Annotated in this window: 46 protein-coding genes and 1 tRNA gene; 26 read left to right on the forward strand and 21 right to left on the reverse strand. The window is 68.5% G+C overall.

Annotation, left to right across the window (positions count from 1 at the left end):
• Positions 1 to 182: 182 nt before the first annotated feature.
• Positions 183 to 1,085, reverse strand: a complete 903-nt coding sequence (locus ACFWPA_RS16460) for a LysR family transcriptional regulator (RefSeq protein WP_378570980.1) — start codon at positions 1,083 to 1,085, stop codon at positions 183 to 185.
• A gap of 141 nt (positions 1,086 to 1,226) precedes the next feature.
• On the opposite strand from ACFWPA_RS16460, the gene mqo reads away from it, so the two are divergent.
• On the forward strand, positions 1,227 to 2,645 hold the full coding sequence (gene mqo, locus ACFWPA_RS16465; protein WP_378570982.1) for a malate dehydrogenase (quinone): 1,419 nt from the start codon (positions 1,227 to 1,229) through the stop codon (positions 2,643 to 2,645).
• Between the two features lie 15 nt (positions 2,646 to 2,660).
• Here mqo and ACFWPA_RS16470 read toward each other — a convergent pair whose 3' ends face one another.
• Positions 2,661 to 4,235, reverse strand: a complete 1,575-nt coding sequence (locus ACFWPA_RS16470; RefSeq protein WP_378570984.1) for an MFS transporter — start codon at positions 4,233 to 4,235, stop codon at positions 2,661 to 2,663.
• Positions 4,228 to 4,800 (reverse strand): TetR/AcrR family transcriptional regulator, encoded by a 573-nt coding sequence (locus ACFWPA_RS16475; RefSeq protein WP_378570986.1) that lies wholly within the window; start codon positions 4,798 to 4,800, stop codon positions 4,228 to 4,230. Before ACFWPA_RS16475 ends, ACFWPA_RS16470 begins: the two co-directional genes overlap by 8 nt.
• 178 nt (positions 4,801 to 4,978) lie before the next feature.
• On the opposite strand from ACFWPA_RS16475, the gene ACFWPA_RS16480 reads away from it, so the two are divergent.
• Complete coding sequence (locus tag ACFWPA_RS16480) at positions 4,979 to 5,941, forward strand: esterase/lipase family protein (RefSeq protein WP_378570988.1); 963 nt, start codon at positions 4,979 to 4,981, stop codon at positions 5,939 to 5,941.
• A gap of 15 nt (positions 5,942 to 5,956) precedes the next feature.
• Here ACFWPA_RS16480 and ACFWPA_RS16485 read toward each other — a convergent pair whose 3' ends face one another.
• Positions 5,957 to 6,844, reverse strand: a complete 888-nt coding sequence (locus tag ACFWPA_RS16485; protein WP_378570990.1) for a hypothetical protein — start codon at positions 6,842 to 6,844, stop codon at positions 5,957 to 5,959.
• Positions 6,845 to 6,992: 148 nt separating this feature from the next.
• Between ACFWPA_RS16485 and ACFWPA_RS16490 the strand changes: the two genes are divergently transcribed.
• The 5 genes from ACFWPA_RS16490 to ACFWPA_RS16510 all read left to right on the forward strand — a co-directional run bounded on the left by ACFWPA_RS16490 (position 6,993) and on the right by ACFWPA_RS16510 (position 11,708).
• Positions 6,993 to 9,494, forward strand: a complete 2,502-nt coding sequence (locus ACFWPA_RS16490; protein ID WP_378570992.1) for a nitrate- and nitrite sensing domain-containing protein — start codon at positions 6,993 to 6,995, stop codon at positions 9,492 to 9,494.
• Positions 9,491 to 9,904: a roadblock/LC7 domain-containing protein gene (locus ACFWPA_RS16495; protein ID WP_378570994.1), complete on the forward strand. Its 414-nt coding sequence runs from the start codon at positions 9,491 to 9,493 to the stop codon at positions 9,902 to 9,904. The genes ACFWPA_RS16490 and ACFWPA_RS16495 overlap by 4 nt, the downstream gene beginning before the upstream one ends.
• A 7-nt stretch (positions 9,905 to 9,911) precedes the next feature.
• Positions 9,912 to 10,301, forward strand: coding sequence for a DUF742 domain-containing protein (locus ACFWPA_RS16500; protein WP_378509338.1), 390 nt, complete (start codon positions 9,912 to 9,914; stop codon positions 10,299 to 10,301).
• An 18-nt stretch (positions 10,302 to 10,319) separates the two neighbouring features.
• Positions 10,320 to 10,889, forward strand: a complete 570-nt coding sequence (locus ACFWPA_RS16505; protein WP_378509339.1) for an ATP/GTP-binding protein — start codon at positions 10,320 to 10,322, stop codon at positions 10,887 to 10,889.
• Positions 10,890 to 11,156: 267 nt separating this feature from the next.
• Positions 11,157 to 11,708 (forward strand): dihydrofolate reductase family protein, encoded by a 552-nt coding sequence (locus ACFWPA_RS16510; protein ID WP_378570996.1) that lies wholly within the window; start codon positions 11,157 to 11,159, stop codon positions 11,706 to 11,708.
• Between the two features lie 47 nt (positions 11,709 to 11,755).
• On the opposite strand, the gene ACFWPA_RS16515 is transcribed toward ACFWPA_RS16510, so the two are convergent.
• Positions 11,756 to 12,460: a DUF899 domain-containing protein gene (locus tag ACFWPA_RS16515; RefSeq protein ID WP_378570998.1), complete on the reverse strand. Its 705-nt coding sequence runs from the start codon at positions 12,458 to 12,460 to the stop codon at positions 11,756 to 11,758.
• 188 nt (positions 12,461 to 12,648) lie between these two features.
• Between ACFWPA_RS16515 and ACFWPA_RS16520 the strand changes: the two genes are divergently transcribed.
• From ACFWPA_RS16520 to ACFWPA_RS16530, 3 genes are read left to right on the forward strand one after another with little or no spacing between them, the layout of a single operon-like run.
• On the forward strand, positions 12,649 to 13,110 hold the full coding sequence (locus tag ACFWPA_RS16520) for a hypothetical protein (RefSeq protein ID WP_378571000.1): 462 nt from the start codon (positions 12,649 to 12,651) through the stop codon (positions 13,108 to 13,110).
• A gap of 23 nt (positions 13,111 to 13,133) precedes the next feature.
• Positions 13,134 to 13,502 (forward strand): YciI family protein, encoded by a 369-nt coding sequence (locus ACFWPA_RS16525; RefSeq protein WP_378571002.1) that lies wholly within the window; start codon positions 13,134 to 13,136, stop codon positions 13,500 to 13,502.
• A gap of 6 nt (positions 13,503 to 13,508) precedes the next feature.
• On the forward strand, positions 13,509 to 14,756 hold the full coding sequence (locus ACFWPA_RS16530; protein ID WP_378571004.1) for an RNA polymerase sigma factor: 1,248 nt from the start codon (positions 13,509 to 13,511) through the stop codon (positions 14,754 to 14,756).
• 17 nt (positions 14,757 to 14,773) lie between these two features.
• Here ACFWPA_RS16530 and ACFWPA_RS16535 read toward each other — a convergent pair whose 3' ends face one another.
• Entirely contained in the window at positions 14,774 to 15,463 is a 690-nt protein-coding gene (locus ACFWPA_RS16535) for a hypothetical protein (protein WP_378571006.1), read from the reverse strand.
• 225 nt (positions 15,464 to 15,688) lie between these two features.
• Here ACFWPA_RS16535 and ACFWPA_RS16540 point away from each other — a divergent pair, with 225 nt between their 5' ends.
• Complete coding sequence (locus ACFWPA_RS16540) at positions 15,689 to 17,998, forward strand: ATP-binding protein (RefSeq protein ID WP_378571008.1); 2,310 nt, start codon at positions 15,689 to 15,691, stop codon at positions 17,996 to 17,998.
• Positions 17,999 to 18,189: 191 nt separating this feature from the next.
• A complete protein-coding gene (locus ACFWPA_RS16545) occupies positions 18,190 to 18,864 on the forward strand; it encodes a DUF998 domain-containing protein (RefSeq protein WP_378571010.1) in 675 nt (224 codons plus the stop codon).
• Between the two features lie 609 nt (positions 18,865 to 19,473).
• Here the strand turns inward: ACFWPA_RS16545 and ACFWPA_RS16550 are convergent.
• Together ACFWPA_RS16550 and ACFWPA_RS16555 are read right to left on the reverse strand one after the other, a co-directional pair.
• Positions 19,474 to 20,349, reverse strand: coding sequence for an RNA polymerase sigma-70 factor (locus ACFWPA_RS16550; RefSeq protein ID WP_378571012.1), 876 nt, complete (start codon positions 20,347 to 20,349; stop codon positions 19,474 to 19,476).
• A complete protein-coding gene (locus tag ACFWPA_RS16555) occupies positions 20,346 to 20,984 on the reverse strand; it encodes a carboxymuconolactone decarboxylase family protein (RefSeq protein WP_378571014.1) in 639 nt (212 codons plus the stop codon). Before ACFWPA_RS16555 ends, ACFWPA_RS16550 begins: the two co-directional genes overlap by 4 nt.
• 401 nt (positions 20,985 to 21,385) lie before the next feature.
• Between ACFWPA_RS16555 and ACFWPA_RS16560 the strand changes: the two genes are divergently transcribed.
• Both ACFWPA_RS16560 and ACFWPA_RS16565 read left to right on the forward strand, forming a co-directional pair.
• Complete coding sequence (locus ACFWPA_RS16560; protein ID WP_378571016.1) at positions 21,386 to 21,667, forward strand: hypothetical protein; 282 nt, start codon at positions 21,386 to 21,388, stop codon at positions 21,665 to 21,667.
• 1,133 nt (positions 21,668 to 22,800) lie between these two features.
• Complete coding sequence (locus ACFWPA_RS16565; RefSeq protein WP_378509352.1) at positions 22,801 to 24,177, forward strand: PIN domain-containing protein; 1,377 nt, start codon at positions 22,801 to 22,803, stop codon at positions 24,175 to 24,177.
• Positions 24,178 to 24,319: 142 nt separating this feature from the next.
• Here ACFWPA_RS16565 and ACFWPA_RS16570 read toward each other — a convergent pair whose 3' ends face one another.
• Positions 24,320 to 27,256: a hypothetical protein gene (locus ACFWPA_RS16570; RefSeq protein ID WP_378509353.1), complete on the reverse strand. Its 2,937-nt coding sequence runs from the start codon at positions 27,254 to 27,256 to the stop codon at positions 24,320 to 24,322.
• A gap of 61 nt (positions 27,257 to 27,317) precedes the next feature.
• Between ACFWPA_RS16570 and ACFWPA_RS16575 the strand changes: the two genes are divergently transcribed.
• The gene (locus ACFWPA_RS16575; RefSeq protein ID WP_378509354.1) at positions 27,318 to 27,593 is read left to right on the forward strand and encodes a helix-turn-helix domain-containing protein; all 276 of its coding nucleotides are present in this window, start codon (positions 27,318 to 27,320) and stop codon (positions 27,591 to 27,593) included.
• 339 nt (positions 27,594 to 27,932) lie between these two features.
• Here ACFWPA_RS16575 and ACFWPA_RS16580 read toward each other — a convergent pair whose 3' ends face one another.
• Positions 27,933 to 28,781, reverse strand: a complete 849-nt coding sequence (locus ACFWPA_RS16580; protein ID WP_378508980.1) for a hypothetical protein — start codon at positions 28,779 to 28,781, stop codon at positions 27,933 to 27,935.
• Between the two features lie 42 nt (positions 28,782 to 28,823).
• A complete protein-coding gene (locus ACFWPA_RS16585; RefSeq protein WP_378508979.1) occupies positions 28,824 to 29,144 on the reverse strand; it encodes a hypothetical protein in 321 nt (106 codons plus the stop codon).
• Positions 29,145 to 29,715: 571 nt separating this feature from the next.
• Here ACFWPA_RS16585 and ACFWPA_RS16590 point away from each other — a divergent pair.
• Entirely contained in the window at positions 29,716 to 30,945 is a 1,230-nt protein-coding gene (locus ACFWPA_RS16590; protein ID WP_378508978.1) for a sigma-70 family RNA polymerase sigma factor, read from the forward strand.
• A 130-nt stretch (positions 30,946 to 31,075) separates the two neighbouring features.
• Positions 31,076 to 31,750: a hypothetical protein gene (locus ACFWPA_RS16595; protein ID WP_378508977.1), complete on the forward strand. Its 675-nt coding sequence runs from the start codon at positions 31,076 to 31,078 to the stop codon at positions 31,748 to 31,750.
• Positions 31,751 to 31,810: 60 nt separating this feature from the next.
• Here ACFWPA_RS16595 and ACFWPA_RS16600 read toward each other — a convergent pair whose 3' ends face one another.
• A complete protein-coding gene (locus ACFWPA_RS16600; RefSeq protein WP_378508976.1) occupies positions 31,811 to 32,179 on the reverse strand; it encodes a hypothetical protein in 369 nt (122 codons plus the stop codon).
• A 692-nt stretch (positions 32,180 to 32,871) separates the two neighbouring features.
• On the opposite strand from ACFWPA_RS16600, the gene ACFWPA_RS16605 reads away from it, so the two are divergent.
• The 3 genes from ACFWPA_RS16605 (at position 32,872) to ACFWPA_RS16615 (ending at position 36,352) form a co-directional block, all read left to right on the forward strand.
• Positions 32,872 to 33,702: a hypothetical protein gene (locus tag ACFWPA_RS16605; protein WP_378508975.1), complete on the forward strand. Its 831-nt coding sequence runs from the start codon at positions 32,872 to 32,874 to the stop codon at positions 33,700 to 33,702.
• Positions 33,702 to 34,634, forward strand: a complete 933-nt coding sequence (locus ACFWPA_RS16610; RefSeq protein ID WP_378508974.1) for a hypothetical protein — start codon at positions 33,702 to 33,704, stop codon at positions 34,632 to 34,634. The genes ACFWPA_RS16605 and ACFWPA_RS16610 overlap by 1 nt, the downstream gene beginning before the upstream one ends.
• A 515-nt stretch (positions 34,635 to 35,149) precedes the next feature.
• Positions 35,150 to 36,352 (forward strand): hypothetical protein, encoded by a 1,203-nt coding sequence (locus ACFWPA_RS16615; protein WP_378571019.1) that lies wholly within the window; start codon positions 35,150 to 35,152, stop codon positions 36,350 to 36,352.
• Between the two features lie 237 nt (positions 36,353 to 36,589).
• Here the strand turns inward: ACFWPA_RS16615 and ACFWPA_RS16620 are convergent.
• Positions 36,590 to 36,660, reverse strand: a tRNA-Gly gene (locus ACFWPA_RS16620).
• Positions 36,661 to 36,754: 94 nt separating this feature from the next.
• On the opposite strand from ACFWPA_RS16620, the gene dcd reads away from it, so the two are divergent.
• Both dcd and ACFWPA_RS16630 read left to right on the forward strand, forming a co-directional pair.
• The gene (dcd, locus tag ACFWPA_RS16625) at positions 36,755 to 37,333 is read left to right on the forward strand and encodes a dCTP deaminase (protein ID WP_378508972.1); all 579 of its coding nucleotides are present in this window, start codon (positions 36,755 to 36,757) and stop codon (positions 37,331 to 37,333) included.
• Between the two features lie 208 nt (positions 37,334 to 37,541).
• A complete protein-coding gene (locus ACFWPA_RS16630; RefSeq protein WP_378571021.1) occupies positions 37,542 to 38,840 on the forward strand; it encodes an Hsp70 family protein in 1,299 nt (432 codons plus the stop codon).
• 309 nt (positions 38,841 to 39,149) lie between these two features.
• Here ACFWPA_RS16630 and bluB read toward each other — a convergent pair whose 3' ends face one another.
• The gene (gene bluB / locus ACFWPA_RS16635; protein WP_378571041.1) at positions 39,150 to 39,758 is read right to left on the reverse strand and encodes a 5,6-dimethylbenzimidazole synthase; all 609 of its coding nucleotides are present in this window, start codon (positions 39,756 to 39,758) and stop codon (positions 39,150 to 39,152) included.
• Between the two features lie 134 nt (positions 39,759 to 39,892).
• Between bluB and ACFWPA_RS16640 the strand changes: the two genes are divergently transcribed.
• Both ACFWPA_RS16640 and ACFWPA_RS16645 read left to right on the forward strand, forming a co-directional pair.
• Positions 39,893 to 41,083, forward strand: a complete 1,191-nt coding sequence (locus ACFWPA_RS16640) for a beta-mannosidase (protein WP_378571023.1) — start codon at positions 39,893 to 39,895, stop codon at positions 41,081 to 41,083.
• Positions 41,080 to 42,129 (forward strand): beta-mannosidase, encoded by a 1,050-nt coding sequence (locus ACFWPA_RS16645; RefSeq protein ID WP_378571025.1) that lies wholly within the window; start codon positions 41,080 to 41,082, stop codon positions 42,127 to 42,129. The genes ACFWPA_RS16640 and ACFWPA_RS16645 overlap by 4 nt, the downstream gene beginning before the upstream one ends.
• A gap of 4 nt (positions 42,130 to 42,133) precedes the next feature.
• Here ACFWPA_RS16645 and ACFWPA_RS16650 read toward each other — a convergent pair whose 3' ends face one another.
• The 5 genes from ACFWPA_RS16650 to ACFWPA_RS16670 all read right to left on the reverse strand — a co-directional run bounded on the left by ACFWPA_RS16650 (position 42,134) and on the right by ACFWPA_RS16670 (position 50,054).
• The gene (locus tag ACFWPA_RS16650) at positions 42,134 to 43,792 is read right to left on the reverse strand and encodes a glycosyltransferase family 39 protein (protein WP_378571027.1); all 1,659 of its coding nucleotides are present in this window, start codon (positions 43,790 to 43,792) and stop codon (positions 42,134 to 42,136) included.
• Positions 43,789 to 45,273 carry a glycosyltransferase gene (locus tag ACFWPA_RS16655; protein WP_378508967.1) on the reverse strand — a complete coding sequence of 495 codons (1,485 nt, stop codon included), beginning with the start codon at positions 45,271 to 45,273 and terminating at the stop codon, positions 43,789 to 43,791. The genes ACFWPA_RS16650 and ACFWPA_RS16655 overlap by 4 nt, the downstream gene beginning before the upstream one ends.
• The gene (locus ACFWPA_RS16660) at positions 45,270 to 46,760 is read right to left on the reverse strand and encodes a hypothetical protein (protein WP_378508966.1); all 1,491 of its coding nucleotides are present in this window, start codon (positions 46,758 to 46,760) and stop codon (positions 45,270 to 45,272) included. The genes ACFWPA_RS16655 and ACFWPA_RS16660 overlap by 4 nt, the downstream gene beginning before the upstream one ends.
• Before the next feature lie 4 nt (positions 46,761 to 46,764).
• Entirely contained in the window at positions 46,765 to 48,729 is a 1,965-nt protein-coding gene (locus ACFWPA_RS16665) for a hypothetical protein (protein WP_378571029.1), read from the reverse strand.
• Positions 48,730 to 48,797: 68 nt separating this feature from the next.
• On the reverse strand, positions 48,798 to 50,054 hold the full coding sequence (locus tag ACFWPA_RS16670; protein ID WP_378508964.1) for a pyridoxal phosphate-dependent aminotransferase: 1,257 nt from the start codon (positions 50,052 to 50,054) through the stop codon (positions 48,798 to 48,800).
• 141 nt (positions 50,055 to 50,195) lie between these two features.
• Here ACFWPA_RS16670 and ACFWPA_RS16675 point away from each other — a divergent pair, with 141 nt between their 5' ends.
• Both ACFWPA_RS16675 and ACFWPA_RS16680 read left to right on the forward strand, forming a co-directional pair.
• Positions 50,196 to 51,596 (forward strand): carotenoid oxygenase family protein, encoded by a 1,401-nt coding sequence (locus tag ACFWPA_RS16675; protein WP_378571031.1) that lies wholly within the window; start codon positions 50,196 to 50,198, stop codon positions 51,594 to 51,596.
• 90 nt (positions 51,597 to 51,686) lie between these two features.
• Positions 51,687 to 52,847 carry an alkane 1-monooxygenase gene (locus ACFWPA_RS16680; protein WP_378571033.1) on the forward strand — a complete coding sequence of 387 codons (1,161 nt, stop codon included), beginning with the start codon at positions 51,687 to 51,689 and terminating at the stop codon, positions 52,845 to 52,847.
• Positions 52,848 to 53,032: 185 nt separating this feature from the next.
• Here ACFWPA_RS16680 and ACFWPA_RS16685 read toward each other — a convergent pair whose 3' ends face one another.
• Positions 53,033 to 53,983, reverse strand: a complete 951-nt coding sequence (locus ACFWPA_RS16685) for a hypothetical protein (RefSeq protein ID WP_378571035.1) — start codon at positions 53,981 to 53,983, stop codon at positions 53,033 to 53,035.
• Between the two features lie 529 nt (positions 53,984 to 54,512).
• Positions 54,513 to 57,650, reverse strand: coding sequence for a (Fe-S)-binding protein (locus tag ACFWPA_RS16690; protein WP_378571037.1), 3,138 nt, complete (start codon positions 57,648 to 57,650; stop codon positions 54,513 to 54,515).
• Positions 57,651 to 57,671 lie beyond the last annotated feature (21 nt).

Genomic DNA, 57,671 nt, shown 5'->3' on the forward strand with positions numbered 1-57,671 from the left:
GTGTTTTCGTCGAGTTGCCACGCCTGTACCCGGTTGGGTGTGGTGAGTAGCTCGTCGAGGTCCATGTCTCGACGTTACTCGTATGTGTGTTCGATAGCAAGGGTGTTCGAGTGTGGATGTGATTGATGCGCAACAATATTCGGATCTGGCAAGTTGGGGAATCAAAGAGTACGAGGTGGACTTCACCGGAGGAACCTGCACGCGCGCTCGGTGATGTGCTCGTGCAGTCGCGTCGCGGCGGTCGTCGGCCGGCTGCTGCCCGTGGCGAGGCCGATCGTCCGGTCGCCCATGCCGGTCAGGGGAATGGTCACCAGGCCGGGATGCGGGGTCTCCGCTGCGGGCAGCACGGCGACGCCGAGGCCGTGCCCGACGAGCGCCCGGATCGTCTCGAACTCGCTGATCTCGAATGCGACCTGCGGGGTGAATCCCGCCTCGGCGCAGCGTGAATCAAGGACCTGCCGAAGGTGATAGGTCGGCGGGTTGGCGATGAACCGTTCCCCGGTCAGCTCCGCGAGATCGACCCGGCGGCGACCGGCCAGCCGGTGGGCGCTGGCGACGTGTAGCAGCAGCCGCTGACGGCCAAGGACCGTCACGGGCAGGTCGTCGGGTGGTGGGATCATCACGGCGAGGTCGAGGTGGCCGTCGCGCACCATCCCGGCGAGCGCCTCGCCGTGCGCCTGGACGAGGTGCAGCCGGATGCGCGGTGCCACCCGGTGGAAGTCGGCGAGCAGGGACGGGATGCTCACCGGGCCGAGGGTCAGCGGGAAGCCGAATCGGACGAGTCCGCCGTCGGGGTCGGCGTTCCCGCGGACCGCGGACACGGCGTCGTCGAGCGCCGCCACCAGGTCGCGGGTTCGTTCGTGCAACTCGCGGCCAGCGGTGGTCAGGGTGACCCCGCGGCCGAGGTGTTGAAACAGCGGCACGCCCAGCGTGTCCTCAAGCGATCTGATTCGTCTGCTCAGCGACGACTGGGGCACCCCGAGAAGGTCCGCGGCGCGGGTGAAGTGCCCCTCGCGGGCGGCGGCGTCGAAGGCGGCCAGCTGGGGTATCACCGTCGCTGCCTCGTCCGGCAAGAACCGTTCCATATTCGGATCATAAGCAGGCGATTACGTCATTGGACGGATCAGTCTCGTCGGAGCACGCTGGGGAGACCATCACCTGCGACAGGGAGGGTAACCATGAAGCACAGTGAATCAGCAAGCACGGGAACGGAAATTGGTGGGGAGGTGGCCGACGTCGTGCTCATCGGGGGCGGCATCATGTCCGCGACGCTGGGGGCGTTGCTCTCCCGGGTGCAGCCCGACTGGTCGATCGTCCTGCTCGAGCGTCTCGACGACCTGGCCGGGGAGAGTTCGGGGCCGTGGAACAACGCGGGCACCGGCCACGCCGGGCTGTGCGAGCTCAACTACATGCCCGACCCCGACGACCCGACGACGCCTGAGAGCATCGGGCGTCGGTTCGGTCTCTCCCTCGAGTTCTGGGCGGCGCTCCTCGACGGCGGTGATCCTCCCGCGGCGGCGTCGGTCGTCACCCCGACCCCGCACCTGAACGTCGTCTTCGGTGCCGCCGACGTCGACTACCTGCGGCGCCGCGTCGCCACCCTGCGCCGTTCCCCGCTGTTCTCGGCGATGGAGTACACCGAGGATCCCGAGCTGATCCGACGGTGGGCGCCGCTGATCATGGACGGCCGAAGCGGCGACGGACCGATCGCCGCCACCCGCCACCAGGCAGGAACCGACGTCGACTTCGGTGCCCTGACCCGCGCGCTGGTGGACGCCATGACCGCCCGCGGGGCGCGGGTCCGCCTGCACCACGACGTCACCCGGCTGGCGCGCGGCGACGACGGGTTGTGGTCCGTGACCGGCCGGGACCGGAGCGCAGGCACCGGGTTTCGGCTCCGGTCCCGATTCGTGTTTGTCGGCGCGGGGGGCTACGCGCTGACCCTGCTGCAGCGGGCCGGGATCCCGGAGGTGCGCGGGTATGCGGTCTTCCCGCTCGGCGCGCAGTTCCTGCGCACCCGCACCCCCGATGTCGTGTCCCGGCATGACGCGAAGGTCTACGGGCAGGCTGCGGTCGGGGCGCCGCCGATGTCGGTGCCACACCTCGACCGGCGCGTCGTCGACGGCTGCCCGGCGCTGATGTTCGGGCCGTACGCGACGTTCAGTACCCGGCTCCTCACGCACGGCAGCCTTCTCGACCTGTTTGCCACCGTCCGACCCCGGAACATCGTGCCGCTGCTGGCGGTCGGCGTCCGGAACCTGCCGCTGGTGCGGTACCTGGTTGGGCAGCTGCTCGCGTCGCGGAAGCGAAAGGTCGCGCAGCTCAGGCGGTTCTATCCCGAAGCGGACCCGGCCGACTGGGAGCTGGTGCAGGCCGGGCAGCGTGCTCAGCTGATCAAGCCGGACCGCCGCAGGGGCGGGGTTCTGACCTTCGGGACCGAGGTCGTGGCCGGTGCGGACGGCACCATCGCCGGTCTGCTCGGCGCCTCCCCCGGCGCGTCGGTCGCCCCGTCGGTGATGGTCGATCTGCTCGCCGCCTGCTTTCCCCGGCGCGTCGAGGGGTGGGCGCCGGTGCTGCGGGAACTCATGCCGGGAGTAGAGGACCTGGCGCCGATTCCGCAGGGCGGCAGGGACAGTCGAGGGTGACCCGTCCTGACGCCGTCAGTGGTGCTGCACCGTGATGTCCACGTCCCGGGGCGTCAGGGCGGCCACCAGCGCGGCCACCCCGAGGAGCGCGACCCCGCCGAGCAGGCCGATCGTGGTGAACGATTCGGTGAAGGCGTCCTGCGCGTGGACTGCCAACTCGGGGAGATCCGCCCGGCTCGCGACCTCCATTGCGCCGCCGAGGGATTCCTCGGAGACGCGGACGGCGGCCGACAACTCGTCGCTCGGGGGCAGGCCGGCGGTGACGGCGTCGAGGTGTAGTCCGTCGCGGTAGACGAGGGCGGCGACGCTGCCGAGGATCGCGACGCCGAGGACGTTGCCGAGGTCGTAGGCGGTCTCCTCGATCGCGGCGGCGCTGCCCGCCTTCTCGGGCGGGCTGCCGGACATGATCAGCGCCGACGCGATCGCCAGCGAACCCGCGCCGGCGCCGAGCACCGCGAGCGCGGCGGCCACCCACCCGTAGCCCAGCGGCGCCGGGGCGAGGTACAGCAGCAGGAAGCCGATCCCGGAGACGGCCAGGCCGCCCGCGAGGACCGCGCGGGCCCCGATCCGGGTCGCCAACGCGGGCGCGGTGATCGAGGTGACCGCACCGCCCGCCGCCAGCGGCAGCAGGTGCACGCCCGCGCTCAGCGGCGAGCGACCCTGCACGAGCTGCAACCACTGCGCGCCAAGCAGCAGCAGCGCCGCCATCGCGAACATCGCCGCGAGCGCGGCGACGGTGCCCGCCGTGAACGACCGCCGGGTGAACAGGCGGACGTCAAGCAGCGGGTCGGGCCTGCGCAGGCAGCGCATCGTGAACCAGGTCAGCAGCCCGGCGCCCGCGGCGAACACGGCCCACGCGGTCGGGTTGGCGATGCCGTGGTCGGGGTAGTGCTTGGCCATGTTCTTGATCGCCCATACCAGCGCAACCATGCCCGTGATCGACAGCAGCGACGCGAGCAGATCCCAGCGTCCGGCGGTCGGGACCCGTGACTCGGGCAGCAGCCACGCGCCGAATGCCAGACCGACGACCATCAGCGGAACATTCACCAGAAACGCGGCGTGCCAGGAGAAGTGCTCGAGCAGCAGGCCCCCGACGATCGGGCCGATCGCGGCGCCCAGCGCGGTGACGGACGCCCAGATGCCGAGCGCGGTGGCCCGCTCCGCGGGGTTGCGGAACACTACGCGCACCATCGACAGGGTCGTCGGCATGATCATCGCACCGCCGAGGCCGAGCAGCGCGCGGACCGCGATCACGGCCTCCGGGCTGTCGGCGACCAGCACCAGCATCGACGCCACCGCGAACACCGCGAATCCGGCGAGCAGCAGCCGCTTGCGACCCCAGCGGTCGGCGAGCGCGCTGGCCGACACGAGCAGGCCCGCCAGCACCAGCGAGTAGGCGTCCACGATCCAGAGCTGTTGCGTCGCAGACGGTTGCACGTCAGCGGCGAGATCGGGTAGCGCGACGTTGAGGACGGTCATGTCCATCACCACGGCGAGCAGACTCAGGGACAACACCGCGAGCGCGGCCCACCGGCGCGCGGGTGGCAGGTCGACCTCGTCGGCGACGGCCTGCATGGTTCGGTCACTCATCGTCGTGCTCCTCGATCCGCAGGAGGGCCGCCGCCGCCGCGGCGAGGAACGGCTCGGATAGGGGGGTGTCGTGCAGCAGGGCGTGGGTGGCAGCGCCGTCGGTGAACACAGCGAGCGCGACCGCGGCGTCGCGGCCGGTGTGGACGGACAGCACCTCGACCAGGCCCTCGAACCACGTCGCCGCCAGCTCTCGCAGGCTGTCCTGGTGCAGGGCGGCCGCGTAGGTCGCCGCATCCGCGCGTACCCGGTCGGTGTTGCTGACGTACTCGAACAGGATCCGGCCGACTGTCGCGGGCGTCGGACCTGCGGCCGCCAGCTGGTCGGCGATTTCCCGCAGGTCGGCGGCGGCGCGGTCCCGCAGCAGCGTCAGCGCCTCGCACCCCAGCGCGTCGAGGGAGGTGAAGTAGTAGGTCGTCGAGCCCAGTGGCACCCCGGCCCGCTGCGCGACGTGCCGGTGCGTCAGCTCGGGCAGCCCCCCGTCGACGACCAGGTCGGCCGCGGCCTCGACGATCGCCCGGCGGCGGCCCGCGGGGTCGCGTCGCGCCCGGGTCCGTTCCTCCGTCATGCCCACCTCCCGATTGTGTACAGACGTACACTACGCCCGCTTATGTACATATGTACACGAAATTGGCGTCGGCGGCACGGCGGGCCGCGCAGGCCGGGTGATCCGCCGCGTTCGGCCTCCGGCGCGATCCGACCGGGATAGCCTGACGCGATCATGTCCTGAAACGGGGGGAGTGGTCATGCGGCGGAGCCTGACCCGGCGGGTGCCGGGATCGATGCTGATGCTGGTGGTTCTCGCGATGCTGTGGTCCGCGGCCGGAGCGGGCACCGCGCGGGCCGAGCTACCGGTCGACTACAACTTCTTCGCCGGGGTCCCCGCCGAACTCGCGAATCCAGGCGGGTCGCTGCCCGGCTCCAACGACTGGTCCTGCACCCCATCCGCCGCGCACCCGAACCCGGTGGTGCTGGTGCATGGCACATCCGGTGGCGCGCAGACGAACTGGGGTGCGTTCGTTCCGGCCCTCGCCAACGAGGGGTACTGCGTGTTCGCGCTTACCTACGGCGCGCTGGACGTGCCGTGGCCACTCTCGGCAATGGGCGGCATGCGGCCCATCGAGGAGAGCGCGGGCCAGCTGGCCGCCTTCGTCGACCGGGTGCGTGCGGCGACGGGCGCCGAGCGGGTCGACCTGGTCAGTCACTCCCAGGGCAGCGTCGTCGGCAACTACTTCGTCAAACGGCTCGGCGGCGAGGGTCGGGTGGACAGGTTCGTGTCCATCGCGGGTCCGTGGCAGGGGGCGTGGGGCGACCAGATGGACCTGTGGCGGGGGATCGGGCAGCGGTTGGGCGTCGAACCCGACGACCTGGACGGGATGATGTCCATGAGCGTCTGCGCCGCGTGCTCGCAGCTGGTCGGCGGATCGCAGTTCATGCGGGACCTGAACGCCGACGGCGTCTACGCGCCGGGCGTCGACTACACGAACATCGCGACCGTCTACGACGAGATCGCCTACCCGTACACCAGCGGCCTGATCGCAGCGCCCAACGCGGTCAACATCGTGGTGCAGGACGGCTGCCCGACCGACTTCTCCGAACACCTCGCGATCGCGGGCAGCCCGCGCACCGCCGGCTTCATCCTCAATGCGCTCGACCCCGCGCACCCGCGGCCGGTGGGCTGCGAGTTCGTGCCCCCGGTCACCGGCTGACGCGGGACGCGGTGGTCACCGGCCGCCGCCGATGCTGGGGTTCTGCGCGGAGATCGACCGCGGCGTCAGCCGCTTCTGGTCGGAGCCGTCGGGATTCATCGACGCGAGTTCCGGTCGGGTCGGGACGGAGGTGTCGGTGACCGGCTCGCCGGTGGGAGTGGTCGCGCGGGTGTAGAGGATGCGGGTGCCGTCGGGTGTGAACTCCGGGTGCACGGCGTAGGTGTCGGTCAGGGGCGTGATCGCACCGCCCGCCGCGGGCATCGAGTAGATCTCGGAACCGTTGTTGCCGCCCCGGTTGCTGGAGAAGACGAGGGTGGATCCGTCGGGCGAATAGGCGGGATCCGCGTTCCAGAACTGGTCGCGCAGGACCACCGTGGACGGCCCGCCGGTCACGGGTGCCTCGACGAGGTAGCCGCTGACGGTCACCAGGATCCGCGAGCCGTCCGGTGAGAACGTCGCCACCGTGCCGTGCTCCGCGAGATCGACCACCCGGGCATTGGTTCCGTCGGTGTCGACGATGGTGATGCTCTCACCGCCAGCGGTGGTGAACGCGAGCATGGAGCCGTCGGGCGAGTAGACGGGTTGGTATCCGCCCTCGTACACCGTGCGCACTGCGCCCGATTTCAGGTCGACGATGTCGATGAATCTGCCGGCGCGGGTGTAGGCGAGTTCGGTGCCGTCCGGTGACAGCGCGGCGTACCCCGCCCTGCTGTCGACGGTGTCGTCGGCCACGGTGGGAGTCACCTGCCGGACCCCGCTGCCGTCGATGTCCATCACGAATACCTGGCCCCACCCGTCGTCGAACGACACGACCACCGGTGCCGGGTCCGCGGGTTCGCCCGCGCATCCGGTCACGACGACGCAGGCGGCGGTGAGGGCGAGTGCCGATCGCGGGAGACGCATCCGGTGATCATCGCACCACCGACGATCGGTCGTCGGGCGCGCCAACCCGGCGGGTAGAGTTAAACACCAAGCGGCCCAATCGAATCAAAGGGCAGGGACGGCCGGGGGCGAATTACACGCTGGGTATTTGACCGGTTATATTCCCCCGATGCTGAAAGTGCGCCTCGGTGTCCGGGCCCGGGTCCTGGCCATCGCATTGGTCCCCAGCCTGGCGTTGCTCGGGATCGGTGTTGGCACCACCGGATATCTGATTCGGGAGAGCCGCCAGGCCGAACAGTGGGCGGCGGCGAACCTGGATGCCGTGATCCACGCTCGCGACGTCGTCGACGGCGTCGAGCAGGAGCGGATGCTGACCCTGTGGCAACTGGCCGGGCAGCGGGGCGATCCGGCCGTGCTCGACGAGGTGCGGCGCGGCGTCGACGCCGCGTTCATTGCGCTGGCCCCGTACTCGGTGCGGCTGCAGGAGGTGTCGCAGGGCACCGTCGGTGCCGACACCGGCGGCTTCGACACCCTGCTCGCCAGCCTGCCCCAGATCCGCGGTCAGATCGACGCCGGACGGATGTCGATCGAGGACACCTTCGGCCTCTTCAACACCATCCTCGACGCGGTGGCGCTGGGTACCACGCTCATCACCTCCAACGCGCCCGACGCGGGGACCGGTGTCGCGCTCCTCAACGGCGTCCGGGTGCTGCACGTGATGGAGGGAATGTCGCGGTCCGCGGCGCTCACCGCCGCCGAACTGGAGGGCAGGCTCGTTGGCGGCCCCCTGCACGACGACTACCGAAACCTGGTCGGCTCCTACCGGACCGCCCTCCCGCAGCTCGCCGCGGATCTCGGCGCCGACCCGGCCGCCGCGAAGATCCGGGCGGTTCTGGCGTCTCCCGCCTGGCAGCAGGTGGGGGAGATGGAGAGCTACCTCATCGCGCCGCCGGAGGCGGACCGGACCGGTGACGAGCCGTCACCGCCGATGACCTTCGCCGAATGGCGCACCGCGCAGGAGCAGCTGTCGGCGGGCGTGATCGACGCCTGGAAGGACCTCAACGACCGCGCCAATGCGATCGCCGTCGACGAGGGCCAGCGCACCGCCGAGACCTCGCTGTGGGTGGGTGCCGCGGTGCTCGGGCTCACGATCCTCGCGTTCCTGCTGTCGTTGTGGTTGGCGAACCGGCTGATCGGGCGGCTCAAGCGTCTCCGCAAGGAAACGCTTGACCTGGCCGAGGTTGAACTGCCCGACACCATGCGCCGGCTGAGGGCGGGCGAGCACATCGACCCCGAGCCCGCGCACCTGAACTTCGGTAGCGACGAAATCGGTTCGGTGGCACAGGCCTTCAACCGAGCGCACGCGGCGGCCGTGTCCGCAGCGGTCACCGAGGCCCGCACGCGTGAGGGGGTGCGCGCGGTGTTCCTCAACCTCGCCCACCGAAGCCAGATGGTGGTGCACCGGCAGCTCGAGGTCCTCGACGAGGCCGAGCAGCGCCAGGAGGATCCGGCCCTGCTGGAGACGTTCTTCCGACTCGACCACCTGGCGACCCGCGAACGCCGCAACGCCGAGAACCTCATCATCCTCGGCGGCGGTGAACCCGGCCGTCAGTGGCGGAGCCCGGTGCCGCTGGTCGACCTGGTGCGCAGCGCGATCGGCGAGAGCCTCGAGTACACCCGGGTGTACACCCGGCGGGTGCCGCAGGTGTTTATCGTCGGCAACGTGGTCGCCGACCTTATCCACCTGCTCGCCGAGCTGGTCGACAACGCGACCGCGTTCTCCCCGCCGGCGTCCCGGGTCGAGGTGAGCGGCAACGTGGTCGGCAAGGGCGTCGCGATCGAGATCACCGATCAGGGCATCGGCATGTCCGCCGAGGAACTCGACCGCGTCAACGAGATGCTGCGCAACCCGCCGGACTTCTCCGTCGAAACCCTGTCGGCGACGTCCCGGCTCGGCCTGTTCATCGTGTCCCAGCTGGGGGCCCGGCACGGCATTCACATCCATCTCGTCGATTCCGAGTACGGCGGCATCCGCGCGATCGTGCTGCTGCCGCACTCGGTGGTCGCCGGTGATGCGGCGCCCGTGACGGGACACCTGCCCAACCGGTTCGCCGAGCGTCCGGCCGCGCAGCCTGCCGTCGCGATGCCGGAACTCGTTGCCCCGGACCGCGGATCGGCGGTGGGTGGCGCACCCACGCCGCCGGCTCCGCAGGTTCACATGCCGACGCCGACGCCGCAGGCTCCGATGCCGACCGCAGATCAGCCGGGGCGGACGACGACCCGGTCCCAGGCGTGGACCGTCGACGAGCGCGACGGCCGCACCCCACCCGCCGTGCGCACCGAACCCGCAGGATCCACCGGGTCTACCCCGGTGTACGACCCGCCGACCGTCACCGTCGACACCGAGGCCCTCACGACGAAGTCGTTGCCGGACAGCGGCGGCGAGGGGCGGCCGAGCCTGCCCCGCCGTCGCAGGCAGGCAAATTTGGCGCCGGAGCTGGCGCACGATGGCCGGGCCGAGGCGGAGCCGCAGCAACCGCCACGGTCGGCGGAACAGGCACGAGATCTGATGTCCGCCATCGCGTACGGTACGCAGCAGGGTCGGCAGCCGGATCCCCAGGCCGGACAGACATCCATGGACGAGACGGAAGACGAAGGACGCGGACGATGACGACTTCTCCCTCAGGTGAACTGAACTGGCTCCTCGACGATCTGGTCAATCGTCTCGCCGGGGTGCGCTACGCGGTCGTGCTGTCCACCGACGGGCTGCTGCTGGGCCGGTCGACGGCCATGAGCAGGGAGGACGCCGAGCATTTCGGCGCCATGTCGGCCACCCTGCACGGGCTGGCACGCAGCGCGGGGCAGCGCTTCCAGGGCGGCGCCGTCCGCCAGGCGGTCATCGAACTGGAGAACGCGGTCCTGTTCGTGACCGCCGCCGGCAACAATGCGTGTATCGCATTGCAGGCCAACGGGACCGCAAACCTGGGTATGGTCGCGTACGAGATGAACCTGACCGTGCAGCGGATCGGCAGCCACCTGTCCACCGACCCGCGTGCGGCTGTCGCCGAGCACGGCGCATAGAGGGGCGGTGACACGAATGGGTCAATCGTGGTTCGATGACGCGGCCGGACCCCTCGTCCGCCCCTACGCCGTCACCCGCGGTCGCACCGTCGGCGCGGGGCACGAACTCGACATGCTCACCCTCGTGGTGACCGCGTCCCATGCCCCGCGGCTGCGGCATGCCGAGGCCGAGTACACCGAGATCCTGCGGTTGTGCCGCGACGCGCAATCCGTCGCCGAGGTCTCGGCGCACCTGCAGCTGCCGCTGGCGGTGACGAAGATCCTCGTCGGCGATCTGATCACCGAGGGGCAGTTGGTGTTCCGATCCCCGGCCAGCAGCGACCCCGACGACGGCATGGCCGGGCTCGGCGACCTGAACATTCTGCACGCAGTCCTCGATGGAATCCGAAAGCTGTAGACCACAATGCATGACGATGTGTCCTCAACCGACCTGGCTGCCTCGGTCAAGATCCTGGTGGCCGGTGGTTTCGGAGTCGGCAAGACCACGATGGTGTCCTCCGTCAGTGAGATCACCCCGCTCCGCACCGAAGAGATGATCACCGAATTGTCCACCGGCATCGACGATCTGTCGGGCGTGGAGGGAAAGACCACGACCACCGTCGCCCTGGACTTCGGTCGTATCACCCTCGACCAGAACCTGGTGCTGTACCTGTTCGGCACGCCGGGGCAGGACCGCTTCTGGTTCCTCTGGGACGAGCTGGTCCGCGGTGCGCTCGGCGCGGTGGTGCTTGCCGACACCCGCAGGCTGGAAAACTCGTTCGCCGCCATCGATTTCTTCGAGCGGCGCGGCGTCTCATTCACGGTCGCGGTGAACTGCTTTGAGAGCTCCCAGGCCTACACCGTCGACGAGGTCCGCGAGGCCCTCGATATCGACGCCAAGACGCCGATCGTGCTGTGCGACGCGCGTGACCGGGAATCGTGCAAGACCGTGCTGATCACCCTCGTCGAGCACCTCATCGCGCGGGCGGGCGCCTCGGTGGCCTGAGCGGGCGGCCTCGCGGCTATGTGTCGGAAGGCCTGCTGCGGATGGCGCGCAGCGCGAACCGCGCCAGTGCCGCCGCGGCGACGGCGGCCAGCGCCGCCACCGCGATTCGTGTCATGACCGTCGGGTGCGGAACCTTGAGTTGCGGGTGGCAGCGGCCCCCGGACTACCCGCGTTGCTTCGCCACGGTGCGTGATGCATCCGGGTGTCGTAGCCTCCGGGAGAAGCCCGCACCGATGAGTTCCGGACGGACCGGAGGTCTACCCGTTCATGAGGAAACTGATCTACGGATACGGCGTGTCCCTCGACGGCTATGTCAACGACCGCGACGGCAGCATCGACTGGACCGAACCCGACGACGAATTGCACCAGTTCCACAACGACCGGTACCGCGAGCTGGAGCTGTCGCTGCACGGCCGGCGGCTCTACGAGCTGATGGCCGAATACTGGCCGCACGTGCCCGACGACGCGTCGAGCATCGAACGCGACTTCGCCGAACTCTGGACGCAGAAGCCGAAGGTCGTCTTCTCCCGCACCCTCACCGAGGTGCACTGGAACAGCCGCCTCGTCCGCGACAACGCGGTCGAGGAGGTGCGCAGGCTGAAGGCCGACGGCGACGGCGTCTTCGAGGTCGGCGGCGCGGATCTCGCCGCGTCGCTGATCCCGCACGGGCTGATCGACGAATACCAGGTGTTCGTCTCACCGGTGGTGCTCGGCGGCGGCACCCCGATGTTCCCGCCGTTGGACCAGCGACTGCGGCTCCGCCTCGTCGAGACGCGGCGCTTCGAGACGGCGGTGCTGCTGCGTTACCTCGCCGAGTGAGGACCGCCAGCCCCGCACCGGGCCGTCGGGTCCGCGGGTCGCCGTCCCTAGCGGGCGTCGGTGGCCGGGCCGTAGAGCCGCGCGACGTCCGGGGAGTCGAGCCACCCGGAGTAGGTGGGCGATTGCGGCCACCCCGCGGGGGAGTCTTGCCATTCCTCCTGCCTGCCCCACGGCAGGAGGTCGATCAGCGCGAACGTGTAGCTGAGTTGCTCGGTTCCGCGGCCGGTGGTGTGCCAGGTGCGGTACACCGTGTCGCCGTCGCGCAGGAACACGTTGACGGCGAACCCGCCGCCGGGTGGTGCGTCGACGTCGGCGCCGAACGAACTCTCCGCGGACGAGTACCAGTCCATCCGGTTGCCGACCTTGGCCCGGTAGGCCAGCGCCTCGTCGATGGGCCCGTTGGTGACGATGACCATGCGGGCGTCGTAGTTGTCGAGGACGCCCAGCCGGGTCCACTGCGTGGTGAGGCCGGTGCAGCCACCGCACTGCCACTGTGCGCCGTCGGACCACATGTGGTGGTAGGTGATGAGCTGCGAGCGTCCCTCGAACACGTCGACGAGTCGAATCCCCCCGTCCGGGCCGATCAGCGTGTAGTCGGGCAGTTCAACCATCGGCAACCTGCGGCGCTGCGCGGCGATCGCGTCGAGTTCCCTGGTGGCGGCCTTCTCCCGCGTCCGCAGGTCGGCCAGCGCGGCCCGCCAGGACTGCTGGTCGACGATCGGGGGTAGCGCGCGTGCGGTCTGGTCGGTCATGGCCTCTCCCGGAATCGAAGGATCTGTCCTCCAGTGTGGACCGGATGCGGGCCGGAAAGTCATCGCTCGCCGTCACTGAAGGGATCGCACCGAGCCGACCGGAAATAACTTCGTCCGCGGATGTCGAAGCCGGTCACTCGGCAACGAGGTAGCCGTGAACGACCCGATGCCGACGAGAGGACACCACCATGACGATGCACGAGAACGAGAACGAAATCACCCAGCCGGTACCACCACCGGCCGCGAACCTCCAGCGTCTCGACCGGCTCGTTGGCACGTGGCGGATCACCGGCGGAGCCGAGGGGACCGTGACCTATTCCTGGATGGAGGGCCGCTACTTCCTGATCCAGCAGGTCGACCTCGAACAGTTCGGTGAGTCGATCATCGGCACCGAGATGATCGGCAACCTCCGTCCCTTCGGCGAGGCACCGGGCGCGGACGTCGTGTCCCGGTTCTACGACAGCCAGGGCAACACGCTGGACTACGTCTACGAACTCGACGGTGACACGTTGACGATCTGGGGCGGGTCGAAGGGCTCGCCCGCGTACTTTCGTGGGACCTTCAACGCGGACGACACCGTCCTCGACGGTGAATGGGTGTACCCGGGGGGCGGCGGCTACCCGTCGACGATGACCCGGACGGCGCAGTGATTCCGATCGAGCGAGGAGATCCGATGAAGTACATGCTGTTGGCGTACACGAATCAGGCGGAGTGGGACGCCGTGGATGTGACGAGCCCGGAGTTCCTGGCCATGTGCGAGTTCTACGAGAACCTCGAACGCGAACTCACCGATACCGGTGAACTCGTCATGACACAGGGACTGTCGGATCCGTCGCTGGCCAAGACCGTGCGCAGGGTGAACGGGACGCCGATCGCCTCCGACGGTCCGTACGCCGAGACCAAGGAGGTGCTGGCCAGCTTCTCCATCATCGAGTGCGCGACGCACGACCGTGCACTGGCCATCACCGCGCGCATCGTGGAGGCGATCGGCGACACCGTCGAGCTGCGACCGGTGATGGAAGGCGATCCCACCGAGGTCTGAACGACCGTGGACGAGGTCACCTTCGGGCACCTGCTGCGCGATCTCGCGCCGCAGGTGCTCGGCGCGCTGGTGCGGCGGTACGGACACTTCGACGTTGCGGAGGATGCCGTGCAGGAGGCGCTGCTCGCGGCGGCGCTGCAGTGGCCGGGGGAGGGGGTGCCCGCCGATCCCCGACCCTGGCTGATCCGGGTCGCGTCGCGGCGGATGGTCGATCAGCTGCGCAGCGATCAGGCTCGACGGCGCCGCGAGGACGGCGCGATTGTGCGAACCCCGGATGACGAATTGCGGGCGCCGCCAGCGGATGTCGGCCCGTCGGCCGACGAGGACGACTCGTTGACCCTGCTGATCATGTGCTGCCACCCGTCGTTGAGCGGCGCCTCGCAGGTCGCGCTCACCCTGCGTGCGGTGGGCGGGCTGACCACCGCCGAGATCGCCAGGGCCCTACTCGTGCCGGAATCGACGGTCGGCCAACGCATCAGCCGCGCGAAGGCCCAGATCAAGCGTTCCGGTGTCGCCTTCGCACTGCCGCCGCAGCACGAGCGGGCCGATCGGCTCGACGCGGTCCTTCACGTGCTGTACCTGATCTTCAACGAGGGGTACACCAGTTCCTCCGGTCCGAGCCTGCATCGCGTTGAACTGTCGTCCGAGGCGGTCCGCCTCACGCGGATGCTGCGCGAGACCGTCCCCGACAACGGGGAGGTGGCGGGGCTGCTCGCGCTGATGCTGCTCACCGATGCCCGCCGGCCTGCGCGCAGCACCGCCGATGGACGGCTGATCCCGATGGCCGAGCAGGACCGCGGACTGTGGAACCGCGACGCCATCGACGAGGGCATCGGGATCGTCACCGACGCGATGTCGCGGACGGCGCTGGGCCCCTACCAACTCCAGGCCGCCATCGCCGCGCTCCACGCGGAGGCGCCCACCGCGGACGCCACCGACTGGATGCAGATCCTCGGCCTGTACACCCTGCTTGAGACGGTCGCCGACAATCCGGCGGTGACGCTCAACCGAGCCGTGGCGACGGCGATGGTCTACGGACCTCGGGCGGGGCTGCGGCTGCTGGGCACCGTGGACGGCGACCCGCGGTTGTCCCGGTCGCACCGACCCGACGCGGTCCGCGCCCATCTGCTCGAGCTGACCGGCGACCTCGACGCCGCCGTTGCGCTCTATCGATCCGCCGCCCGCAAGGCAACGAGCATCCCCGAGCAGAACTACCTGCGGGCGCGGGCGACCAAACTCGGGGATGCGCGCTAGCTACCTGAGAACCACGCCTACAGCGTGCCGTTCTCGATGTCGCGCTTCATGGCCTGCTGATTCTCGAGGTGCGCGGCGACACCGTTCTTCACCGCGTAGTCGATCAGCACCGCGGGGGCCCGGAACACCAGGTGCTGGACGACCGTGGTCGTGCCTGCGTTCTCGGTGAACGTGACCTTCTGGTTGGTGATCACGCCGGGCGCGTCCCAGGTGTCGGTGGTGTACCAGCGTTCCGCGGCGTGGATCCGCTGCTGCCCGACGGTGCGTGCGGGAATCGACGCCGAGCCGGCGGGGATGTCCTCGAGGGCGATGAACTCCCAGACCTCCGCGTCGCCGTCGGTGTAGGTGCGGCGGTCGACGATGCCCGTCAGGAGCGGGTGTCGGCCGAGGCTGTTGTACAGGTTCGAGTACGCCGGGAACACCCGATCGGCCGGCGCATCGATCTCAACGGGCAGGTCGACGGTCACGGTCGACAGCGCCCAGTCGGCCTGGCTCAACTCGAGCCGGTAGGCCGCCCACGAGGCCTCCCATTCCAGGTCCACCGCGGACGAGGACGAGGACGAGGACAGGGAACCGGTGTCGGCCGCGGCGACCCCCACCCCCATGTTGCCCAGCGCGATCCCGGTGACGAGGGCGCAAGCTGCGAGAAGCTTGGGTACCTGCTTCCCGGACCGCCGGCCACCGAGCTGCTCAGGACGTTCGACCATTCTGTTTCCTCACCCGTCGAGACCGTTGCCGCCCTTCGGCAACCGAGCGAATGATACGCGGACCCACCGCCCGGCGAGTCGTATGGGATCAATCCCGGCAGAACACCTTTCGACTGCTCGAACGTCGACCCGACCGCGTTGCGGCCACTCGGATCCGGGGAGCGATACCCTTGCTGCCTCAGGTCCGCAGGGCAGTGGCGTCGCGATCAGGAAGGGATGTCCCCTATGCAGTCGGGAGTCCGGGTGCGGGTGGGCAATCTCCCGCACGAACTCACCAATTTCGTCGGCCGTCGCCGTGAGCTGACGGAGGTGCGTCGGCTGCTGTCCGAGTCGCATCTGGTGACACTGACCGGGATGGGCGGTGTCGGCAAGACCCGGCTGGCGCTGCGGGTCGCGGCGAACCTGCAGGACGACTTCGAGGACGGGGTCTGGCTCGTCGAGCTCGGGGCCCTCCCCGAGCCGCACCTGCTGGCGGACACGGTGGTGGCCGCGCTCGGGCTCCGCGAACGCGCGGCCCGGTCGCCGCTCCCGCTGCTCATCGACTTTCTCGCCGACCGGCGCGCGCTCATCGTGCTCGACAACTGTGAGCACCTGGTGGCGGAGGTCGCGGAGCTGACGAAGGCCGTCCTGAGCGCCTGCCCCGAGGTGCGGATCCTGGCGACCAGCCGGGAGGCTCTTGCCGCGGGGGAGGAGGCGGTGCTGAGGGTTCCGCCCCTGACGGTTCCGGATCCGGGTACGGCGGCGTCGCTGCGGAGTCTCGGTGGGTACGAGGGTGTCGTCATGTTCGAGGCGCGTGCGCGCTCCGCGGTTCCCGGGTTCGGCCTGACGGTGGACAACCAGGCCACGGTCGTGGAGATCTGCCAGCGGCTCGAGGGCCTGCCGTTGGCGATCGAATTGGCTGCCGCCCGGCTGCGCGCACTGTCGCTGCAGCAGATCCTGCTTCGGCTCACCGACCGCTACCGGCTGCTGACCACCGGCACGCGCGTCGCCCCGTCGCGGCAGCAGACGCTGCGGCTGTGCATCGACTGGAGCCACGGCCTGCTCGGCGACCGGGAGCGGACGTTGTGGCGCAGGCTGGCGGTGTTCGCGGGCGGCTTCGAGGTCGACGCCGCAGCCGAGGTCAGCGGCTTCGCCGACGGGGAACTGGCGGACGTGCTCGGCTCCCTGGTGGACAAGTCGATTCTGATCCGGGAGGAGGCCGGCGGGGTCACCCAGTATCGGATGCTCGAGACGATCCGCGAGTACGGGCTGGAGCGGCTGACCGAGGCCGACGAGTCGGCGCTGCTGCGGCAACGGCACCACGACTGGTGCGAGCGGCTGACGCTGCAGGCGGAGGCCGAGTGGATCGGGCACCGGCAGCTGGAGTGGCTCGCCCGGTTCGACCGGACCCGCGCCGACCTGCGCGCGGCGCTGGAGTTCAGCGTCACCGCCGCGGCGAAACAGGATGCGGCGCTGCACATGGTCATCGCGGTCTACCCCTATTGGGTCTCCCGCGGCCTGTACAGCGAGGGGCGGTACTGGATCGAGCGGGCGCTGGCCCGGGCCGACGGCGCGCCCGCCGCGTCGCGAGTGACGGCGCTGTGCCTCGGCAGCATGCTGGCGTTGATGCAGGGCGACGTTCCGGCGGCCCAGACGTGGACCGATGCCGCGTGCGCCCTGACGGACCCCGACGACGATCCGGGTGCGGCGGCGTTCGCGGTGTCCGCGACCGGCTACCTCGCCACGTTCTCCGGTGACTTCCCGCGCGCGACAGAGCGTTTCGAGGAGGCCCTGCTGACGCTGCGCACCGAGGGCAGCCCGCTGGCACGGGTCGGGACCCTCGTCGGACTCGCCATGGCGTGCGGGCTGTCCGGGGACCCGCGGCGCGCGATCGCCTGCCACGAGGAGGTGCTCGCCCTCACCGCAGCGGACGGGGAGTCCATGTACCGGTCCTATTCGCTGAGCATGCTGGGACTGGCCGTCTGGGAGGAGGGCGACACCCCGCGCGCGACTCAGCTGATTGAGGAGGGGATGCGGCTGACCCGACTCGTCGACGATCCGCTCGGCCTCGCGATGTGCTTTGAGATCCTGGGCTGGATCGCCGCCGACCGGCCCGAGCGGGCCGCCACGCTGATGGGTGCGTCGGCATGGGTCGGTGAGGCAGCGGGCAGCCCCACGATCGTGATCCGGGACCTGTTGGGCCACCACGATCGCATCGTTCGCGAGTCGACCGATGCCCTCGGCCAGTCGTCGTTCGATGCCGCCTTCGCGCGCGGGCGTGGACTCTCCGTCGACGCGGCGATCGCCTACGCGCTCGGCGAGCAGGCACCAGTCGGGCCGCGTGCGAGCGCGCCGACAACGAAACTCACCCGACGGCAGCGGGAGATCGCCGAACTCGTCGCGCAGGGAATGACCAACAAGGCCATCGCGCAGCAGTTGGTGATCTCGCAGCGCACCGCGGAGGGGCATGTGGAGAACATCCTCACCAAGCTGGGCTTCACGACCCGTGCGCAGATCGCGGGATGGGTTCACGGGGGTGCGGGGCAGCAGACCTGACGGCCGCCGTCCGCCCCCTTCCTGACCGCCCCCCTTCCTGACCGAATGTGGGATTCGGTCACTTAGGCCGACCGAATCCCACATTCGGTCAGGGGGTGGGGCCTCCACCGCCGCGTGCCGTCGTGTGTCGAAGTCCGTCGCTCGGCACCGAGGTAGCGGTGGAAGACCGTTACCGACGAGAGGACCGCGCCATGACGAACGTCGATCACGCAACGACCGGCAGGAAATCCGCCGCCGGCGGAACCACCACGACGCGGCGCCTGCTGGCGTGCGGAGTAGCCGCAGGCCCGATCTACCTCGCGGTGGCGGCCGTGCAGGTCGTGACCCGCGACGGGTTCGACCTGACCCGCCACCCGCTCAGCCTGCTGAGCCTGGGCCCCGGCGGGTGGATCCAGATCGCCAACTTCGTCGTCAGCGGCGTGCTGTTCGTCGCGGGCGCCGTCGGAATGAGGCGGGCGATGACCGCTGGCATCGGCCGGACCTGGGTCCCGAGGCTGATCGGCTTGTTCGGGTTCAGTTCGGTGTGGGCCGGGGTGTTCGTGGCCGACCCGATAGACGGCTTCCCCACGACCGCGGGGACATCCGACCCGACGGTGTACGGCGTTCTCCACAGCATCGCACCGGTGGTCGCGTTCCTCGCGCTGATCGCCGCGAGCATTGTGCTGGCACGACGGTACCTTCGCGAGGGTCGGCGCGCGTGGGGCGTGTACAGCGCGGTCGTGGGCGTCACGCTGCTCGCTCCCGACCTGTTGCTGGGTCGCGACGGGTTCTCCCTCGCCCTCGCTGTGGCCGCGGTCGTGGGCTGGACCTGGGTCTCGGCGGTGGTCGCGGACCTGCTGCGCACCACCGGCGGCTACCTCTCCTGAATGTCCGCGACGAGCTTTCCGGCGAGCACATCGGAAGGTCCGGCGCCGTCTCGGTCGAGGATCCGCCACAGCGTCTTCTCGGTTGTCGTCCTTTGAGCGACGTTGCCTGACAAGGGGAGAGCGTCACGGCACCGATCGCGCATCGCGGGCCTCGCTCGGGTGGGAGCTACGGCACCGTCCAGGTACCGCCACCCGGCAGCAGCGTGGTCGGGGTCAGTGGGTAGCCCGGCGCGCCGCCTGCCGTGACCGCCGCAACCAGGATCCCGGAACCGGTCTCGGCCGCGTGGTCAGGGCCCGGCGTTGGCGCATAGGTTGAGGACCAGACACCGGCCACACCGGCCGAGCCGGTCGTGAGATTGCGCCAATGGACGACACATACGCAGTACGGCGTCTCGGTGCCGAGGAACACGGTGGTGCCAGGGGCGGCCGGATCGGTTCGGGCGGTGACGTGCTGGGCAACAGGTGGACCTGGGAATCCTGTCGGTCCTGTGGCGAGACCGACGACCGGGATCGGGGGGAGCGTAGACGGTCCAGCCTCCAGCGCAGGTCCGTGTCGATAGAACGAGAAACTGTGGGCACGTATGCCGGTGGTGAACTTCGGCCGAGTTGCTACCGTGCCAGCTCCGCCTCCTCGTCCAGTCGGCCGAGCTTGTACGGGTTCGCGATCGAGAAGATGCGGGTGATCCGTCCGTCCTCGATCGCGAAGCTGATCGCGCCAGCGAGCGCGCCGTCGATCTCGCCCCGGATCGCCGGATGGCCATTCACCCATGTGGGCCGCGCCTGGAACGGCAGGCCGAGCTTCGCGAGGCCACCGAGCAGGTAGCGGCTGATCTTGTCGGCGCCCACGATCGGGTGGCGAGCCGCGCCGCGCACGAAGCCGCCGCCGTCGGCGACCGACACCACATCGGGTGCGAGCACATCCATCAGGCCCTGCAGGTCGCCCGAGTTCACCGCGGCGACGAAACGGGCGACGACCGCCTCCTGTTCGGCTCGATCGGCCGTCACCCGCGGTCGCCGCGCGGCGACGTGTTCCTGTGCGCGGTGGGTGATCTGGCGAACGGCAGCCGTGGTCTTGCCGACCGCGGCGGCGATCTCGTCGTAGGGCACGTCGAACACCTCGCGCAGCACGAACACTGCGCGTTCGGTCGGCCCGAGTGTCTCGAGCACCGTGAGCATGGCGATCGACACATTTTCGGCGAGTTCGATGTCGTCTGCGACATCCGGGCTGGTGAGCAGTGGCTCGGGCAGCCACTGCCCGACATACGACTCGCGTCGACGCGACATCGTGCGCAGTTGGTTCAGTGCCTGGCGGGTGACGATCCGCACGAGGTAGGCGCGTTCGTCGCGTACGCCTGCGTGGTCGACGGCATTCCACCGCAACCACGACTCCTGCAGCACGTCCTCCGCGTCGGCCGCGGATCCGAGCAGTTCGTAGGCGACGGTGAAGAGCAGGGGGCGGTGGGTGACGAACGCGTCGTCGGTCATGATGTCGAGCCTACGGCCTTGAACGTGGTATCCGGCGGCTGCGGCCCGGGGGCAGACGCCGCGGTCGCCCGGGTCGCCAGAGGCGGGAGCTGACACGTGTCGGCGTAACCTTCCGAGTGGATCCCGAGGGCGACGTTCATCCGTGAACTCATGTTCATGAAGGCGACTTTGGCGGTGAGCTCGATCAGCGCGGCGGGGCCGAGTTCGGTGAGGAGTGCGGCCGACAATTCGTCGGTGACGGTAGGCGGTGTCTGGCTCATCGCCTCGGCGTATTCCATGACGTGGCGTTCGACCGGCGTGAACACCGACGCTTCGCGCCAGTTCGGCACCTGCCGGGCTTTCGTCTCGTCGAGCCCGTCGTTGTGAGCTTTGTAGTAGTTGAAGTCGAGGCACCAGCTGCAGCCGATGTAGGCGGCCGTCGACATCGCGGCATAGCTTGCGAGGTTGCGGTCGAGCTCGTCCAGCGCCTCGATCTTGCGGCCGATGCCCATTGACGCCCGCATGAGCGCGGGATGGTGGGCGAACACGCCCATCGAGTCCGGGACTTGGCCGAGCATCCGTCGGGATGCGATCTTCACGATCGTGCCGAAGAGTCCGGTGAGTTCGGTTGGCGGGATGCGGGCTGGTGTGGTCATCGTGTCCTCCTGGGGATCGTCGACGGCCGGGGTTCTGCCTCCCGGGTTGTCCGTCGACATGAAGACACCGCTCGGCGCGTGGTTGTGACATCCTGCTCGACAACGCCCCGACAGAAGTCCGGCCTGAATCGTCGTGGTTGGCCGACACCGAATGGCGAACAGGCCGCGCCCGGACCCCTGGCCCGCTGGCACATTGGTGGATCCGCTCGATGACGGGGTTGGACCGCCCTCCAGACGTTCGGGTGCTCGCGTTGTCCGCGACCGCCAACAGGGCTCCGGGGTCGGCCAGCAAGGCCGGCGAACTCGTCCGCTCGGTCGCGCACTCTCGCGTAGCCGGGTGTCGTCCAGGCCAGCCGTGTCGCGGATCGCGACTGCGTGCTCGCTTCAGCGAGAATCGGAGTGTGACTGCCAATGATCCACCTGACGGCTATCGTCCCCTGCCCGGCGAAGATCCGATCACCCTCGAAGTCGAGGGTGAGGTGTTCACACTCAGCATGCGGGATGACGGTGGGTGTGACTACGACTGGGAGTCAGGACCGAACCAGGGTTACGGATTTGGTGGCGGTCCGGTGAGGACGGTCGGCGACCCGGACGCGCGGTATTTGAAAAGCATGGACGAACACCGCGAGTCGATCAGAAGCTTTCTCTCCGACATCAACCCCGAGACTGGATACCTCGACTGACACCGGCCGGCGCTGAACCAGTGTCGGACGCAGCCCGCCGCGGGCCGAACGTGTGCGGGGCGGTATGGCGCGAACCGTCCGGCGTCGAGTAGCGCACTTGCCAGCGACCGGAGGGCAGACGGCGGAAGGTTCCGAACGACCAGGGGCGTGAGGGCATGAAATCGCGGGCTTTCCAGTCGGCGTGGGCACGTAGTGGGCACGCACGCGATTACGTGGTGCCCGGTACCCGCTGCCGTAACGTTCGCCCTGCCCTAAATGCGGTGCTCACCAGCGGTATTCGGTAGAGAGAGATTGATTGATTGAAGGGTGTTCACCTATGACGGGCCGTTCTGGGCTGCATGCAGATTGGATTTGCTGACCCGTTGGTAGTCACACATAAGAAGGGCTCCAGATCACACCAAATCTGGATGAGTTCCAGAGACGGATTACGCGTCGCTCACGGCCCTGAACCGCTAGGTCGAACCCGTCGAGCACCTGACAACGGCAGGCTCTCGCGTCACTCGGGTGTGTACCGCAGATCGCCGTTGAACATGCAGCTCAACGAGGCGCATCCGAAGCTCGTCCACAGCAGGACCGCCGCCGCAGGTTGCCTTCGGTAGAGGCGGGACGCCAGGCGCTCTTGGGAACTCGTCGCGACCGCAACAGGGTGAATGCCCGGGAGTCGCCGCCGCACGAGTAGGTCGGCATGGCAGAGTCCGCGTTCGGCATCCGGCAGGCGCGGCCGTCGAGCGTGCGGCTCCGGCCATGACACCCCCCGTTCCAAGATGGGCCTCAATCGAGCTTCCTCACTGTAGGGGTTCGATGTCCCGAACTGACTACGGCAGGCCGAGATCGGAGAGCCGCCCCTGTGGGGGAGGGGAGAGCTGGCTGTGGCTTGGCTTGCTCGGCCGCTGCTGGACGGACGGCGCAGAGGAGAAGCGGCGGAGGTCGCGACCAATGAGGGAGCGATTGGGCGGTGGGAGGGAGGGTGATGGAGAGTCTGACGGGCTCATCCTCGATCACCGTTCGATATGCCGAAGGTCGTCGTGGCCGTCAAGCACCCGTTCAGGGTGTCGGCGATCAGGATCACGCCAACAAGGGCCCTATTTCGGACCCGGTCAGGTCAGCTCGTTGGCAACAGGCAAACTGTCCGGGTGAGTAAGTCGATCGTCGTCCTCGACACCAACATCCTGGCCCGCATCCCATACCTGAATACCGACGAGTGGACCGGCCTTTACGCACATGTCGGCGAGTGGAAGCTCCACTTTGTCGTGCCCGAGGTTGTGGTCATGGAAACAGTGAATGTTGTCCGCAGACTTTGGCGGCCTGATAGAAATCGGCTAGCCAACCTAAAGGACTGGTTCATCGAACTCGACAAGCACAAGGAGTTCGAGTCGCTACTTGCCGCAGATGACGCTCGCCACGAAGGATACGAAGCGGTACTCGGAAGTCGGCTTGCAGAGCTAGGGATAGAGATTGCACCTCTGCCAGCCACCATCGACCATATGGACATCGCACGCAGGGCATCCATGGGTCGGGCGCCATACGCCCGCATCGGGAAAGCAGATGAGGGCAGAACGAAGGATGGGTATCGTGACACTCTGATATGGCTAACCGTGCTCGCCGTGGCTGGCAGGCATCCGGAGTGCGATGTCTGGTTTGTTAGCGACAACTACTCGGATTTCGGGGCTAAGAACGAGACGAAGGATCAACGGGACACGCTGGACTACCCGCTCGCTTGGCATTCGGAGTTGGCGGAAGAGCTTGACCGGAGCGGTTTGAGGGATCGTGTGTTCTACGCGCGTGGTCTGAGCCGACTGGAGCAGCATCTCCTTTCGAAGTTTGCGCCGCTTTCGGATGCGGAACGTGATGAGCTGTGGGCAGCCGTCGAGCGGAGTGAACTGGATCGGCGCCTGATGCTCGCTCTATTCGAGGCGTCAGTCGACCCGCGCTCGGCGGCTCTTCCGTTGGACACGGTGTCCGCTACGGTGATTGGCTGTGTTCGAGCGGCTAATGCCATTCGTTTCAGTGAGGCTGCGCGTCGAGCAGCCGGCGCATGGACTGCGCGGTTCAACTGCGAAATCGATGCCACCGTTGAGATCACAAGTATGGCTGGGGATGTCGCGGAGGAGTCGAAGCCGCTCGTGGTGTCTGGTCGCATCTATGTCAACGCTGACAACCAGGTGGCGGAGCTGACGATCGAGGCCATCGAGGCTGCCGCTGACGATCCACAGCGGCGAGCGTGGGTGAGAGCAGATGCTGCCGCAAATGCTGGACTGAGTCCGGCTATCTACCGTTCGATAATCGACGGAATGAAGATCAATCCAGACTTCCAGGTGGCGCTCGAGAACCTCAAGTTCACTCCGTCGCCTGACTTCCGGGTGGCGCTCGAGAACCTCAAGTTCACTCCGTCGCCTGACTTCCGGGTGGCGCTCGAGAACCTCAAGTTCACTCCGCCCGATCGCATCAAGTTCGCCGACGGGCCGCAGCAGAAGGATGCGGAAGGTGACGAACCCAAACTTGACGAGTGATGCGACTGCAAAGACCCTTGCCATAGCACTGGCTACCGAGACTTCGTCCCGGTAGCCAGCCTCGGAAGGCTCATCGCCTTACGAACGCTCTGGGCCAGCTAGCGCGTCGGCGGCGACATGAGGCTTTCGGATGTTCCGCCGGCTACCAACTCGTGGGAAAGTGTCCGTCGACCCAGCCAAGATCTGTGAGGTCCTCCCACAGCCACGACAATGCGAGCCTGGTCGCTGGCGTGGCGCTGTGCATGTCGAAGCGGCCAGAGTGAGTGGAGAAATTGGGCGCGAAGGCTTCGTACGGAGGGTATGCCTCGACGTAGGCTCTGAATGAGCTGTAGAGCGTGTCGCGGTCATCGTCGATCTCTTTGATCCGTGCTTCGTCGTTCAATGTCAGCGACACTGTGTTGACCCCGGGGCGACGTCCGTCCGGGCTCGGGGTGCCAGTCGGTTTGAGTAACCACCGGATCCCGGGCTCGCTCGGTCCGGGATACTCGAACGGGCTGCGTTCGCGGGTCGGGTCGTGGTAGACGTTTCCGTAAAACTCCGCTGGCATGAGACCGCGGTGTCCGAGGGTGTCTCCGAATCGGGGCGTCACGATCTCGGCGAGCTCGAGATAGCAGGCCATCGCCGCGGTGATGACCTGCTGCACACGGTCGAGCATCCGCTCAGGTGTGAAGGACCACCACGGCGTCGCGTACTTCGGTGCGATGTCGCCCTCCGGGTACAGGGGCGCAATTGCCTCGGGATCGGCTTCGAGTTGTCCGGGCAATGCGAACTGTGCACTTCTGATTCTGACCCCGTCGTGCACCTCGCGCTGGACAACGCCGGGTTGCTGCTGACCGATTCGTAGAGCAATCCCGAGGAATCGCTTCGCCACGTCGTGAGCGAGGTGGTCGCGCGAGATTTCCCATACCCAGTTCAGCCCGGTAGGGATCGCGTGGCTGCGCGAGACGCGCGAGCGGTTCATCGGCAGGTCTCCTGAAATCACCGAAGGAAGAACGTCGTTCGTCCCAGCATCGGAGACCATCCAGCTGACGGCGACCTTGGAGTAGTCGATATTGACCGCCACGGTGACCTCGTCGAGGTCCTGGGCTTCGGCGGCCGAGAAGAGGAAAAATGCCTCGGCGAGGGGACCGAGTCCGTCGAGCCACGCCGCGGTGGCAGTACGGAGCCTGTGGCCCACCTCTTCCCAGTCGTCGGGCTCGAAGTCCGGAGCGGTGTGTGAGAGCCCGCCGCTGTGGGTTTCGTTGATCACCCACGATGCGGCACCGGGGTTCCATCGCGCGACCGCCGCCATCACCGGGTCAACTCGGGTGGGCTCCCCCGCGGCGAGGACCATCGCAAGCACATACTTCCAGCGGTCGAAAGCCCGCAGCGATGTCAGCAGCTCGTCGACAGATGCCTCCCCTTCCAGGAGAGCTTTCGCCGCGAACCACTGCTCGTAGATTGCAAGGGAGAAGGCGCATTTCCGCCCCGTAGTCGTCACCAGAGACGATTTCCTGATCTGCACGGCCAAATCGGTTGTGGTGAATCGGGCGGGATCAACAGCCTTGCCGCTGCGGATCGTCTCGACAGCGAGGCGCCGCAGCCCGGTGTACAGATTGTGCCCTTCAGCGGCAACGACGTCCTCGACGACGAGGTCGATCAGTTCGGGAACCCCGGTCGCGCCTTCCACAGCGCTGGCGTGCAAGGCCACCAGAAGGGCGAAGAAGGGGCGTTCAACGGCCTGGTCGAGGTGCCGTCCCAGGCCGCCAATCGGGCGCCCTGCGACCAGTCTCATCAGCCGTTCGGCGCTCGATCTGCTCAACGGCGGAACTGGAACGACGCGCTCGGTGACCTTCTCCTGCGTTCTCGATGTCAGAATGATTCTCGACTTCGGCCATTTGGCGACGAACTCGGAGGCTTGACGGAGGATGGCGGCTGCCTCGTCGGTCCGCTCGTCAAGGCCGTCGATCACCACGTCGGCGCCGAGATCCGCCAGAGCGTCGAGGCCGACTTCATTGACGACGTATTCACTGATCTGCCCGTCAAGGTCCCGGACGGGCACCCATACCGGCACTGGTGCTGTCAGAGTCTTCTTGGCGTCCTCGATGCGGCAGCGCAACCACTCTTCGGCGATGTCGGACTTCCCCGACCCCAGCGCACCGATGAGCAACAGGTAGTCACCGGCGACGAGCTCATCGAGCTGCCGAGGCACGGAAACCCGTTCAGTGAGGGTCCGAGAGACCTGTTCCGGCGAGAGTCCGGCACCGAGTCGCCGATGTTCGAGCCTAGAGCGAGACACCGCGTTCAGGCGGTCAAGGTACTCATCGCGGTCAGCGCTCTCGTAGGGCGTTGTAGCGGCCATGGTGACGTGGGTGTTGTGCACGTGGTGTCCGCCGACGGTGACCGTGTTGCCGCTTCCGACGACGCTGATGTCTCGTGTCGCGGTGCTCCCCGATGGCTGCGGGCCTCCACTACCGCCGGTCGCTCGGTCACGCGCCGGCGACTGCCGACTGCTCGACTCTGCCGGGATGAGTTTCGGCGACAGCGCTGATGGTTCCGGTGGCAGGTCCGGCCGCAGGCCCAACTCTGGAAGGATGTGCAAGGGACGCTCGTGCAGCATACGAAGGAGACGTTGGATGCCGTCGTCGGTGTCGGTGAACTCTTTGACGTAAAACCGGTTGAGCCGGTACAGGTCCGCGGGTAGATCTCCGTCGGACACGCCCGGAAGCATCACGATCAGCGTCTTCTGCTGAAACTCGTGCTGGTTCTTGTTGAACCGTCCCTTGAGGGTGTCCGCCTCCACGACCGCGCCGGCACCGACGATGGGTTCGTTCGTTCCCTCCCAGCGCTGTCTCCACGCCGTGCTGACCGCGACAATTACGAAGTCGCTGTCGCGGACCATCTTCTGACCCCAACGAGTCCAGTCGATCGAACTGTCGTTCTGGTAGTAGAGGTCGATGTGTGCATCAACACCCTTCGCACGCAGACACTCCACAAGGGACCTGACCGCGTTCTCCCACGACTGCTCCTGCTCCGGGTCCCAGTCGGTGTTCTTGTGAGCCCAGCTGACCAGGGCGGTGGGTGGCGTCGGCGAAGTCACCCGGCAACCCTACCGCCAACATGGCGTTGACACCATATGGTTTCAAATACATACTGAGTGTGTGAACGTCGACGCGCCAATCTCGGAAGCCCAGGACCTCAAACGAGTCCACGCCGAAGGACTCGCCGACATCCGTAAGGCCGGCAACCTGACGCAGCAACAAGTCGCCGCATTGCTCGACACTGATCAAGGAACCGTGTCTCGAATCGAGCGCCGCGACGATCTCCTGCTGTCAACGCTCCGGCAATACCTCGCCGCGACCGGTGCCGAACACGCGAAGATCGTCATTGAAAAGGAAGGTGTCGAAATCGTCCTCGATCTCGATACTTTCGCTTGAACCGGCAGAACGATTCTGCACGTCCCCGCGCCACAATGCGACGCGGGGACGAGATTCATTTCCTGACCTGCAGGGCTGCAACTGGGTCGTGAGGGCACTGTAGGAGTCGTGTCGGCACTCACTCAGCAGCATCGCTCCTCGGCAGAGACGATGAAATCGATTGTCCGACGATGAGTTAGCTCTCCGATTCTGAAACAAATGTCATTGTCGCCCTAGCGCCGCGACTCAAGGGAATGTCTGGGCTCAGCGAACGGCATTGGTCGAGCTGGCGCTGCTCCATGCGATGACACTCGATCCCGGTCGGGCGGCGCGGATGCTGCCCGCGGCTCACGCAAACAGTCAGGTCGTCGCGATGAACAGCTCCATCATCGCGAAGGATCGGTCCGCCGGCTTCTCGTGACCGAATATGTGGTCGAGCAGAGCCGGGACCGGAAGCGATTTCGGTATTTCGACGAAGCCGTCACGGACTTTGCCAAGCCGGAAACGCTCACTGATGTCGATACATTCGAGGACCCGTCGGATCTCGCTTCGGTCGGCGACCCACGAAGTCGTCCCCAACGGTGCGAGCACGTCGGCGATGGACACCCAGTCGTTGTAGTACTCGATTGAGTCGCCAATCGCGGACTCGATGTCGCGCATCGTCATGTCCCGTACACGCCGGGTTCTGGTCGGCGGGTTCGCTGGTTGCACCGGGCCGTCGTGGTCGGCCGGTGGTGACGGCAGGAAGTCGCCGAGTGATCCCCACCAGTGGATACGTGCGGCGTCGCGTTGTAGCGACCGTGCCACCGTTCCGAGAGGTTCGCCGATGTCGTTGGTGGCGACAGTGTGCCCGAACTGCTCGGGGTCGTCGGGGCCGGGACCGTACGGGTCGCCGTGATCATCCACCAGCCGACGTGTCCCCAGTGTTCGAGGGTCGTCGCGGTAGCGGTAGACCACACAGAACGCCGAATCGCCGTCGGTCCAGGCATCGAGGACGCCGACGCACCACGCTTCGGATGACGTGTTGAACGTGAGGGTGTGTAGGCAGGCATGTAGCGCGCGGGACGACCAGGAGCCAGTGGTCTGGTCGTAGCGTTCGAGCAGTTGGCGGTGGCGCCGTGTCTTCCGGCGTCGCGTGGGTGAATAGGTGCGACTCGCGCCGTCGCGGTGGGTGAAGAAGTCCTCCGCGATTGCCGTGCCGTCCGCCATCATCCGATCGTATGCGGCGACCGTACCGGTCTCGGGGCGGTGTCAGTCGCCGATGTAGCCGGTGTCGGGGTTGATCTGGTCGAGGAAGTTGCGGATCGACTCGCGGTGCTCGTCCACGGTGATCGGCTCGATGGCCGACGGGGTGTCTGCTCGGTCCTGGATGCTGGCGAAGGCCGTGCCTTGGAAGCTGGAGAATCCGTAGCCGTCATTCGGGCCCGATACCCAGTCGTAGTCGGAAGCGCCGGGTTCTTCTGGGCGCAGGCTGACGGTGAAGATCTCCCCGTCGACTGTGAGTGTGAACGGACTATCGGCAGCGGTCGGGCGCCAGTCTCCTGCAGGTTCGTCGTGTCCACTGCCGGTCATGCAGTGATCGTGTCACATGTGTACAGGGACGGGGTTGCCCCTCGGCCCCACGTTTCACCCACTCGACCGGTGACTGGTTCATTCAGCTCCGATTGTGGGGCGGTGCTCGTCGCTAAGCACAGCCGCGACGTCCCAGTCAGATCCATGAAAGCAGTGCAGGTACGGACCCACGTTGCGGCACCACCCCGATCGAGGGCCGCCCAGGGAAGTGACGATGCCGTCTGCTTCGGCCCCGTCCGGTCGCCGAACGATCAGCGAATCGCTTTGTGGCCCGGCGCCGCTGAGCCGGATCATGCCGCCAAGCACCCCGATCCGGAGACCGGAAATGACAGTCAACGGCAGCGACCGCTTCATCCGTCGGTGATCGCGACAGCGTCTTCAGCAGGTGATGTCACGTCTGTCCGCTTACCGGCGGCCGCGTTTCATCCGCTCAATCTTCGAGATGACGCGGTCCGGGGGCAGCGCCCAGCGCCCGTGCGTCGGGAGCGCCCACTGTGTGGTGTACGTCACGTCGTGCTGATGGAACGAACTTGCGTCGTGTTGTCGTGTCCTAGGTATGACTATCACCGAGATGACTGACGAACCTGACATGCTCGACGACACTGGCACGGAACCCCGCGAGCGTGATCTGGGAGTCGTTCTCGATCCCGGAGACGAGCGCGCCGATCCGGAACGGTACCCGGCCATGTGGAATGCTTCCGCGGGCCTGCTGTTCAAGGCTGTCCTTCGTGCGCAGAACCCGGAGCCACCCGAGTACGTGACGGTGCCTCTGCCGGCATGGAGTGCCGAGCCGCGACTGGAGGTGGCGATCTCGGAGTGGAACATGATGTGGGAGGCCGCTCAGTTCCGCAGACGGATCGCCGGAGCCGGAGGTGATCTGCCTCCAGAGCTCGAGCGGGTCGCCGACCGCGGCGACATCAACGTGGTGTTCGTACCCCGCACCCGCACGCGCTATCACGAATACTCGCCGCTGTTCCATCTCCTTCCGCGCAGGACGGTCGAGCGTCATGGATTGCCGATGCGTGCCCGCGGGCAGTGGCCGTTCCTCGCTGACTGGGTCAGCCCGGACCTCTATCTCCCAACCGACTTCGCCGACCGGTTGTCGCGGGCGTGGGCCGGCACTGTCTGGCGACATCTCATGCCGGCGTCGCCGATGTGGGGATTCGCCAGTGCGGATCCGATCCGCCTGCTCGCGCACAATCTCGACTTCTGGATCCCGCCAGTGACCCAGGTGATGGAGGACGTGCTCCGAGAGTTTCCGATCGTCGAGAACGGAGCACCCATCGGCCCGGCGGTCCTGGAGGACGGGTCAATGCTCATGGGGGCGACGGTGGAGAACCCACGGTGTGGCGGCGAGCTGTGGGCGGGTGAGGAGGAGGCCGACGAGGTCACGCGTAGGACCGTGGAGGTTGCCGATGCTGATGGCCGGCTGCGGGGCATCCTCGATGCTGTGCGGTCGAATCGGGTGGAGGACGACTTCACCTCGTATTGGACTCGAGCTCGGGAGGATTTCGAGCGGAAGCTGTACAACAAGCGGGCGAAGGTCAAGGTCCGCTTTGTGGAGCTGACGGACACCATCCTGGTGCAGGGCCCGGAAACCGAGGTCATCGATCGGACTGTGTACGGGGACTTCCTCACACTCCTCAACGAGCGTGACCGGGAGATCGTCGTCCTGCTGCACAGCGGTATGACGAAGCTGACCGAGGTCGGCGAAACCTTGGGCTACAGCAACCACAGCGCTGTCTCGAAGCGCCTGAACCGGATCCGTGCGCAGGCCGCGAACTACTTCGACCTCGAGTGACCCCGGATACGTCGCACTGGGTGGGAATATCAAAACCCCGGTGACATGCACGAAGTGCAGAGGCCGATCCGGGGTCTTCACAGAAAATCCTACAGTACTTTCCACGAACGGCCACAACGACCGGAGTGAGATGACCAACCGTTCCACCGAGCTGACCCAGAGCCTGGACACCCTGCTCACGCCCGAACGACTCGCCCCGTACAGGGCTGCGACCGGCGGAGACATCGAGCGCGCATTGGATCTGTACGAGTGGAACAGCCGCATCAGTGCGGCGGTGTTCGAAGACCTCGGTCACCTCGAGGTCGCCCTGCGGAACGCCTGCCACCACCAGCTCGACGCGTGGACCAGGCAGCAGGGGGCGGGCCCGTTGTGGTACCTGCACCCAGCATTCAATCGGGCGTCTCAGGACGACATCGCGAAGGCCAGGCAACGAGCGACCCGCGGTGGCCGGACCGAGTTGCCCGGTCGGGTGGTCGCGGAGCTGATGTTCGGGTTCTGGCGGTTCCTGCACGCCAGAGGCTACGAGGCCACTCTGTGGACGCCGTGTCTACGCCTCGCGTATCCCCATCTCCAGCCGCGCCGGCGCCAAAGCGTCTACAGCCGACTCGACCACCTCAACACCCTGCGCAACCGTGTCGCGCACCATGAGCCGATCCACCGAGCACAGATCGGCGGGACGGGGCTCGACCTCGCCGGTTTGCACAGCGAGCTGCTCGAGCTGCTCGGGTGGATTGATCCTCACATCGAGGAGTGGGTGCGCGGCCGGAGCAGAGTGCCCTCGTTGCTTCGCGCCCGGCCGAGCTGACGCGGTGCGTTTACCGCGGCGCAGCGTGTGTTGCGCACCGTGATGCCGTGATGTCGTCGATCATCCACCGTGCGAGGTGAATTCGGCTGCCGAAGCGAGAACGATGTCGCGGACCATGCCAGGGTTCGTTTCGCGCAGAAGTCGCGCCGGCGGCTGATCGCCGAGAGCGGGGTTGCGGCCCTGGAACCAGGCCTGCGCGACAGCGGGAGTGTCCCGGGCTGTGATGAGGCGAGCGGCGGTGAGGGCGACCTGGAGTCGGTCGAGGACGGCGCGGTCGGGAAGCGGGCCCGTGCCGTCTGCCCAACGGCGGACCAGATCCGTGCTGTGGATTCCAGCGAGGTAGGCGACGAGCTTCGCACCGAGTATGGATCGAAGGTCTGCGATTATCTCGCGGACGTCGGCTTCGGGTGTGTGGTTGTTGCCCGCCATGACGATTCGCTCGCTCCGTGGTGGCATATGGGCGTTGTCCCCATCTCGACGCCCATCTACGCAAAGCCCGGCGACGTCGGGGGCCCTCCGCTGGCGCCGTGAACCGTGCCGTCACCACCTGTGGCGGCGCTTCGGGTTGTGCGCTCCGTGTGGGAGCGAGCCCGCACTTTGATTGTAGGCCTACGGTCGCGCGGTGAATGGCGGCAGTTCGGTGACCGGGCTGTGGCGCTTCGAGCGAGGTCCAGGTTCGCCGGACACGCAACCTGGCTGGGGAGTGTTGTGCCGCGTCGATGCGGTCTAGCGTTGTTGTTACGCCACCTAATTCCACCTCCTCGCTTACGCCGCCGCGTAGAGCGAGTGCCGTTGCCTGTACTTGGTGAGGTGGTGTCGATACACGGATACTGAGACGACGAGGGACGCCGAGTTGGAGTCGGTGTCCCTCGCAAGCTGCCAACCATGATCCCGCGTGGATCCAAGTGACTCATGAGGTTGAACGCACTCATGACGATACTCTCTTGTGTCTTGATGCGGCCAGAGCGCCCGCGGTGCCTTGCTCGCCTTCACTGCTGTGGTGATCGGTGATGGCCGCGTATCGACGCCGTACCGATGATCCGGGGTCGATCGCGGCGTGTATCAGGTGTTTTGAACCTCGATCGGTTGATCCGGCGGCGTGGGCGGTGGTGGGTCCGTGGGTGCGCGAGACGGTCGAGTTGTCGGCGCCGACGTTGCACAGTCAGGCCGCGAACGCGCTCAAGGTGCTCTCCCGATTGGCGGTGTGGGCCCTCGATGTCGGCTACGACCTGGACCGAGAGGTTGTCCTGACTCCGGAAGTACTCGAGCGGTATCAGGCGACCGGGATGCGGGAACTCGCTGCGACGTCGCGGTCGACGGAGCTCTCCCGATTGCGGGCCCTCGCGAGGGCGGTGACGCGTCGGGCGCCGTGGCCCGGGCCTAACGAGCGCGGGTCGCGGCAGGGGCTGTCCCCGCCGTACACCGACGCGGAAATCGACGAGTACTGGGAGGCCGCGGCTGCCCAGAACGGGCCGTTTCGGGTGCAGGCGATGCGCGCGGTGCTGGCGTTGACGGTGGGGGTGGGGGCTCGGGCGCGGGAGTTGTTCGCGGTGACGGGGGAGGACGTCGTCGATGTCGAGAGGGTGGCGGCGGTGCGCCTCGGGCCGGCCGGGGCGGAGCGAGTCGTTCCTGTCCGCACCTGGTGGGTCGAGCGAATGCGGCAAGTCGCCGACGGTGCAGGGAAGGGTCCGCTGATCGCGTCGCGGCGTGTGGGTCGGGATCAGGCGTCGGCGCTGGTGGGCTCGTTCGAGTACCCGTCCGGAATCCCTCTGTTGAAGGTGGCGCGGTTGCGGTCGACGTGGCTGACCGGGGTGCTCACCGACTGCGGTGTCGCGGAGATCTTCGCGGCCGCCGGCATTTCCAGCGGGAAAGCGCTGTCGGATCTGGTTCCGTATCTGCCTGCGCCGCAGGTCGGTTCGCTGAACTGGCGGCGCTTGGGAGGGCAGCAGTGATGGCGCCTCGGACCCCGGAGGAGATCATCGAGCTGTACGCCCCGCGCATGCCGGAAGATGAGTGGGAGGCGATCAGGCCGTTCGTCGTTGAGGTGGTTCGGCGAGGGTTCGCGCCGACGCAGGTGGCGCAGGTCGCGATGGGCCGAATCGGGATGGTGACGTCGCTGGTGCGGTGGGCACTCGATCAAGGTTTGCCGCTCGACGTCGAGCAGATCTTCCACCCGGCGACAGTGAACCGGTATGCCGTCACTATCGGCGGTTTGTCGGACGCAACGCGCTGCACGCGACGGTCCACGTTGACTACGCTGTCGCGGCGCATCACGCGGGCAGCTCCGTGGGAGCCACCCCGCGAGGCCCTGCCGTATCCCCGCTCGACGGTGCCGTACTCGGGGAGGCAAGTCTCGCAGCTGTTGTGGTGGGCGCCGCGGCAGCGCAGCGTCGTACGCCGGCAGGGTCTCGCCGCGGCAGTAGCACTTGGCGTCGGTGCGGGGCTGCGTGGTACCGAGATGCTTCGTGTCCGGGCCTCGGACATCCGGCGGCGTGGTGAGCATGTGATCGTTGCCGTGTCGGGGCCGAGAGCACGGCAGGTCCCGGTCCGACCGGCGTATGCCGCCGCGGTGCTTGATGCGGCCAAGCAGGCGGGTGGAGGTCACCTGTTCCGGGATCCGGTGCCCCGGGTCGAGTTCGTGGGGCTTTTGCTGGGGCGATGCGAGGTCCCTGACGGGCTGGAACCGGTGACGGCGTCGCGGCTGCGGTTGACGTGGGAGGTTGCCATGGTGCAGGCCGTTCCGCTGCCGGTGTTCATGAGGATGTCGGGGCTGGCGAACACCACCAGGCTCGCCGCCATTCTTGCTGGCTTTGCGCCGCGGAAGTGGCGGCGGTGGTGGACGAGTGCCGAGCTCGATGCCCTCGCGGAGGCGGTGCCGTGGTGACGAAGCATTCGCGCCCGCGCCACCGCCGGCCTGCGGCGGACCCCCGCCGCGTGCGGCGTTTGCACGAGGTGAGCACTGCGGTGTACCGGACCGAGCCGTGGCAGTTCAAGCGGGTCCTCGCGCTGATCGAGCACTGCACTGCGCGCGATTTCGTCCGTGAGGTGTTCGAGCACCATCGCGGCGTACATCGGGTGTTCACCGCCGATGCCTTCCTCGCCGCGTACCTGGTCACACCGATGCTCGGCATCCCGTTGCACCAGACGAACGTGACCGCGGTGGTCCGCGGGTGGACCGGCTCGCAGCGCCGAGCACTGGGACTGCCGTCGCACGCCGACATCACGTACAAGTCCGTCAACGACGCACTACGTCGAATGATGTGGGCGTGTCAACCATCCCGGTATCCGGAGTGGACCGGACGTGCCTTCGCGCAGGCCCTGCTCGACGCATCCCTCTGGTGCCATCCACCGACTGGGGCCGTTGCGTTGGATTCGACGGACGTCTCGACGTGGGGGAGAGTGAATTTCCGCAAACCGCGCGTCGATGCGGATCCCGACGGGCTGCCGCCACCCGATCACCCGCTCGCGCCTCCGGACCCGAAACATCCGCACGCTCGGCGGCGTGGGCATCAACTACCGAAGGCGCGCGTCGGCAAGGACACGAGGTACATCTATACGGTGGATGTCACTGCTCGGATGGGCTGGCGCAGCGCGGAGTTCGAGGAGACCTGCTACTTCTGTGGATACGACCTACACGTGATCACCGATGTCCCCGCCGCTCCTGGCCTCGGGCCGGTGGTGCAGGTTGCACGCGCGATGAACCTCACCCCGGCGGGATCGCACAAAGGTGAGGGCGGACTCCCCGCAGTTGAGGCACTGCGAGATCGGATCCCGAAACCTCGCCAACTCATCGCGGACCGCGCCTACAACAACGTCCGCAACGGCACGTTCGCGATCCCGGTATGGAAACTCGGGTACACCACCATCTACGACCTGCACCCGAACCAACGCGGCATGCACCCCGGACCGAAAGGCACACACACCATCTGGATTGACGGGGTTCTCTACGCGGACAGCCTCCCCGAAAGCTTGTACGACATCGACCCGATCGACACCGACATGAAGGAGAACGAACGCGTCCGGGTCGAGCGCCGGCACCAGGCGCGGCAGGCGTACGCGTACGTTCCGCACGATGCCCGCCACCTCGGCGGGGCGCAGCGCTACCGCGGGCCGGCCGTGCCAGCTGTGCGGGTGCGGTGCCCGAACAACCCGATCTCGATGCGAGCGCCGCAGGGCGTGCCCACCACGTCCTGCGTTCGTGGCAAGGAATGCGGGTGCGGCCACACCATCACCCTGCACGACACCGACTACCCCGACATGAGGATGCCGTTCCAGCACGGCACCCTGGCGTGGGAGGCGTCGTATCACCGACGTGTCGGCATCGAGAGCGTGTTCGCGGACTTGAAGCAGAATCGGCTGCACGTGCACCGTGGCTACTTCCGCGGCTTCGGAATCAGTCGCTACACGCTACTCATCGGTTTCACCCTCGCGGCACTGAACCTTCTCAACCTGCACGACTGGTATTCCAAACGCGAACGCCTCGATCCGTGGGGCCGTTTCCTGGGCGAGCCCGAGCCTGTCCGCCGCATCGGTATGCGGCCGCGTCGTTCCGTATCCCGGCGCCACGCGGAATCCTCGTCTGCTGCTCGGTTCGGCAGATAGCCACCTCGCACCGGAAGCGAAATCCACGGATTCCGCGGCTCGACCTCGACCACATCACGAAAATCGCTGCTCACCAACGGTCGTGAGCGTGCACGCGGGCCTGTTTGCGTTGCAGCGGAAGCGAGAACTGGCCGTCTACGTCGGCTTTAGTGCATTCGCGCGGGAAATCTGATTCCGATTCCGTCTGCGGGTCCAATAGGTGAACCCAAGAGGCCCCAAAGGGTGAACACCCTATTGAGCCGATGACGGGAATCGAACCCGCGTATTCAGCTTGGGAAGCTGATGTTCTACCATTGAACTACATCGGCACGCTGGGCAAACGCCACCCTGCGAGTGGTGCAAGTCCCTGCGAGCGGCAACTCTAGCAGACGCCTGCTCGGTCGTGCGTCTACCCTCTAGGTCGTGCTTCTTTCCGACCGTGACATCCGTTCCTCCGTCTCCACTGGCCGTCTGGGTATCGATCCGTACGAAGAGTCGATGGTGCAGCCGTCGAGCGTCGACGTCCGCCTGGACCGACTGTTCCGGGTGTTCAACAACACGAAGTACACGCACATCGATCCGGCGCAGCAGCAGGACGAGCTGACCAGCCTGGTCGAGCCGGCGGAGGGGGAGCCGTTCGTGCTGCATCCGGGGGAGTTCGTCCTCGGGTCGACGCTCGAATTCTGTTCCCTCCCCGATGATCTTGCCGGACGGTTGGAGGGGAAGTCGAGCCTCGGTCGGCTCGGTCTGCTCACCCATTCGACGGCCGGGTTCATCGACCCCGGCTTCAACGGGCACATCACCCTCGAACTGTCCAACGTCGCGAACCTGCCGATCACGCTGTGGCCGGGGATGAAGATCGGCCAGCTGTGCCTGTTCCGGCTGACCAGTCCCGCGGAGAACCCGTACGGCAGCGCATCCGTCGGCTCCAAGTACCAGGGGCAGCGGGGCCCGACGCCGTCGAAGGCATACCTGAACTTCGCGAAGTCGCCGACGCCGTAACCCCCGACACCGGTGGGCAACACCGGATCGTCGCCGGACAGCGGAACCGCCTCGGTGGGAGGCTAACGGCCGGCTACCGGCTCCGCCCGCGCGGGCTGTCCGATCTGTCCGGACGGGGTCTGGCGCGGCGTTACCGGTTGGTTAGACTGCCCCGGGTTCGTAGTGCGCGCAATCGGGGGCGGGCACGCCGACAGACAAGGACGACGCGATGAGCGCGGTGCTGGGAGTCTCGGTCGGGGCCAGTGCTGTCCGCATGGCCACCCGCACCGACCACTATCACTCGGCCGATCAGCCGGGTGCCTTCGAGCAGCAGGCCGTCGACGTCGTCACCGGCCCGGTCGAGGACCTCGCCGCCCAGTCCATCGGGGTCCTCCTCGAACACGAATGGCACGGCGACATCGGCGCCACCGGCATCGTCTACGGCAGCGGAGTCGACGCGGACGCCATCCACGCCGCGATGGCCCGGCAGCACCTGTGGAACTACCAACTGGTACCCGAGGCCGCCGCCGTCGTCACCCTCCTCGAGAGCGTCGGGCAGCTCGGCCCCGACACCCACACCCTCGTCCTCTACGACCTCGGCAGCACCGGCGTCACGATCAGCGTCGTCGACCGCTACACCCGCAGCGTCATCACCAGTGAACGCAGCGACGTCGTCGGCGGCGACCAGTTCGACGCCCTCATCGCCGAACAGCAGGTGCGGGAACGGGGCCACGAACGACCCGTCGACACCTGGGCCGCAGCGGAACTCACCGCCCGCTGCCGCACCGCGAAGGAGCAACTGTCCACCATCGGCGCGGTGTGCCTGCCGGGGGATCGCGGGCTGATCCTGCTGAACCGGGAACGGTTCGACGCGCTCATCCGGGTGCCCGTCGAGGGGTCCGCACGGCTGGCCCGCGAGGTCATCGCCGCGTCCGGACGTCGCCCCGACGTGCTCGTGTTCCTCGGTGGGGGAGCGCGCATTCCACTGGTCCAGTCGGTGCTGCAGGGGTGGCTGGCGCTGCCCATCGTGCAGCCCCCGGAACCGGAGATGGTCGCCGCGCAGGGCGCCGCACTGCTCGCGGCACCGGTCGAGGCGACCCCGGAACCCGCACTGCCCGAACCGAACTGGTCGGACACCGCGACGACCCCCGTCCGCCGCCTGCCGGGCGGGGCGACGCGCAAGCAGCTGGCCCTCGCCGGGTCCGCCGCGAGCGGACTGCTGGTGATCGCGGCGATCGGGCTGGCGCTCGACCGCGGCGACGACACCACCAGTCAGCGTGAGCCGGCCGTCTCCGAGGTCATCGTCGAGCAGACGACCCCGACCACCACCCCTCCGCGAACGACCACCACCACAACGACGCCGACTCCGACGCTGGCCGCGCCCGTGGTGACGGCGGACCGGGAACCGTCCACCACCGCCGAGCCGACGCCGCCGCCCCCGCCGGGACCGCGGTACCTGAACCTGCCCGCACCCATCCAGATCGAGGTCCCGCCGGGGCTGCAGCTGCCGCCCGGCATGGTGCGCTGACCGCGGACGTTCGGCCCGGTGGGGAAATCAGATCCCCCTGGGGCGCGGCATCGCGCGCGGCGTCAGGGAAGTGAGCGAAGAAGAAGGCTGGGATCCCCCCAGCGGGGTGGCGGGGTACAGGGGGGTGTCTCCCCGCCACCGGCTCGATTGCACACAGGGGGGGAGGTGCAATCGAGCGTGCTGGACACCATTGGTGTCGTGTCCGAATCTACCGTGTCTTTCCCGATCTGTCTCACCGGGGGTCGGATTTCGTGGCGAGGTTCCGGCCACACCCGCGCCCGCCTGTGCGCGGCGCGACATTCGTGCAGGTCAGAACGACTCGCGGTGCACGGCCTCGGACAGCGGGCGCGCCTCGCGCCAGCCGAACCGCACCAGGTCGGGCGTGTCCTGGAACCGGGACACCGGGCCGACGCACAGCCACGCGATCGGCCGGATCGGCGCGGGCACCTTCACCAGCTCGGTGAGGAAGTCCTCCTCGTAGAACGACACCCACCCCACGCCGATACCCTCCGCGACCGCGGCCAGCCAGATGTTCTGGATCGCGAGCACCGCCGAGAAGACGCCGGTGTCGTCGACGGTGTGCCTGCCGAGGATGTTCGCTCCGCCGCGGCTCGGGTCGTAGGTGACGACGATGCCGGTGCCGGACTCGCGGATGCCCTCGACCTTGATCGGATCGAACGTCTCCTGCCGCTCCGGCGGCAGCGAGTCGGCGAAGTTGCGGCGGCAGCCCGCGACGTGGTCGGCGAACGTGCCGAGGGTGGCCGGATCCTGCACCACAACGAAATCCCACGGCTGGGTGTTGCCGACGCTCGGCGCGTTGTGCCCGGCCCGCAGGATCCGCGTCAGCTGCTCCTCGTCGATCCGGTCACCGGTGAATTCGGCGCGCACGTCGCGGCGCATCCGGATCGCGTCGTACACCGACAGGGTGGGGCCGCTCTCGGCGGACGCAGCAGGGGCGTTGTTCACATCGCTGGACACGAATCGACCGTATCCGATCGGCCACGCGACGCCGTCGCCGCGCGGCGGTTCGGGTCCGGCGGTAACGTCGGACCATGGTGTCCACAGCGTTCGCTGCACGCTGGGCCCGGGCGGCCCTCGTCGCGGCGGTGATGATTCTCGGGGTCGGGGCCCTGTCCCCGGCGGTGAGTAACGCCCAGACCGGTGGCCGGGTCGGTGCGGCGGGCACCGGCCTGACCCTCGACGGCCAGCCGTGGTGGCCCGCCGGGTTCAACGCCTACCAACTTGCGACGGACTGGTCGATCAACCACGGCTGCGGCGCCCAGGTGGACCTCGACGCCTACTTCTCGGACCTGCCGCCGCGCACCGTCACCCGGTTCAACGCGTTCGAGGCGTTGGCGACGAACAAGACCACCGGGCAACGGGACTGGCGCCCGATCGACCGCGTCTTCGAGGCCGCGCAGCGGCACGGCCAGCTGTTGGTGCCGGTGATGGCCGGGCAGGAGGGGCCGTGCGAGGACGAGCAGTTCAAGCAGCACGACTGGTACATCGAGGGCTGGAAGACCCAGCAGCACGGCCTCGAGCCGTCGTTCCAATCGTGGATCGGTGCGGTCGTCGACCGCTACAAGAACTCGTCCGCACTGGCGGCCTGGGAAACCGTCGGTGAGCCGGAACCCGGTGTGTGCATCGGGGATTGTGTGCTCCGTGTCCGCATCTGCCCACCCGACGCCGCGGTCGTGCTGCGCAACTTCATGGACGAGGCCGGCGAGGTGATCCGTCGGCACGCCCCCGGTGAATTGATCACCGCGGGACTGGTCGGCGGCGGCCAGTGCGGCAGCGCGGGCGAGGAATACAAGTACGTGAACGACTCCCCGAACGTGGATGTGCTGCAGTACCACGACTATCACTTCAACGGCATCCCGCTGCCCGGCGACATCTGGAACGGGTTGGAGGTTCGGATCCGGCAGGCGCGGGAGCTGAACAAGCCGATCGTGGTCGGGGAGATCGGGCAGATGGCGGGCGCACCCTGCGAGACCCTCGAACAGCGCGCCGCGGACGTCGATCACAAGATCGGCGGGCAGCGGCTCGCGGGCACCGCGGGCGCGATGCTGTGGTCGTTCGTGCCGGATCCGCGGCACGACCTGTGCACCTTCGATGTCGGCCCGGGTGACCCGCTGTTCGGGGTGCTCGCGAAGTACACCACCGTCGGCTCGGTGCCCCCGCCGATCCCCGATCCGGGCACCGGCGGCGGATCCTCCGGTTCGGCAGGCTCCTCGGGCAGTTGACGACGGTCACCGGTCCGGTGCGGGCGCGGGTCGGCGCCGCAGGCACCGGGCTCACCCTCGACGGTCGACCGTGGTGGCCCGCCGGGCTGAACGCCTACCAGCTCGGCACCGACTGGTCGATCAACCGCGGCTGCGGCGCCCAGGTGGATCTCGACGGCTACTTCGCGCTGCTGCCCGCCGCCACCGTCACCCGGTTCAACGCCTTCCAATCCCTCGCCGTGAACAAGCACACCGGCAGGCTCGACTTCACCGCGCTGGACAACGTGTTCGCCGCGGCGCACCGGCACGGGCAGCTGCTGATCCCCGTCCTCACCGCGCAGGACGGGGCGTGCGAGGACGAGCTGTTCAAGCAGCGGGCCTGGTACGTCGACGGCTGGCGGGAGACCGCACCCGGTGTCCCGCTGTCGTTCGCCGACTGGGTGGACACCGCCGTCGCCCGGTGGCGCGGATCGCCCGCGCTTGCCGCCTGGGAAGTCGTCGGTGAACCGGAGACGAGTGTCTGCCCCGACGGCGACTGCGACTTCGCGAACCGATTGTGCCCCGACGACGCGGGGGCGGTGCTGCGCCGCTTCATGGACGTGGCGGGGGACCGGGTGCGTGACCTGGACCCGGACCGGCTGATCACCGCGGGGCTGACCGGGGGCGGGCAGTGCGGCACCGCGGGCGACGACTACCGGTACGTCGGCGCCTCCCCGAACGCGGATGTGCTGCAGTACCACGACTATCACGCCGACGGCGTCGCCCTGCCCGGCGACGAGTGGAACGGGCTGGCCCGCCGGCTCGAGCAGGCGCGGGACCTGGGCAAGCCGCTGCTGGTCGCGGAGATCGGGCAGGCCGCGGGCGGCGGGCTGTCCCTCGCGGACCGGGCCGCCGACATCGAGACCAAGATCCGCGGGCAGCGGGCCGCGGGTACCGCGGGGGCGTTGCTGTGGTCGTTCGTCCCCGACCCGCGACCGGCACAGGCCACCTACGACATCGGTGCTGGCGATCCACTGTTCGGGATCCTGGAGCGGCACACCACGGTCGGTGCCAGGCCGCCGTACTGAACGGCTACTCGGCGTCCGGACCCTCCGGCACCCGGTACAGCCGCCAGGTCGGCTGGTCGGCGCCCGTGTTCGGGATCTCCAGCTCCAGCGTCGCCACGGCGCCGCCGTTGTCGAAGATGGTGGGGTAGCGGCGGTTCACCGCGTCCGACGCGCCGCGCCCCGAGGTGGGGATCGCCAGGATGTACTCGATGCCGTGCCCGGCCGGGTCATTGAGCGCCGCCACGAAGTCCCGGTCCGACGGCACCACGAACTGTTTCGGGTTCGTCGACGCCGCGACGATCGCGAACCCGTACACGGTGTCCATCAGCACCGATCCGTCCGGCAGGTTCATCGCGTCCAGGTAATCGGCGATCTGCCGTTCGGTGGCGAAGGTGTCCATGATCGCGCGCTGCTTCGCCTGCTCGGCCGGATCGTCCTCACCCCCGCCGAACAGCACCCCCAGCGCATACTGCTGCACCGACAGCTGCCGGTGCGCCATCCCGGCGAGCGTGATCGGCAGGCTCGCCGCCAACGCGAGCGTGGCGACCAGCGCAGCCACCGGGAGCCGCGGCTGCCGCACGTCCCGCTCGCGGGTATATGCGCCGGGACGCCGGGACGGCAGGGGACCGCGCGCGGGACTGAACTGCAAGGCGTACACCGCGATCAGCGGGATCACGCAGATGTAGAAGCGCAGGAACGGGAACGTCACCCCGGTGACATACGAGTACGTCTGGAACGCGAGCACCGACCCGAACAGCAGCGTCGGGACCAGCACCTCGAGGTCGCGGCGGCGGACCGCCAGCACCGCGACCGCGGGCACCAGCAGCGGCAGCGCCGGCGCCAACACCAGCATCGACGCCGCCGAGAACCCGAGCGCGGACAGCCCCGCCTCCGACGGGCCACCGGACTGGGCGAGGATCTGCGCGTTGCCGTAGCCGGACTGGAACTGCGCGAACAGCTGCCCGGTCAGCAGCCAACTCGTCACCGCCCACACCGACACCGCGAGGGCGCCCGGCGCGACGACGATCACCGCGTCCAGCAGCGCCGACCGGCGGGCGTGGCCGCGGGACCGGCCCGCGCGGAGGCGGGTGAGGACCGCGACGAACACGGCGGCCGTCGCGATCGCGGCCGCGGCGTCGTATCTCGTCAGGTAGCCGAGCCCGAGTGCGACGCCGACCGAGATCAGGTCGTGCACGTCGTCGGTGCTGATCCAGCGGATCAATCGTCGTGTCGCCCAGCACATCAGGAACACGAACGGTGCCTCGCTCATCCCGGTGGCCCCGTAGAACAGGATCATCGGGTTCAGCGCGAACAGCAGCGTGACGGCGACCTGCTGCCAGCGCGGGGTGCCGCGGTCGGCGGCGATCCCCCAGATCTGCGCGACCGCCGCCGCCATGAACGCGGCCGACATGATCACCCCGGCAAGGCCGTAGCGGGTCAGCTCCGGGATCCACGGGCTCAGCGCGACCAGCGGCAGCTCGACCAGCGAGGTGAGCGGGGTGAAGATGAACCCGATCTCCGCGAGGTGCGGGTCGCGGCTGAACAGTGCGCCCTGCGCCGACTGCACCCGGCTCAGGGCGTCGCCCATCAGGAAGTGGTAGCGCAGCGCGAGGACGAACCCGAGGACCAGGTAGACGACGAGGGCGGCGGCGAACACGCCCTGCACCGGCCGCAGGCGCCTCACTTCCGCGCCCCCGTCGGGGCCACAGTCGGCTCGGTCGACGGCTCGTCGAGACCGTGGAACGTCTTCTCCCAGTACGACGGATTGCGCAGCAACTGCCAGCAGCCCTTGATCGCGGCGATGCTCATCAGCAGCCAGTACAGCGGCACCGTCAGGCAGGCCAGCAGCAGGCGCGGGTCGCGGCCCTCCCGGCAGCCGACCAGGTTCAGGAAGATCGTGACCGCGTTGCCGAACACCAGGCAGATCAGCGCCGGGTAGTAGACCAGCGGCGGGAAGATCTCCCCGATCTGCAGCGGCTGGCCCAGCAGCCACGTCAGGGTGATGAACCAGAACACCATGTTCAGGCAGGCGATGATCGGGGTGCCGGCCAGCAGCAGGGTGAACCGCAGGAACGCCAGTGACCCGATCTCCCGCCACAGCCGCAGCGGCCGCCGCGTGTGCACCAGCCATGTCTGCAGATACCCCTTGTACCAGCGGGACCGCTGCCGCAGCCAGTTGATCGCGTCGCTGTTGGCCTCCTCGAGCGTGGTCGAGTCCAGCACCGCGGTCTTGTATCCCTCGGCCGCGATCCGCACGCCGAGGTCGGCGTCCTCGGTGACGTTGAACGGATCCCATGCACCGATCTCGTCGAGCACCGACCTGCGCAGATGATTCGACGTGCCACCCAACGGGATCGGCGCCTTGATCCGCATCAGGCCGGGCAGCAGATAACTGAACCAGACGCCGTACTCGACGGTGAACCACCCGGTGAGCAGGTTCTGGGTTCCGTTGCGGAACGCCAACTTCGCCTGCACGCACACGACCCTCGGGTCGAGGCGGGCGAACGTCGCGGCGACCCGGCGCAGCTGCAGCGGCTCCGGGATGTCCTCCGCGTCGTAGATCGTCACGATCTCGCCGGTCGCCAGGTGCAGCCCGTAGTTGCAGGCCTTCGGCTTGGTCCGCGGATCCGCCGCCGGGACCAGCACCACGGTCGCCACCTCGTCCACCCCGGCCGCGGCTGCAGCGGCGATGGTGGTGGCGTCGTCCTCCTCGAGCAGCAGCAGGATCTGCAGCTTGTCCCGCGGGTAGTCGAGTGCGCCCATCGCGGCGATCAGCTGTGCGATCACCTCGGTCTCGTTGTAGGCGGGCATCAGCACCGTGTACGTCGGCAGGTCCGCGTCCGGGATCGCGCGGGCCTGCTCGTCGGTGACGGTGTGGATCGCGTCGGCGGGCAGGCCGCGCCGGAAGATGATCAGCCGGTCGATCAGCGTCAACACGTACGCGACGGTGCTCAGCGCCGTCCCGACGATCAGCGTCGGCGTCGGGAAGAACGCCAGGCACACCACCGCGACCACGGCGATCACCAGCAGCAGGTTCCGTTGCCACGGCACGAACGCCCGTGACGCCGACGCCATCGGATCCCGTTCGCGCAGACCGTTGACGGCGTCATGCAGGGCCCGCTCGCGGAACTCGGGGGAGCGCTGGGGATCCGGTGACTCGGTCACGGCGCCGCCTTCCACTGCTCGGCGACCAGCTCGCGGCCGAGGGTCGAGAGCAGGTTCACGTCCTTGAACGACGGGTGCTGATCGATCTGGATCGCGTTGCCGCGCAACAGCACATTCAGGGACTGGCCCGCGACGGCTGCCGTCTGTGGATTCAGTTCCGGGAACGTCGCACCGGGATCGTGGTTGTCCACCGACAGCAGGTTCACCACCTGGGTGACGTCGCCGCGCTGCCAGATGAACTGCAGCTTCGTCCAGGTGAGGAACAGGTTCTCGTCGACGACGGTGTACAGCCTGCCGATCACATCGTGACCGAGGTCGACGTCGATCGTCTCGGACCGGCGGCTGCCCAGCGTCGAATACAGCATCTCGCCGGGATACACGGCCAGGGTCTCGGGCTGGTGGGTGCGCATGTTGTCCACCACGACGCTGCGGACCCGGTTCTTGGTGTCCCACTCCGGGTTCACCTCGTCCGCGCGCAGCATCTGCCGCACCAAGGTGGCGTCCGGGCCGAAGAACATCGGTGCCCAGTCGACGGTGTCGAGGGCGGTCTCGGTCCAGCCGTCCGGCACCCGCAGCCACGTCTCGCCTGCCACCTCCGGCGGTCCGGGGTCGACGTGGACGGTCACCGGCGGCGGCAGCGGCGAGAACGCCTGCGCGGCGGTCGCGGCGATCAGAATGACGACGGCAACGCCCACCGACCGAACTGTCGGCATGCGCGGCGCCCGGATCGAGATTCCCGGGTCGGTGCCGCGTCTGGCCAGCAGGATCAAGGAGGTCAGGCACACCACCACGCCAATGACCACGGCGGGCAGCGACCGGAGCAGCGGAGTGTCCGACGCGGGCCACAGGGCGTCCACGGCGGCCACCATCGCCAGGCCGACGACGAGCGTGATCAGCGCGGCGATCACCCCGCGCTGCCACGTCCGCGCGACGGCGATGCCGGTCGCGACGGCGACCATCACCACCAACGTCGCGCCGGCGGCGAACCACGATCCGCCGAGCGTGATGACCAGGGTCCGGTAGCCCCACGGCGTGAACGCCAGGTACGCCAGCCACACCGGCCAGTACCGGCACGTCGCGCGGGTGCCGAACATCAGCACGCACGCGCCGAAGACGAACACCAGCGCGGACAGCAGGTCCAGCCGCAGCAGCAGGAATTCCTCGCGGTACCGCGGCACCAGCCAATACGAGATCGCCAGCGATGCACCGAGCGCGATCGTCCCGACGATGTAGTCGACCTCGCGGTCGTGGATCGGCAGCTCGCCGTGCCTGCGCCGGGTGACACCGATACCCATCGTGATCCCGAGCAGCGGCAGCAGCATCAGGTACCAGAGCAGGCCGGTCTCCGCCGAATCGGGCAGGGTGCGCAGCGTCGACGCCCAGAACCCGACCACCAGGCACGCCGCGATCACAGCCCAGCGCACCGCGAGGGTGGCGAGCGCGCCCGGCCGCCCGGTCGACGCGGGACGTTCCGCGACCGTGACCATGACGCTAGGTCGTCGACCGGGGCTTGCGGCTGGCCACCCACACCGCGAGACCGCCGAGCAGGCCGAGCGCCAGCACGCCGCCCGCCGCCGCGAGCACCCCGCGAACGGTGGAACTCGACGTGGTCTCGGGGGTGGGCTCCGTCAGCGACGACAGGTTCACCGGCTCCCGGTCCGCGGTCTGGAACAGCACGTCACCGGTCAGGGTGAACCAGCGGTTCCGGTCCGCCTGCAGCCAGTCCAGGATCCGATCCAGGTTCTCCGGGACCGCCGTCGACGTCGCGACGAGCAGCATCCGCTCCTTGTTCGCGTCCCAGGTCGCCTGGACGGACCCGAACTGCAGCGTCGGGACGTCGACGGTGCGACTGTGACCGGAATCGTTCGGATCGGCCAGCTCGATGGTGTCCTCGCCGGTCCGGGTCAGCGGCAGCGCGATCGAGTCCGGCAGGCCGCCGTCCGGGGCGACCAGGATCGTCGGCGACGTCGAGTTCACCGCGTCGTCGAACGACACCAGTTCCGGGCGCATCGGGGTGACGGTCATCGCCTGCAGGCCGGTGGTCAGGGACAGTGCGCGGCGCAGGTTCGCGAAGGTGTTGTCCTGCAGCCCGACGTCGACCGTCGGCAGCAGCGCCTGCGGCAGCGCGCCGAACCCGGCGGGGCTCGGCGGCGTCGCGGTGTCGCTCGTGACCGGGCTGGCCGGGTCAAGGGTCAGCGTCACCGGTTGCGTCGACCCGCAGGTCATGACGCCCGCGACCTGCAGCGTCACCACCACCTCCGTGTACCGGGTGAGCAGGTCGTTCGGGATGTCCACCCACTGGTCGATGCGTCCGGTGTCGTCGACCGGCCAGTGCGCCAGCGTGGTGTCGCCGACCGTCACCGTGATCTGCCCGTTCTGCGCGCTGGGCAGCGGCGTGTAGTTGCCGAGCAGGTGCACGGTGACGTCGTCGGAGGGGCGGCCGAGCCGGGTCTGGTCCAGGCCGACCACCACCCGCGCGCGGCCGGTCGACGTCGACGTCAGCTGGGTGACGCCGAGGTCGCTGAGCGTGGTGGCGTCGGGGGCGAGGATGGGCGCGGTGTCGAGGGCGCCCGCGGTCGCGGTCGACGCGACGACCACCTCGGCCAGTGAGTCGACCAGCAGCCGGGTCTGATCCAGCAGGGTCGCGCCCTGCCCGGACAGGGTGAGCACCGGGACGTCGGCCGCCGACGGCGACAGCTGCACGGCCGGGCTGTCCGCTTCGGCGATCACCACCTGGCGTTCGAACTGCCCGACCGGCTGGTCGGGCATCGACCGTCCCGCGGGCAGGGCGCGCAGGTCGACGACGGTGCCCTGGTTCGCGTAGTGCGCGGTGACCGCGGTCCCGAACTCCAACGCGGCCGCGGACTCGTCGGGAGTCGGGTTCTCCGGCACGTACAGGTCGAGGCGCTGCAGCACCGGCGGCAGGAAGTCCGCGATCACCGCGGGCTGGATCTCGTTGCCCGCGTAGTCGATCGACGCGTCAACGATCGACAGCGAGTCCTCCGACCAGTCCTCGGCGCACCACTGGTCGTCGAGCGGCGCCAGATGCGAGCGCAGCTGCACCTGCGCGGCATTGTCGGTGATCGGCACCCCGGCGAGCGGGATCGTCACCGGCGCGGTCGGCGCCCCCGCCGGAACGTCGATGCGACTGAGGATGCGGCCGCCCGCGACCGCGTCGATCCAGCCGCGGCCCGACCCGGCGGGCACCTGAATGGTGCCGCGCAGCGCGGTCGGGACCATCCCCGGCGGCACCGGAAGGTGCAGGCTTACCGTCGCGTCCTGCCCGGGGAAGTTCAACGTCCGCCCGAGTCCGACGGCGGGCAGCCCGAGCGTCGCGTCCTGGCGGGCGGGCACCGGCTGCGCCAGCGCGGGCGACGCGGCCGTCACACCCAGGACCGCGGCGGCCGCAACACAGGTTGCGGCCAAGCCAGCGCCGCGACGTACACGTTCGGACATCCGTCCTCCTCGAGTCGACCCCTTCGACCCTACGAGCGGAACGGCGCCGCCGCGCGGTGGACGCGCCGCTACTGGCTGTAGCTCGCCAGGAAGTTCCCGAAACGCTCGATCGCGACCGCCAGATCCCGCGCCCACGGCAGCGTCACGATGCGCAGGTGATTGTGGTCGACCCAGTTGAAGCCGGTGCCCTGCACCATCAGGATCTTCTCCTGCAGCAGCAGGTCCTGCACGAGCTTCTCGTCGTCGTGGATCTCGTACACGTTCGGATCCAGCCGCGGGAACGCGTACAGCGCACCCTTCGGCTTCACACATGAGACGCCGGGGATCATGTTCAGCCGCTCCCACGCGACGTCCCGCTGCTCGAGCAGGCGACCGCCGGGCAGGATCAGGTCCTCGATGCTCTGGTAGCCGCCGAGCGCCACCTGAATGGCGTGCTGCGCAGGAACATTGGGACACAGCCGCATCGAGGCGAGCAGGTTCAGCCCCTCGAGGAAGCTGGTCGCGTGGTCCTTCGGGCCGGTGATCGCGACCCAGCCGGACCGGTAGCCCGCCACCCGGTACGCCTTCGACAGACCGTTGAACGTCAGGCACAGCAGGTCCGGTGCGAGCGTGGCGAGGGAGATGTGCTTGGCGTCGTCGTAGAGGATCTTGTCGTAGATCTCGTCGGCGAGCAGCAGCAGCGAGTGCTTGCGCGCCAACGCGACGATCCGGCTCAGCACCTCCTGCGAATACACCGCGCCGGTCGGGTTGTTCGGGTTGATCACCACGATCGCCTTGGTGCGCGGCGTGATCTTCGACTCGATGTCCGCGATGTCCGGGTTCCAGCCGTCCGACTCGTCGCACAGGTAGTGCACCGGGGTGCCGCCCGCCAGCGACGTCGTCGCCGTCCACAGCGGGTAGTCCGGCGCCGGGATCAGCACCTCGTCACCGTTGTCGAGCAGCGCCTGCATCGTCATCGTGATCAGCTCGGACACCCCGTTGCCGAGGTAGACGTCGTCCACGTCCAGATCGGGGAACCCGGGGACCAGCTCGTAGCGGGTGACGATCGCGCGCCGCGCCGACAGGATGCCCTTCGACTCGGAGTAGCCCTGCGCGGTCGGCAGCGCCGCGATCATGTCCCGCATGATCACGTCCGGTGCCTCGAACCCGAACGGCGCCGGATTGCCGATGTTCAGCTTGAGGATGCGGTGCCCCTCCGCCTCCAGTCGCGCGGCGTGCGCGTGTACCGGGCCCCGGATCTCGTACAGCACGTTCTGCAGCTTCGCGGACTGGGTCAGCACGCGCGGCTGGGTGTGGGTGTGGTGGGAGGGCTCCGAGACGGTCACCCGTCCATGGTGCCACTGTCGGTAAAGCGATTTACCCGCGGGGAGCCTCCGATCAGCGCAAACCGTGCGCCGAACGGCTGCGCGCCCGCGCCGAGGGGAGGACGATGGGACGCGGTCAGTGCCGACTTGGAAGTGGTTCACATGAGCGCACCCGGAATTCCTCGCCCCGCCCCGGTCGACGTCGCGCACCACACCCACCTGACCGGGGTGTTCGCGCCGCAACGCGCCGAGGTCGACGTCCCCGACCTTGAGGTGATCGGCGAGATCCCGCCGGAACTGCACGGCGCCTACCTGCGCAACGGGCCGAACCCGCGGTTCGATCCGATCGGCAACTACGTGTACCCGCTCGACGGGGACGGGATGGTGCACCGCATCGAACTCGACGGTGGCCGCGCCAGATACACGAACCGGTTCGTCCGAACCCCGATGGTCGTCGCCGAGGAACGCGCCGGGCATGCCATCTGGGGCGGCGTCACCGACCTGTACACCCCGGGCGTCGACGAGGTCGGCCCCGAACTGGCGGGCACCGGCCGGGACCTGCCCGACATCAACGTCGTCCGGCACGGCGGCAGGCTGCTCGCGATGGCGGAGGCCGCCCCGCCGTACCGACTCGACCCGACCGACCTGGCCACCCTCGGCAGGGACACCTGCGACGGCGCGATGGCGGTCGGCAGCACCGCGCACCCGAAACTGGACCCGGTGACCGGTGAACTGGTGCTGTTCACCTACCTCCTCGACGCGCCGTACCTGACCTGGTCGGTGGTCGCGGCGGACGGGACGGTGGCGCGGGAACCGACGGTCGTCGAGGGCCTGCGTGAACCGCTGATGATCCACGACATGGCGCTCACCGAACGCTACGTGGTGCTGGTGCTGTGTCCGCTCGTGTTCGACCTGGCCGCCGCGCTCACCGGCGGCGCGCTGCTGGACTGGCGCCCCGACGACGGCACCCGGGTCGCGCTGATTCCCCGCGCAGGCGGACCCGTCCGGTGGGCGGACTGCGAGGCGTTCTGGGTGTGGCATTTCGCCGGTGCCCGCGACCTCCCCGACGGGCGGGTGCAGGTGGACTACGCGCAGTGGGCGTATCCGGGCGGGTTCGCGGACCTGGACGCACCATGTCTCGGCGGACTGGTTCGCGCGACCGTCGACCCCGACCGCGGTCGCGTCGACCGTCAGATCCTGCATGACCGGGACGTCGAATTCCCCCGCATCGACGACCGCACCCTCGCCCGCGCCCGCGGCCGGATCGCGACCATCGGCAAACGCGGCCCCCGCGACGGCCACATGGACTCGCTGTGGTTCTTCGACCCCGACGCGGGCACCGAGACGTCGTGGGATCCGGGGCCGCTATCCGTCGGCGAACCGATCCACCTGCCCGGCACCGGATCCGACTACTGGGGGATGCTCGGCACCGACCGGGAGACCATGGCGTCGTGGTTCGTGATCCTGCCCGCCGACGACCCGGCGTCCGGGCCGGTGGCGCGGGTCCGGATGCCGATCCGGGTGCCCGCCGGACTGCACGGGGTGTGGCTGCCGCAGATGTGACCGAGACGACCCTCCATCGCCTTGTCGGGTGCGCCCAAGTTGGTGATACTTACCGGCGCGTTAACAAGCGCAGGCCACTAGGACATCGGCATGGGAAGTGACGTGACCACCGATATACACCCGGTGAGTGAAGAACTCACCTCGGCGCCTGGGACCCCGTGGCGGGATCCCAGGCGTTACTTCTGGTTGCTGGGCCTGCTGGCCCCGCTCAGCCCCTTCGCGGCGTGGGTGCTGGTGGAGCTGTTCGGGCTCGGACTGTTCTGGGCGGCAGGCGCGATCCTGCTCGTCGTGATCATCCCGCTGGTGGACCTGGTGTCCGGTGTCGACAAGTCCAACCCGCCGGACCGGGTGATGGCCGCACTCGAGGACGACCGGTACTACCGCTGGTGCACCTACCTGTTCCTGCCGATCCAGTTCGCCGGGCTGGTATTTGCCTGCTACATGTGGACGACCGCCCCGATGGGCTGGCCCGAACGGTTTGCGATGGCCGCGACCGTGGGCGTCGTCGCGGGTGTCGGGATCAACGCCGCCCACGAACTCGGCCACAAGCGCCCGCAGCACGAGCGGTGGCTCGCGAAGGTCGCTCTCGCGCAGTCGTTCTACGGGCACTTCTACGTCGAGCACAACTTCGGGCACCACCTGCGGGTCGCCACCCCGGACGATCCGGCGTCCGCGCGCTACGGCGAGTCGTTCTGGGCGTTCCTGCCGCGGTCGGTGGTCGGGGGCGTCCGCTCCGCCTGGGTGTACGAGAAGGCCCGCCTCGCCCGCCGCGGCCTGCGCACCTGGAGTCCGCGCAACGACGTCCTCAACGCCTGGGCGATGAGCATCGCGCTGTTCGCGGTGCTGATCGCCGCGTTCGGGTGGAGCGTCGCGCCGTGGCTCGTGGTGCAGGCGGTGCTCGGCTTCACGTTCCTCGAGGCAGCGAACTACCTCGAGCACTACGGGCTGCTGCGCGCCAAGAAGGCGAACGGACGCTACGAGCGCGTCGCCCCCGAGCACAGCTGGAACAGCGACCACGTGTGCAGCAACGTCTTCCTGTACCACCTGCAGCGGCACAGCGACCACCACGCAAACCCGTTGCGCCGCTATCAGACCCTCCGCTCGATGCCCGACGCCCCGCAACTCCCCGCCGGCTACGCGGTGCTGATCGTGCTCGCCTTCGTGCCGCCGCTGTGGCGTCGGGTGATGGACCCGCGGCTGCTCGAGCACTACGACGGCGACCTGTCCCGGATCAACCGCGTCGGCACGTAGCCGCGCCGGTCGCCCTGTGCACAGGGGTGTTGTGGGGTGCGCGGGGGTTTTCGGCGTGTAGTTCGTGTGTGGGTGCGGGGACGGGTGTGTGCACAGGGGTTCTGGTGTGTGCGGCGGTGGACGGGTGCCGCGGCGTCGTCAGTGGGCGTGTGCCAGGGGTTGTCGTGCGTGCGGCCGAACGACGACTATCCGACCGGCGGCATACGGACGATGCGTCCAGTGGGTGGCTCGGACCGCCGGGCACGGTTGAGCGCGCGCCGGATCCGGTCGGCGATCACCTCCGGCGTCGTCAGCTCCTCCCACGTCCAGCGCACCACCTGCCAGCCGGCGTCCCGGATCGCGTCCTCCCGCTTCTTCTCCGCGACCAGCACGTCCTCCGGGAGCGTGCCGTCCGGGACGAGGCGGCCGTACTTGGACAGTCCGTCGAACTCCCCGACCACACCGTTGAACAGGAAGTCGACGCGACCGAGCAGGACGCCCTTGTGCGAGTGCAGCTCCGGTTGCAGGTCGGGCAGCGGCAACTGCTCGCGGACGAGGAGTGCGCGGCTTCGGGTCTCGCCGACGCTCTCGGAGCGGCCGTCCGCCATGCGCAGCACTCGACGGATCCGGTGAGGGTGCTTGCGCGCGGGCGTCAGGGCGGCCTCGAGTGCGGCCTGATCGACGGCGCCGACGTGCAGGGCGTGGTCCGCGGCGACGAGTGCCTGCTCGAATCCCAGAGTCGCGGCCAGGTCGACGACGGTCCGCGCAGGAGTGGTCACGCGGAGACCGTCGACCGTCGTGATGTCGCTGTCCGGTAGCGGTACCGAGTGCACCCGACGCCGGCGGCTCAGGCTGCCGCCCGACGACCTGTTGCGGGTCAGGTGCACCCGCGCCAACGGAGTGCTCCACAGGTCGAACCCGTGGACCACCGCCGCCGACTGATGGCTCAGCACGGCCTCCGGTGACGCGACATCCAGCACGGCCTCGGCAACAAGCCGGTGGCGCGCCTCGGCACCGAGCTCGAGGTAGGCCTCCGCGTGGGCGAACCGCCCGGGATGCAGTCGCTTCCACACCCCGGTCCGGCACTGCCGCTGCAGTTCCCGGTCGGTCGCCCCGCGCCGCAGCGCCTCTTCTCGTCGAATGAATTGTTCCCCCATGCCGATATCGTGCCCGGCCTCGACGCGCCCGCACACCCGTCGACGCCAACCTGTGGATAACTGCGCGCAAACTGTGGACAACGTCGTTGTCGGACGCGGTGGCGTGCGCTATGGGTGGTGTCCGATTTGGCCTGTGCACAGAGGGATTCCCTGGCGTGCAGGGGTTTTCGGCGTGCAGTGGGGGTGTGCGTGCGGGAAGTGGTGTGTGCACAGGGGTGTTGCGGGGTGCGCGGGGGTTTTCGGCGTGCAGTGGGGGTGTGCGTGCGGGAAGTGGTGTGTGCACAGGGGTGTTGCCTGGCTGACACCGTCGGCGTCGGTCGCGTCGGTCGCGCTGGGCCTGTGTGGTCGGCGGGGGTGTGCACAGGGGTGTTGCGGGGTGCGCGGGGGTTTTCGGCGTGCAGTGGGTGTGTGGGTGCGGGAAGTGGTGTGTGCACAGGGGTGTTGCGCGGGGGGTGCGGGGCGGGGCGCCGGGCGCCGGATGCAGAACGCGCCCCCACCGATGCGGTGGGGGCGCGCTGTGCGTGCTGCGCTACTTGCGGCCGGGGGCCTTGGCGCCACCCTTGAACCCGAGCCCGCCTGCCTTCGGCTGCGGCGGTGCCGGGGACTCCGCTGCGGGGGCCGCAGGAGCGTCCGCGACCGGCTCGGCAACCGGTTCGTCGACGGGGGCCGCCTCGACCGGTGCGGCCGCCGGAGCCGCGGGGGCTGCGGCCTTCCGCGCACCGGGGGCCTTCGCGCCACCCTTGAACCCGAGCCCGCCTGCCTTCGGCTGCGGCGGTGCGGGCGCCTCGGCTGCGGGCGCCACCGGCTCCTCGACGGCCGGGACCTCGGCAGCAGGCGCGGGCGCGGCAGCAGGCGCTGCCTTCTTCGCTCCGGGTGCCTTGAGCCCGCCCTTCATCTGCAGTCCGCCGGGCTTGGCGACGGGAGCCGCCGGGGCCTCAGCGGCAGGCGCCGCAGCGTCGGCCGCCGGTGCGGCGGGGGTCGCGGCCTTGGCGCCCGGTGCCTTCGCGCCGGGTGCCTTGAGCCCGCCCTTCATTTGCAGTCCGCCGGGCTTGGCGGTCGGCGCGGCGGGAGCCTCGGCTGCGGGAGCGGAAGCGCCAGCGGCAGGAGCGGCAGCCTTCGCGCCGGGCGCCTTGAGCCCGCCCTTCATCTGCAGCCCGCCGGCCTTCGCGGCGGGGGCGCCTGCGGCGGGAGCCGCACCGCCGCCGGGAGCCTTGAGCCCGCCCTTCATCTGCAGCCCGCCCGCCTTGGGCGCGCCGCCGGGTGTCTTCGCGCCACCCGGTGCCTTGGGGCCGCCCTTCATCTGCAGCCCGCCCGCCTTCGGGGCCACCGGCGCCGCGGCGGGAGCTGCCGCGGCCGGAGCCTCGGCGACGTCCTCCTCCGCGACCGGTGCGGCCTCGGCGACGACCGTCTCCTTCGGCTTCTGCACGACCTTGATGTTCTCGGTCAGCTGCGCCGAATCGAGGCGGGTGATCGACTCGAGCATCATCTGCGCGACGTCCACGACCTCGACGCCCTCGCCCTGGCCCGACTCCTGGCGTGCGGTGACGCCGTCGGTGAGCATGACGCGGCAGAACGGGCAGCCGGTCGCGATCTTCTTCGGATCCGTGGAGAGAGCCTCGTCGACGCGGTCGACGTTGATCCGCTTGCCGAGCTGCTCCTCCATCCACATGCGGGCACCGCCAGCGCCACAGCACATGGACCGCTCGCCGTGCCGCGGCATCTCCTTGAGGTTGGAGCCGGTCGCGGCCATCAGCTCACGCGGCGCGTCGTACACCTTGTTGTGCCTGCCGAGGAAGCACGGGTCGTGGTAGGTGACGTCCTCCTGCACGGAGGCGACCGGGATCAGTTTCTTCTGCCGCACCAGGCGGTTGAGTAGCTGGGTGTGGTGGACGACCTCGTAGCGGCCGCCGACCTCCGGGTACTCGTTGCCGAGCGCGTTGAAGCAGTGCGCGCAGGTGACGACGATCTTGCGCTTGGACTCCTCGACGCCGTCGAAGAGGTTGTCGAGGACCTCGATGTTCTGCATCGCGAGCTGCTGGAACAGGAACTCGTTGCCCGCGCGGCGTGCGGAGTCGCCGGTGCAGGTCTCCTCGGCGCCGAGGACCATGAACTTCACGCCAGCGGTGGCGAGCAGCTCGGCGACGGCCTTGGTGGTCTTCTTCGCGCGGTCCTCGTATGCGCCGGCGCAGCCGACCCAGAACAGGTACTCGTAGTCCTCGAACGTCTCCGCGTCCTTGCCGAAGACCGGGATCTCGAAGTCCATCTCGGAGATCCAGTTGAGCCGGTCCTTGGAGTTCTGGCCCCAGGGGTTGCCCTTGTTCTCGAGGTTCTTGAACAGGCCAGCCAGCTCGGACGGGAACTCCGACTCGATCAGCACCTGGTAGCGACGCATGTCGATGATGTGGTCGACGTGCTCGATGTCGACGGGGCACTGCTCGACGCAGGCGCCGCAGTTGGTGCACGACCACAGCGTCTCGAGGTCGATGACCGGGGCCTGCTCGCCCGCGGCGACCAGCTCGGCGGTCTCACCGACCAGCCTGCGCTCGGCCTCCAGCCGCGCGGCCTCGGGAATCTTCGCGAGCGCGGCCTCGTCGACGTTACCGTCGGCGTCGACCAGGCCGACCTCGTCGCCGCCCATGTCCTTGCGGCCACCGGCCAGCAGGTACGGCGCCTTGGTGTAGCCGTGGTCGCGCAGCGACATGATCAGCAGCTTCGGGGACAGCGGCTTGCCGGTGTTCCAGGCCGGGCACTGCGACTGGCAGCGTCCGCACTCGGTGCACGTGGTGAAGTCCAGCCAGCCCTTCCAGGAGAAGTCCTCGATCCGTCCGGCGCCCAGGGTGTCGGTGTCGGGGTCGACGTTGTCCATGGTCAGGGCCTTGCCCTTGGACATCATCGGCTTCGCGGCGCCGAGGGCGACGTCGCCGTCGTCCTCACGCTTGAAGTAGATGTTCGGGAACGCGGAGAAGCGGTGCCACGCGACGCCCCAGGTGATGTTGCGGCCGACGACGTAGAGCCAGACCATGCCGGACATCAGCTTGACGAACGCGAAGATCGAGATCAGCGTGACGTTGGCCGGGATCACGTTGGCGATCAGGCCGGTGATCGGGTCGGTCCAGCTGGAGTGGCCCTGCAGCGACAGCACGCCCGCCTTGACCAGCACCATGCCGATGCCCTCGGTGAGCACGACCCATTCAACGAAGTAGGCGGGGCCGAACTTCGATCCGCTGAAGCGGGAGAGGCGCGCGGGCAGTCGCGGGTGGTTCAGTTGCCGGATGACCATCAGCGTCACGATGCCGACGACGGTTCCGACGCCGAGGATCTCGTCGCCGAGGTGGAACCACCAGGTGTCACCGATCAGCGGCCACGACCAGGTGGGGTCGAAGGTCTGGCCGTAGGCCATGAACCAGAACTGCGCGCCTGCCAGGAAGCCGATCATGACGAGCCAGTGCGCCCACCCGACGGTGCGGAACTTCTGCATCCGGGTGTGCGCGATGAACTCGACGATCATCTGCTTGAAGCGGGGGAAGAATGGGCGCCAGCGGTCGGGCGCGGACTGCCCGATCATGACTGTCTTGCCCATGGTCCAGGCCCCGCTCAGGAACGAGGCCCAGCACACGAGGCTGAGCAGTACGCCGATCGTGCCCAACGTGATCGTCAGGGCGTTCATGTCACGGCCTTTCCTTCTCCA

This window comes from Rhodococcus sp. NPDC058505 (assembly GCF_042720095.1).
GTDB lineage: Bacteria > Actinomycetota > Actinomycetes > Mycobacteriales > Mycobacteriaceae > Rhodococcus_G.

Bases quoted from the DNA above. Each gene is read 5' to 3' on its own strand.
- ACFWPA_RS16545 (WP_378571010.1), top strand. From the start codon at position 18,190: ATGACGAACGTCGATCACGCAACGACCGGCAGGAAATCCGCCGCCGGC.
- ACFWPA_RS16690 (WP_378571037.1), bottom strand. From the start codon at position 57,650: ATGAACGCCCTGACGATCACGTTGGGCACGATCGGCGTACTGCTCAGC.
- ACFWPA_RS16495 (WP_378570994.1), top strand. From the start codon at position 9,491: ATGACGACTTCTCCCTCAGGTGAACTGAACTGGCTCCTCGACGATCTG.
- ACFWPA_RS16590 (WP_378508978.1), top strand. From the start codon at position 29,716: ATGACTGACGAACCTGACATGCTCGACGACACTGGCACGGAACCCCGC.
- ACFWPA_RS16630 (WP_378571021.1), top strand. From the start codon at position 37,542: ATGAGCGCGGTGCTGGGAGTCTCGGTCGGGGCCAGTGCTGTCCGCATG.
- ACFWPA_RS16480 (WP_378570988.1), top strand. From the start codon at position 4,979: ATGCGGCGGAGCCTGACCCGGCGGGTGCCGGGATCGATGCTGATGCTG.
- ACFWPA_RS16640 (WP_378571023.1), top strand. From the start codon at position 39,893: ATGGTGTCCACAGCGTTCGCTGCACGCTGGGCCCGGGCGGCCCTCGTC.
- ACFWPA_RS16675 (WP_378571031.1), top strand. From the start codon at position 50,196: ATGAGCGCACCCGGAATTCCTCGCCCCGCCCCGGTCGACGTCGCGCAC.
- ACFWPA_RS16685 (WP_378571035.1), bottom strand. From the start codon at position 53,983: ATGGGGGAACAATTCATTCGACGAGAAGAGGCGCTGCGGCGCGGGGCG.
- ACFWPA_RS16520 (WP_378571000.1), top strand. From the start codon at position 12,649: ATGACGATGCACGAGAACGAGAACGAAATCACCCAGCCGGTACCACCA.
- ACFWPA_RS16470 (WP_378570984.1), bottom strand. From the start codon at position 4,235: ATGAGTGACCGAACCATGCAGGCCGTCGCCGACGAGGTCGACCTGCCA.
- ACFWPA_RS16475 (WP_378570986.1), bottom strand. From the start codon at position 4,800: ATGACGGAGGAACGGACCCGGGCGCGACGCGACCCCGCGGGCCGCCGC.
- ACFWPA_RS16460 (WP_378570980.1), bottom strand. From the start codon at position 1,085: ATGGAACGGTTCTTGCCGGACGAGGCAGCGACGGTGATACCCCAGCTG.
- ACFWPA_RS16535 (WP_378571006.1), bottom strand. From the start codon at position 15,463: ATGGTCGAACGTCCTGAGCAGCTCGGTGGCCGGCGGTCCGGGAAGCAG.
- ACFWPA_RS16610 (WP_378508974.1), top strand. From the start codon at position 33,702: ATGGCGCCTCGGACCCCGGAGGAGATCATCGAGCTGTACGCCCCGCGC.
- ACFWPA_RS16485 (WP_378570990.1), bottom strand. From the start codon at position 6,844: ATGCGTCTCCCGCGATCGGCACTCGCCCTCACCGCCGCCTGCGTCGTC.
- ACFWPA_RS16550 (WP_378571012.1), bottom strand. From the start codon at position 20,349: ATGACCGACGACGCGTTCGTCACCCACCGCCCCCTGCTCTTCACCGTC.
- ACFWPA_RS16525 (WP_378571002.1), top strand. From the start codon at position 13,134: ATGAAGTACATGCTGTTGGCGTACACGAATCAGGCGGAGTGGGACGCC.
- ACFWPA_RS16515 (WP_378570998.1), bottom strand. From the start codon at position 12,460: ATGACCGACCAGACCGCACGCGCGCTACCCCCGATCGTCGACCAGCAG.
- ACFWPA_RS16510 (WP_378570996.1), top strand. From the start codon at position 11,157: ATGAGGAAACTGATCTACGGATACGGCGTGTCCCTCGACGGCTATGTC.
- ACFWPA_RS16665 (WP_378571029.1), bottom strand. From the start codon at position 48,729: ATGTCCGAACGTGTACGTCGCGGCGCTGGCTTGGCCGCAACCTGTGTT.
- ACFWPA_RS16595 (WP_378508977.1), top strand. From the start codon at position 31,076: ATGACCAACCGTTCCACCGAGCTGACCCAGAGCCTGGACACCCTGCTC.
- ACFWPA_RS16600 (WP_378508976.1), bottom strand. From the start codon at position 32,179: ATGGCGGGCAACAACCACACACCCGAAGCCGACGTCCGCGAGATAATC.
- ACFWPA_RS16555 (WP_378571014.1), bottom strand. From the start codon at position 20,984: ATGACCACACCAGCCCGCATCCCGCCAACCGAACTCACCGGACTCTTC.
- ACFWPA_RS16540 (WP_378571008.1), top strand. From the start codon at position 15,689: ATGCAGTCGGGAGTCCGGGTGCGGGTGGGCAATCTCCCGCACGAACTC.
- ACFWPA_RS16680 (WP_378571033.1), top strand. From the start codon at position 51,687: ATGGGAAGTGACGTGACCACCGATATACACCCGGTGAGTGAAGAACTC.
- ACFWPA_RS16660 (WP_378508966.1), bottom strand. From the start codon at position 46,760: ATGGTCACGGTCGCGGAACGTCCCGCGTCGACCGGGCGGCCGGGCGCG.
- ACFWPA_RS16585 (WP_378508979.1), bottom strand. From the start codon at position 29,144: ATGACCGGCAGTGGACACGACGAACCTGCAGGAGACTGGCGCCCGACC.
- ACFWPA_RS16580 (WP_378508980.1), bottom strand. From the start codon at position 28,781: ATGGCGGACGGCACGGCAATCGCGGAGGACTTCTTCACCCACCGCGAC.
- ACFWPA_RS16490 (WP_378570992.1), top strand. From the start codon at position 6,993: ATGCTGAAAGTGCGCCTCGGTGTCCGGGCCCGGGTCCTGGCCATCGCA.